General features: G+C 58.9%; 51 protein-coding genes (1 of these 51 only partly in view). 19 read left to right on the plus strand and 32 right to left on the minus strand.

Annotated elements, in window-relative coordinates; genetic code table 11:
• From VOI23_RS12990 to VOI23_RS13005, 4 genes are all read left to right on the plus strand, one after another.
• Positions 1-8, plus strand: partial view of a helicase-related protein gene (locus VOI23_RS12990; RefSeq protein ID WP_323785295.1) — the end only. Its footprint begins 2,899 nt before the window's first position; only the last 8 of its 2,907 coding nucleotides appear in the window; the start codon falls outside the window, past its left edge; the stop codon is at positions 6-8.
• Between the two features lie 20 nt (positions 9-28).
• Positions 29-403 (plus strand): RNA-binding S4 domain-containing protein, encoded by a 375-nt coding sequence (locus VOI23_RS12995; RefSeq protein WP_323785296.1) that lies wholly within the window; start codon positions 29-31, stop codon positions 401-403.
• A 52-nt stretch (positions 404-455) separates the two neighbouring features.
• Positions 456-794, plus strand: a complete 339-nt coding sequence (fdxA, locus tag VOI23_RS13000) for a ferredoxin FdxA (protein WP_323785297.1) — start codon at positions 456-458, stop codon at positions 792-794.
• Between the two features lie 291 nt (positions 795-1,085).
• Positions 1,086-1,595 (plus strand): CarD family transcriptional regulator, encoded by a 510-nt coding sequence (locus VOI23_RS13005; protein ID WP_323785298.1) that lies wholly within the window; start codon positions 1,086-1,088, stop codon positions 1,593-1,595.
• A 129-nt stretch (positions 1,596-1,724) separates the two neighbouring features.
• Here VOI23_RS13005 and cobS read toward each other — a convergent pair whose 3' ends face one another.
• Positions 1,725-2,486: an adenosylcobinamide-GDP ribazoletransferase gene (gene cobS, locus VOI23_RS13010; protein ID WP_323785435.1), complete on the minus strand. Its 762-nt coding sequence runs from the start codon at positions 2,484-2,486 to the stop codon at positions 1,725-1,727.
• A gap of 76 nt (positions 2,487-2,562) precedes the next feature.
• Between cobS and cobT the strand changes: the two genes are divergently transcribed.
• Positions 2,563-3,576 (plus strand): nicotinate-nucleotide--dimethylbenzimidazole phosphoribosyltransferase, encoded by a 1,014-nt coding sequence (gene cobT / locus VOI23_RS13015; RefSeq protein ID WP_323785299.1) that lies wholly within the window; start codon positions 2,563-2,565, stop codon positions 3,574-3,576.
• A 131-nt stretch (positions 3,577-3,707) separates the two neighbouring features.
• Here the strand turns inward: cobT and VOI23_RS13020 are convergent, their stop codons facing one another.
• Positions 3,708-5,585, minus strand: a complete 1,878-nt coding sequence (locus VOI23_RS13020) for a monovalent cation:proton antiporter-2 (CPA2) family protein (RefSeq protein ID WP_323785300.1) — start codon at positions 5,583-5,585, stop codon at positions 3,708-3,710.
• A gap of 17 nt (positions 5,586-5,602) precedes the next feature.
• A complete protein-coding gene (locus VOI23_RS13025) occupies positions 5,603-6,058 on the minus strand; it encodes an Lrp/AsnC family transcriptional regulator (protein WP_323785301.1) in 456 nt (151 codons plus the stop codon).
• 141 nt (positions 6,059-6,199) lie between these two features.
• Between VOI23_RS13025 and hppD the strand changes: the two genes are divergently transcribed.
• From hppD to VOI23_RS13040, 3 genes are all read left to right on the plus strand, one after another.
• Positions 6,200-7,297 (plus strand): 4-hydroxyphenylpyruvate dioxygenase, encoded by a 1,098-nt coding sequence (hppD, locus tag VOI23_RS13030; RefSeq protein ID WP_323785302.1) that lies wholly within the window; start codon positions 6,200-6,202, stop codon positions 7,295-7,297.
• A gap of 318 nt (positions 7,298-7,615) precedes the next feature.
• Positions 7,616-8,632 (plus strand): ATP-binding protein, encoded by a 1,017-nt coding sequence (locus tag VOI23_RS13035; protein WP_323785303.1) that lies wholly within the window; start codon positions 7,616-7,618, stop codon positions 8,630-8,632.
• A complete protein-coding gene (locus VOI23_RS13040; protein WP_323785304.1) occupies positions 8,598-11,054 on the plus strand; it encodes a S8 family peptidase in 2,457 nt (818 codons plus the stop codon). The genes VOI23_RS13035 and VOI23_RS13040 overlap by 35 nt, the downstream gene beginning before the upstream one ends.
• Before the next feature lie 397 nt (positions 11,055-11,451).
• Here VOI23_RS13040 and VOI23_RS13045 read toward each other — a convergent pair whose 3' ends face one another.
• The gene (locus VOI23_RS13045) at positions 11,452-12,204 is read right to left on the minus strand and encodes a hypothetical protein (protein ID WP_323785305.1); all 753 of its coding nucleotides are present in this window, start codon (positions 12,202-12,204) and stop codon (positions 11,452-11,454) included.
• A gap of 624 nt (positions 12,205-12,828) precedes the next feature.
• Positions 12,829-13,095, minus strand: coding sequence for a hypothetical protein (locus VOI23_RS13050; protein WP_323785306.1), 267 nt, complete (start codon positions 13,093-13,095; stop codon positions 12,829-12,831).
• A 364-nt stretch (positions 13,096-13,459) separates the two neighbouring features.
• Here VOI23_RS13050 and VOI23_RS13055 point away from each other — a divergent pair, with 364 nt between their 5' ends.
• From VOI23_RS13055 to VOI23_RS13065, 3 genes are all read left to right on the plus strand, one after another.
• Complete coding sequence (locus VOI23_RS13055; protein ID WP_323785307.1) at positions 13,460-13,753, plus strand: hypothetical protein; 294 nt, start codon at positions 13,460-13,462, stop codon at positions 13,751-13,753.
• Between the two features lies 1 nt (position 13,754).
• Positions 13,755-14,483, plus strand: coding sequence for a nucleotidyl transferase AbiEii/AbiGii toxin family protein (locus tag VOI23_RS13060; RefSeq protein WP_323785308.1), 729 nt, complete (start codon positions 13,755-13,757; stop codon positions 14,481-14,483).
• 518 nt (positions 14,484-15,001) lie between these two features.
• Positions 15,002-16,099, plus strand: coding sequence for a DUF4365 domain-containing protein (locus tag VOI23_RS13065; RefSeq protein ID WP_323785310.1), 1,098 nt, complete (start codon positions 15,002-15,004; stop codon positions 16,097-16,099).
• A gap of 352 nt (positions 16,100-16,451) precedes the next feature.
• Here the strand turns inward: VOI23_RS13065 and ppsA are convergent, their stop codons facing one another.
• The 3 genes from ppsA to VOI23_RS13080 form a co-directional block, all read right to left on the minus strand.
• On the minus strand, positions 16,452-18,836 hold the full coding sequence (ppsA, locus tag VOI23_RS13070) for a phosphoenolpyruvate synthase (RefSeq protein WP_323785311.1): 2,385 nt from the start codon (positions 18,834-18,836) through the stop codon (positions 16,452-16,454).
• 244 nt (positions 18,837-19,080) lie between these two features.
• Entirely contained in the window at positions 19,081-20,079 is a 999-nt protein-coding gene (locus VOI23_RS13075; protein WP_323785312.1) for a hypothetical protein, read from the minus strand.
• A gap of 368 nt (positions 20,080-20,447) precedes the next feature.
• Complete coding sequence (locus tag VOI23_RS13080; RefSeq protein WP_323785313.1) at positions 20,448-22,985, minus strand: hypothetical protein; 2,538 nt, start codon at positions 22,983-22,985, stop codon at positions 20,448-20,450.
• Positions 22,986-23,198: 213 nt separating this feature from the next.
• On the opposite strand from VOI23_RS13080, the gene VOI23_RS13085 reads away from it, so the two are divergent.
• A complete protein-coding gene (locus VOI23_RS13085; RefSeq protein ID WP_323785314.1) occupies positions 23,199-23,897 on the plus strand; it encodes an SIMPL domain-containing protein in 699 nt (232 codons plus the stop codon).
• 84 nt (positions 23,898-23,981) lie between these two features.
• On the opposite strand, the gene VOI23_RS13090 is transcribed toward VOI23_RS13085, so the two are convergent.
• Positions 23,982-25,274 carry an O-acetylhomoserine aminocarboxypropyltransferase/cysteine synthase family protein gene (locus VOI23_RS13090; RefSeq protein WP_323785315.1) on the minus strand — a complete coding sequence of 431 codons (1,293 nt, stop codon included), beginning with the start codon at positions 25,272-25,274 and terminating at the stop codon, positions 23,982-23,984.
• A gap of 102 nt (positions 25,275-25,376) precedes the next feature.
• On the opposite strand from VOI23_RS13090, the gene VOI23_RS13095 reads away from it, so the two are divergent.
• The 4 genes from VOI23_RS13095 to VOI23_RS13110 all read left to right on the plus strand — a co-directional run bounded on the left by VOI23_RS13095 (position 25,377) and on the right by VOI23_RS13110 (position 30,291).
• Complete coding sequence (locus tag VOI23_RS13095; RefSeq protein WP_323785316.1) at positions 25,377-25,790, plus strand: VOC family protein; 414 nt, start codon at positions 25,377-25,379, stop codon at positions 25,788-25,790.
• Positions 25,791-26,024: 234 nt separating this feature from the next.
• Positions 26,025-27,707, plus strand: coding sequence for a glycosyltransferase family 2 protein (locus VOI23_RS13100; RefSeq protein ID WP_323785317.1), 1,683 nt, complete (start codon positions 26,025-26,027; stop codon positions 27,705-27,707).
• Positions 27,708-27,711: 4 nt separating this feature from the next.
• Entirely contained in the window at positions 27,712-28,662 is a 951-nt protein-coding gene (locus VOI23_RS13105) for a glycosyltransferase family 2 protein (RefSeq protein WP_323785318.1), read from the plus strand.
• A gap of 186 nt (positions 28,663-28,848) precedes the next feature.
• Positions 28,849-30,291 (plus strand): DEAD/DEAH box helicase, encoded by a 1,443-nt coding sequence (locus VOI23_RS13110; protein WP_323785319.1) that lies wholly within the window; start codon positions 28,849-28,851, stop codon positions 30,289-30,291.
• A gap of 92 nt (positions 30,292-30,383) precedes the next feature.
• On the opposite strand, the gene VOI23_RS13115 is transcribed toward VOI23_RS13110, so the two are convergent.
• The 7 genes from VOI23_RS13115 to purF all read right to left on the minus strand — a co-directional run bounded on the left by VOI23_RS13115 (position 30,384) and on the right by purF (position 36,570).
• A complete protein-coding gene (locus tag VOI23_RS13115) occupies positions 30,384-31,619 on the minus strand; it encodes a peptidoglycan DD-metalloendopeptidase family protein (RefSeq protein ID WP_323785321.1) in 1,236 nt (411 codons plus the stop codon).
• 83 nt (positions 31,620-31,702) lie between these two features.
• A complete protein-coding gene (locus VOI23_RS13120) occupies positions 31,703-32,353 on the minus strand; it encodes a protein-L-isoaspartate(D-aspartate) O-methyltransferase (protein WP_323785322.1) in 651 nt (216 codons plus the stop codon).
• Positions 32,350-33,132: a 5'/3'-nucleotidase SurE gene (surE, locus tag VOI23_RS13125; RefSeq protein WP_323785323.1), complete on the minus strand. Its 783-nt coding sequence runs from the start codon at positions 33,130-33,132 to the stop codon at positions 32,350-32,352. Before surE ends, VOI23_RS13120 begins: the two co-directional genes overlap by 4 nt.
• Positions 33,133-33,272: 140 nt before the next feature.
• Positions 33,273-33,911: an SDR family oxidoreductase gene (locus VOI23_RS13130; protein WP_323785324.1), complete on the minus strand. Its 639-nt coding sequence runs from the start codon at positions 33,909-33,911 to the stop codon at positions 33,273-33,275.
• 108 nt (positions 33,912-34,019) lie between these two features.
• The gene (locus tag VOI23_RS13135; protein ID WP_323785325.1) at positions 34,020-34,592 is read right to left on the minus strand and encodes a DUF2199 domain-containing protein; all 573 of its coding nucleotides are present in this window, start codon (positions 34,590-34,592) and stop codon (positions 34,020-34,022) included.
• 71 nt (positions 34,593-34,663) lie between these two features.
• On the minus strand, positions 34,664-34,957 hold the full coding sequence (locus tag VOI23_RS13140) for a hypothetical protein (protein WP_323785327.1): 294 nt from the start codon (positions 34,955-34,957) through the stop codon (positions 34,664-34,666).
• Between the two features lie 158 nt (positions 34,958-35,115).
• Positions 35,116-36,570, minus strand: a complete 1,455-nt coding sequence (purF, locus tag VOI23_RS13145; RefSeq protein ID WP_323785436.1) for an amidophosphoribosyltransferase — start codon at positions 36,568-36,570, stop codon at positions 35,116-35,118.
• Between the two features lie 308 nt (positions 36,571-36,878).
• Here purF and VOI23_RS13150 point away from each other — a divergent pair, with 308 nt between their 5' ends.
• The gene (locus VOI23_RS13150) at positions 36,879-38,492 is read left to right on the plus strand and encodes a Na/Pi symporter (RefSeq protein WP_323785328.1); all 1,614 of its coding nucleotides are present in this window, start codon (positions 36,879-36,881) and stop codon (positions 38,490-38,492) included.
• Positions 38,493-38,783: 291 nt separating this feature from the next.
• Here the strand turns inward: VOI23_RS13150 and VOI23_RS13155 are convergent, their stop codons facing one another.
• The 15 genes from VOI23_RS13155 to VOI23_RS13225 all read right to left on the minus strand — a co-directional run bounded on the left by VOI23_RS13155 (position 38,784) and on the right by VOI23_RS13225 (position 54,492).
• Positions 38,784-39,338, minus strand: coding sequence for a CvpA family protein (locus VOI23_RS13155; RefSeq protein WP_323785330.1), 555 nt, complete (start codon positions 39,336-39,338; stop codon positions 38,784-38,786).
• Positions 39,339-39,368: 30 nt separating this feature from the next.
• Positions 39,369-40,736 carry a DNA repair protein RadA gene (gene radA, locus VOI23_RS13160; protein WP_323785331.1) on the minus strand — a complete coding sequence of 456 codons (1,368 nt, stop codon included), beginning with the start codon at positions 40,734-40,736 and terminating at the stop codon, positions 39,369-39,371.
• 169 nt (positions 40,737-40,905) lie between these two features.
• Positions 40,906-41,346, minus strand: coding sequence for a paraquat-inducible protein A (locus tag VOI23_RS13165; RefSeq protein ID WP_323785332.1), 441 nt, complete (start codon positions 41,344-41,346; stop codon positions 40,906-40,908).
• Positions 41,347-41,424: 78 nt separating this feature from the next.
• Positions 41,425-41,811: a hypothetical protein gene (locus VOI23_RS13170; RefSeq protein WP_323785333.1), complete on the minus strand. Its 387-nt coding sequence runs from the start codon at positions 41,809-41,811 to the stop codon at positions 41,425-41,427.
• 110 nt (positions 41,812-41,921) lie between these two features.
• Positions 41,922-42,668 carry an ABC transporter ATP-binding protein gene (locus VOI23_RS13175; protein WP_323785334.1) on the minus strand — a complete coding sequence of 249 codons (747 nt, stop codon included), beginning with the start codon at positions 42,666-42,668 and terminating at the stop codon, positions 41,922-41,924.
• Positions 42,665-43,447: an ABC transporter permease gene (locus VOI23_RS13180; RefSeq protein ID WP_323785335.1), complete on the minus strand. Its 783-nt coding sequence runs from the start codon at positions 43,445-43,447 to the stop codon at positions 42,665-42,667. The genes VOI23_RS13175 and VOI23_RS13180 overlap by 4 nt, the downstream gene beginning before the upstream one ends.
• Entirely contained in the window at positions 43,444-44,487 is a 1,044-nt protein-coding gene (gene alr / locus VOI23_RS13185; protein ID WP_323785336.1) for an alanine racemase, read from the minus strand. The genes VOI23_RS13180 and alr overlap by 4 nt, the downstream gene beginning before the upstream one ends.
• A 170-nt stretch (positions 44,488-44,657) precedes the next feature.
• Entirely contained in the window at positions 44,658-46,148 is a 1,491-nt protein-coding gene (locus tag VOI23_RS13190) for a replicative DNA helicase (protein ID WP_323785337.1), read from the minus strand.
• A 213-nt stretch (positions 46,149-46,361) separates the two neighbouring features.
• Positions 46,362-47,042 carry an orotate phosphoribosyltransferase gene (locus VOI23_RS13195; protein ID WP_323785338.1) on the minus strand — a complete coding sequence of 227 codons (681 nt, stop codon included), beginning with the start codon at positions 47,040-47,042 and terminating at the stop codon, positions 46,362-46,364.
• Between the two features lie 73 nt (positions 47,043-47,115).
• A complete protein-coding gene (gene pyrC, locus VOI23_RS13200; RefSeq protein WP_323785339.1) occupies positions 47,116-48,156 on the minus strand; it encodes a dihydroorotase in 1,041 nt (346 codons plus the stop codon).
• 50 nt (positions 48,157-48,206) lie between these two features.
• The gene (locus tag VOI23_RS13205) at positions 48,207-49,166 is read right to left on the minus strand and encodes a phosphoadenosine phosphosulfate reductase (protein ID WP_323785340.1); all 960 of its coding nucleotides are present in this window, start codon (positions 49,164-49,166) and stop codon (positions 48,207-48,209) included.
• Between the two features lie 224 nt (positions 49,167-49,390).
• Entirely contained in the window at positions 49,391-50,440 is a 1,050-nt protein-coding gene (locus tag VOI23_RS13210) for a glycosyltransferase family 2 protein (protein ID WP_323785341.1), read from the minus strand.
• A gap of 4 nt (positions 50,441-50,444) precedes the next feature.
• Entirely contained in the window at positions 50,445-52,820 is a 2,376-nt protein-coding gene (locus VOI23_RS13215; protein WP_323785342.1) for a glycosyltransferase family 2 protein, read from the minus strand.
• Positions 52,820-53,464 carry a sulfotransferase gene (locus VOI23_RS13220; RefSeq protein ID WP_323785343.1) on the minus strand — a complete coding sequence of 215 codons (645 nt, stop codon included), beginning with the start codon at positions 53,462-53,464 and terminating at the stop codon, positions 52,820-52,822. Before VOI23_RS13220 ends, VOI23_RS13215 begins: the two co-directional genes overlap by 1 nt.
• Positions 53,461-54,492 carry a glycosyltransferase family 2 protein gene (locus VOI23_RS13225; protein ID WP_323785344.1) on the minus strand — a complete coding sequence of 344 codons (1,032 nt, stop codon included), beginning with the start codon at positions 54,490-54,492 and terminating at the stop codon, positions 53,461-53,463. The genes VOI23_RS13220 and VOI23_RS13225 overlap by 4 nt, the downstream gene beginning before the upstream one ends.
• A 241-nt stretch (positions 54,493-54,733) precedes the next feature.
• Between VOI23_RS13225 and VOI23_RS13230 the strand changes: the two genes are divergently transcribed.
• Positions 54,734-55,642, plus strand: a complete 909-nt coding sequence (locus VOI23_RS13230; RefSeq protein WP_323785345.1) for a MoxR family ATPase — start codon at positions 54,734-54,736, stop codon at positions 55,640-55,642.
• Between the two features lie 69 nt (positions 55,643-55,711).
• Positions 55,712-56,965, plus strand: coding sequence for a VWA domain-containing protein (locus VOI23_RS13235; protein ID WP_323785346.1), 1,254 nt, complete (start codon positions 55,712-55,714; stop codon positions 56,963-56,965).
• Here the strand turns inward: VOI23_RS13235 and VOI23_RS13240 are convergent.
• The gene (locus tag VOI23_RS13240; RefSeq protein WP_323785347.1) at positions 56,962-57,588 is read right to left on the minus strand and encodes a class I SAM-dependent methyltransferase; all 627 of its coding nucleotides are present in this window, start codon (positions 57,586-57,588) and stop codon (positions 56,962-56,964) included. The genes VOI23_RS13235 and VOI23_RS13240 overlap by 4 nt on opposite strands.
• Between the last annotated feature and the right edge of the window lie 83 nt (positions 57,589-57,671).

Raw genomic sequence — 57,671 nt, forward strand, 5'->3', positions numbered from 1 at the left:
AAGACTGAACCGCTGGCAAGGGGACTGGGTGAGCGCGCCAAAGCCAAAGCTGAGACTGGATAAGTGGTTGTGGCACGCGCGTTTTTTCAAAACGCGCGGGCTGGCGGCCAAAACGGTTTCGGCCGGTCACGTCCGGGTCAACAGCTCCAAGGCGTCGAAACCGGCACAGGCTGTCGGGGCAGGGGATGTGCTGACCTTTCCGCAAGGCCGCCAGATTCGCGTGGTGCGGGTCGAACTGCTCGGCGAACGGCGTGGTCCCGCACCCGAAGCGCAAACGCTCTACACCGATCTCACCCCGCCAGAGGACAGCATTCCACCAGCACCGCGCTTTGAAGGCAAAGGGCGTCCCAGCAAGCGCGATAGACGAATGATCGACCTGGATCGCGCACGAGAGCTTGAATGATCCCGGGCGCTGATTTAGCTAATGCGCCAAGTTATTAAGATGAGAGACTGATATGACTTATGTCGTGATCGATAATTGCATTGCCTGCAAATACACCGACTGCGTCGAGGTATGTCCGGTGGACTGCTTCTATGAAGGCGAAAACATGCTGGTGATCCATCCGGATGAATGTATCGATTGCGGCGTGTGCGAACCCGAATGTCCCGCCGACGCCATCCGTCCCGATACCGAGCCGGAAATGGAAAAATGGGTCGAGTTCAATCGCAAATATTCCGAGCTCTGGCCGGTCATCATCGAAAAGAAAGATCCGCTGCCGGGCTACGAAGATCGCGACGGCGAAACCGACAAGGTAACCAAGTATTTTTCGGAAAAGCCGGGCGAGGGCAGCTGATCAGGGTGATTCGCCCGATTCGCCGCAAATTTGCGGCCATTTGGTAAAAAACAGAGAATCTGGGCCGAATCCCGCCCATATTCCCCGTAGGTGCGGCGCGAGACGCTTCCGAAATGCCCATTTTTGTGCTATATGACAATCACATGACGAAGACTGCCTGATCTCCATCGCACTGCGCTGTCGCCAGCGGGTGGATCACTTTGCGCCAAAATTCCATATGACGAGCGTATGCAAATACCTCGCCGGTTTTTTTGTCGCTCTGGTTCAGGGGTCCTTGCGAGGAAGGATTGCATGAGCAAAACGAAGAAATCTGAATTCAGCCCGAACGAATACGTGGTTTACCCGGCGCATGGCGTCGGTCAGATCGTATCGATCGAGGAACAGGAAATCGCCGGCATTTCGATGGAGCTCTTCGTGATCTCTTTCGAAAAGGACAAGATGACCCTGCGGGTGCCGACCAACAAAGCCACAGAAATCGGCATGCGTTCGCTGTCGACCCCGGACGTGGTCAGCCAGGCGATGAAAACGCTCAGAGGCAAAGCCAAGGTGAAACGCGCCATGTGGTCGCGCCGGGCACAGGAATACGAACAGAAGATCAACTCCGGTGACCTGATCGCCATCGCCGAAGTGGTGCGCGACCTGCACCGCACCGACGATCAGCGTGAGCAAAGCTATTCCGAACGCCAGCTCTATGAAGCGGCGCTGGAACGGCTGACCCGCGAAGTCGCCGCCGTCGGTGGCGGGGATGAAATCGCCGCCGCCAAGAAAGTCGACGAAGTTCTGGTGTCGCGCGCGGCCTAAGCGCCGGCTCTTTGGAAATGAAAGGCCGCGTTCCTTCGGGAGCGCGGCTTTTTCTTTGGCTTTGCGCGATGTGTCAGGGAAACGGTGTCTGCCCCTGTTGCCACGCTATGTTGCGCTTGATCTCGCCGGTCAAGGCAGGCTCAGCGCCAGCAGCAGCGCGATCTCGCAAACCTGCTGGCTGGCCCCCAGCACATCCCCGGTCTGACCGCCGATCTTGGCCTTTGCCAACAGACCAACCCCGGCCACCGCCAGCGCCGCCAACAGCGCCAGCCCGATCGCCGCCCACCCGGTGCAAAACACCGCCACGGCCCAAGCCACGCCACAGCCGATCAGCGCCACCCGGCGCGAAGGCCGCCCCTGCGCCTTCGACAGCCCGCCGTCGCGCGCATTGGGCAGCCAAGCCATCAGCACAGGCATCCCCGCCCGCGACAGCGCGGCAACGCCCACCAGCGCCCACAACCCGTCCTGCTGCCCCAGCAGCACCGACAGCCCCCACCAGCGCGCTGCCAGCGCCAAGATCAGGGCGATCACCCCATAGGACCCGATATGACTGTCCTTCATGATCTCCAGTCGCCGCTCGCGGGTCCAGCCGCCCCAGAATCCGTCGGCCATGTCGGCCAGCCCGTCCTCGTGCATTGCGCCGGTCATCATCACCATCGCCAGCAGCACCAGCAAAGCCACCGCTTGCGGTTCCAGCCCGACGGCTTGCGCCAGCGCCGCCACCCATGCCGCCAATACCGCCACAACGGCCCCCGCCAGAGGATAGGCCCAACTGGCCCGCGCGCCGCGGGCATAAGCGTCGTCCGGCAGCGACAGCGGCAACCGGGTCAACAACCCGACCGCCACCGCCACATCGCGCCATTGCCATCCGAATGTGTCGTTTTCGCGCATCGACCCGGTCCATTCTATTCCTTGCCCCCCGATAGCATTGGGATAAACAGGCGACAAAGCAAAAAGGACCCCGATCATGTCGCAAACCTTCCAGAGCCTGGATGACTTCCGTTCCCTGCTGGCGCAGGCCCCGAATCCCGACAGCGCCGCCCGCGATCTGGCCGAGGCCCGTAACGGCCAGCTGACCAAGCCGCCGGGCGCTCTGGGCCGGTTGGAAGATCTGGCGATCTGGTATGCCGGTTGGCGCGGCGATGCCCGCCCCGCCGTCACCGCGCCGCAAGTGGTGATCTTTGCCGGCAATCACGGGGTCACCGCGCAGGGCGTGTCGGCCTTCCCGGCCGAAGTCACCGAACAGATGGTGCTGAATTTCCAACAGGGCGGTGCCGCCATCAACCAGTTGTCGAAAACCTTCGGCGCCAGGATGACCGTCCATGCGCTGTCGCTGGATCGGCCCACCGCCGATTTCACCAAAAGCCCCGCAATGACCGAAGCCGAACTGCTGGAGGCGCTGCAAACCGGGTGGAATGCGGTTGATACGGATACCGACCTGTTGGTCACCGGCGAAATGGGCATCGGCAACACCACTTCTGCCGCCGCAATTGCGCAGGCGCTTTTTGGTGGCGATGCGGCCGACTGGACCGGGCGCGGCACCGGTGTCGACGATGCCGGGCTTGCCAATAAAACCCGGGTGGTGGCCGAAGCGGTCGCGCTGCATGGCGGGCAGGGCGACGGGATCGAGGCGCTGCGCCGTCTGGGCGGGCGCGAATTGGCCGCTATGGCCGGGGCCACAGCGCGTGCGCGCGCCCTGCGCATCCCGGTGATCCTTGACGGGTTCATCTGTTGTGCAGCTGCGGCTTGTCTCGAAGCCACCGCGCCCGGCGCGCTGGATCACTGCGTCGCTGGTCATGTCAGCGCCGAAGCCGGTCATGGCGCAGTGCTGGCAAAGCTGAACAAAGACCCTTTGCTATCGCTCGGTCTGCGCCTTGGCGAAGGCTCGGGCGCGGCTTTGGCGATCAGTATATTGCAAGCTGCCATCGCCTGTCATTCCGGCATGTCCACCTTCGCCGAAGCCGGGGTTTCGGACGCCTGACCGGGTTTCATCTTGGTTGAAATACTCCGGGGGAGTCGTTGAAAATCTGCAAGGATTTTCAACGACGGGGGCAGCGCCCCCTTAAGCCGCGCCCCTGACATCCTTAAGCGGCGTTGCCACGCAACCCCGCCTCAGTCTTCCTCCGCCTGACGCTTTTCCAGCTGTGCCAGCAGCGCGGTTTCCAGATCTTTTTCCAGTTCGCGCGCCCGTTTCACATAGGCCGGGTTCTGCGCCGAGGGCACATTCGGGTCCCAGACCTGCGCCAGTTCCCGGATCGCTTCCCGGTCATGGTGATAAAACACCTTCTCGGCCTCGGCTGCCTCGAACTCGGTCAGCCCGATGTTTTCCAGCACGTAGCGCCCGGCGCGCAACGAACTGTCGAAGGTTTCGCGGACGATATCGTTGGCCCCGGCAGCGTAAAGCTGGAACACGTGATTGCGGTCGCGGGCGCGGGCGATGATATGCAGATCGGGCCTCTCGCGCCGGGCAAACGCCACCAGCCGCGCCGCCGCGCCGGGATCGTCCAGCGCCACCACCAGAACCCGCGCCTCCTTCAGCCCTGCCGCATGCAACAGTTCGGGCCGGGTCGGATCACCGAAGAACCCCTTGAACCCGAATTGCCGCATCAGCCGGATGGTTTCCATATCGTGATCCAGCACCACGGTCTTGAAACCGCTCGACTGCACCAGCCGGTTGACGATCTGACCGAACCGGCCGATCCCGGCAATGATCACCGGGCCCTGTTCGTCGATCTGGTCAGGTTCCTGGGTATCGCTTTCCCCCATGGTGCGTGACAGCAGGTCGTAAAGGATGAACAGCAGCGGCGTCGCCAGCATTGACAGTGCCACCACCAGTGACAGCCGGTCGGCCAGCCCGCTGGGCAAAACGTTCTGCTGACGCGAAAAGGCCAGCAACACGAAGCCGAATTCCCCCGCCTGCGCCAGCGACAGGGTAAACAGCCACTTGCCGCGCCCCTTCAACCCGAACAGCAGCCCCAGCAGGTACAGGACCGTCCCCTTGATCAGCAGCACGGTCAGTGTCAGCCCGATCAGGTCCAGCGGTTCGCTGAGGAACATATCGAAATCGATACCGGCCCCCACGGTGATGAAAAACAACCCCAGCAACAGCCCCTTGAACGGCTCGATATCGCTTTCCAGCTCGTGGCGAAACTCGCTGTTGGCCAGAACCACACCGGCCAGAAAGGTACCAAGCGCGGGCGACAACCCGACCAGCGTCATCAACAGCGCGATGCCCAGCACGATCAGCAGCGCCAGCGCGGTATACATCTCGCGCAGCCTTGCGTGATGGATGAAAGCAAACAGCGGCCGGGTCAGGAAAACCCCCGCCAGCACGATCACCGCGACGGCCGCCAGCGTGACCAGCGTCACGCCCCATCCGGGCAATCCCTCGACCAGCGACATCGTGCTACTATGCGCAGCGTCGCCATGATCGCCCGCCCGCGCGATCGACCCGTCCTCGTTAAAGCTCGCGGTTGGTGCCAGAGCCAGCAACGGCAACAGCGCCAGCATCGGGATCACCGCGATATCCTGGGTCAGCAGCACCGAAAAGGCGGATCGCCCGCCGCCGGTTTGCATCAGCCCTTTTTCCGACAGGGTCTGCAACACGATCGCAGTCGATGACAGCGCGAATATCAACCCCACGGCCAGCGCTGGGCGCCAATCCAGCCCCAATGCCATCGAAAACGCCATCATCGCCGCCGTGGTCAGCCCGACTTGCAAGCCCCCCAGCCCGATCAGCTTGTGCCGCATGTCCCACAATGTGCGCGGGGTCAGTTCCAGCCCGATCAGGAACAGCATCATCACCACGCCAAATTCGGCAAAATGCTGCAAATCGCGGGTTTCCGAACCGACTAGCCCCAAAACAGGCCCGATCACGATCCCGGCGGTCAGATAGCCAAGTACCGATCCCAGCCCCAGCCGCGCGGCCAGGGGCACCGCGATCACCGCGGCCAGAAGGTAAATTGTGGCGGCATACAGGAACTCGTGCATGATCTTGGAACGGCCTTTCAGGTTGGCAGCGGGGCGTCTTGTTTGAACTGGTCCATCACGATCTGGCTCTGAACCCGGGACACGGCGGGATGGGGCAACAACACTTCGTGGATCAGGGCGTTAAGCGCGGTCAGGTCGGTGCAATACACCCGGAGCAGGTAATCGGCATCGCCGGTCAGCGTCCAGGCGCTGATGATCTCAGGGCGCAAACCCACCAGCCGGGCAAAGCCCTTGGCCTGGTCGGGGCCGTGGGTGCCCAATTGCACCTGCACGAAGGCCTGCACGCTCAGCCCCAGCCGTTTCGGATCCAGCCGGGCGGCATAATTCACGATATAGCCCTCGGCTTCCAGCCGCTGCCGCCGCCGCCCGGCCTGGCTGGCCGACAGGTTCAGCAGCTCAGACAGCTCCTGCGCCGTCAGATGGGCATTTTTCTGCAACACGGCCAGAAGCCGTTTATCAATCTCATCCAGCATATGCGTATTTTCGTCGTTTTCTTTAATTATAATGCGACAATCCCGCACGGCAATCAATGAATGCTACGAAAAATGCGCAAATTTCCGGCCCGATTGCCTGTATCCATAGCACAACACCGCAGCGAACAGGAGGATACGCGCATGGGACCTTTCCCGCATGACGCCCCACAGGCCAAGATCAGCCCCGAAAACCCCGCCGGCACCGACGGATTCGAATTTGTCGAATTCGCCCATCCCGACCCCGAAGAACTGCGCGCGCTGTTCACCCGCATGGGCTACACCCGCGTCGCCAGGCACAAGACCAAGAATATCGAACTGTGGCAGCAGGGCGATATCACCTACATCCTGAACGACGAACCGAACAGCTTTGCCAGCAACTTCGTCGCCGAACACGGCCCCTGCGCCCCGTCGATGGGCTGGCGCGTGGTCGATGCGCAGCACGCCTATGACCATGCCGTGGCGCAGGGCGCGGAACCCTATGATGGCGACGACAAAACGCTGGACTGGCCCGCGATCAAGGGCATCGGCGGGTCGCTGATCTATTTCACCGACCAGTATCACGACACCTCGCCCTATAACGCAGAATTCGACTGGCTATGCGCATCGAAACCCGAAGGCGTCGGCTTCTACTACCTCGATCACCTGACCCATAACGTGTTCAAGGGCAACATGGACAAGTGGTTCCAGTTCTATGGCAAGCTGTTCAATTTCCGCGAAATCCGCTTCTTCGATATCGAGGGCAAATTCACCGGGCTGTTTTCCCGCGCGCTGACCTCGCCTTGTGGCCGTATCCGCATCCCGATCAACGAAGATCGCGGCGAAACCGGTCAGATCGTCAGCTACCTGAAGAAATACAATGGCGAAGGCATTCAGCATATCGCGGTCGGGTCCGACGACATCTATGGATCGACCGACGCGATTGCCGAAAACGGCGTCAAATTCATGCCCGGCCCGAATGAAGCCTATTACGAATTGTCGAAAACCCGGGTCGCGGGGCATGACGAACCGATCGACCGGATGATGAAACACGGCATCCTGATCGACGGCGAAGGCGTGGTCGATGGCGGCGAAACCCGCATCCTGTTGCAGATATTCTCGAAAACCGTGATCGGGCCGATCTTCTTCGAATTCATTCAGCGCAAGGGCGATGACGGTTTCGGCGAAGGCAACTTCAAGGCGCTGTTCGAATCCATCGAACGCGAACAGATCGAAAACGGCGAAATCGAAGCCGCCGAATAATCGGTCCCCGGATCGTGCAAAGCCCCGCTTCGGCGGGGCTTTTTTGTTTGGGGCAGGGGGAATGGATCAAGCCGCAACCGCCCGCCTGCCCGGACCAAGGCGCGCTCTATTGGCGGAGAGCTGCCGTTCGCTGCGGATGCAACGATCACTCTGTCCTGGTCCGGAAGCGGACATACAACAGGCGCCCTGGCAAAGTACTTTCATGATGATGTATGCGCCGACTGCAACAATCCATAAAAACCAGATCGATGGCGTCACGTCGCATTCGCAATTTCTATTGAACAGGCTAAGGTAGGTCTCAACAGGGAGACGAGACTGGTGGCAACCGCAAAGCAACTCATTGGACTCTTGAAGAGTCACGTTGAGGGGAACGAAGAGCGATTCTTCGATCTCGCGCTTCAGCTTGCGTCGGCGGAGGAGCAAAAGGGCCATACTCGTCTGGCCGAACAGCTTCGTCAGTGGGTTGAAGCGGGGCAGACGCCAAAGTCGCAAACTCCAACCCCAACATTGATCGCCAAGCCACGGGGCGAGTTGGCTTCGATCATTGGGACTGCGTATCCAGAGACCAGGCTGAATGATCTCATCCTTCCAGAATCTGTGTCGTCTGAGCTTGAGCAACTCGTTGTCGAGTTCCGCAAACGCGACATCCTGGAGAAACATGGGCTGACACCCAGGCAACGTGTCCTTCTGGCAGGTCCCCCAGGTACCGGAAAGACGATGAGCGCATCGGCATTGGCTGGTGAGCTAAAGCTTCCTCTTTATTCTGTGCTGTTGCACGGGTTGATATCGAAGTTCATGGGGGAGACGGCCTCCAAACTGAATGCGATATTCGAGGCAGTAAGGACTCAACGAGGGGTCTACCTGTTCGATGAGATCGATGCCCTTGCCGCCACCAGAGACGGTGACAATGACGTTGGCGAAGCCCGGCGAACCCTGAACTCGTTTCTCCAATTCATGGAGGAAGACACGGGGCCTTCGTTGATCATCGCAACAACCAACCTGCCACGGATTTTGGATAAGGCGATCCTTCGCCGCTTCGACCTTGTATTGATGTATGATCTACCCACCGCCGAGGCCATGCAAAAAGCCATGTCGCGCCGTCTGATTGGATTTGATTTATCTGAGGTTATCTGGGACGATGTGGTTGAGCAGGCCCATGGTCTTTCATCCTCTGATGTAATTCAGGCCGCGATGGACGCCGCACGTCGGGCAGTATTGGATTCGAAAAAGACAATAACGTCGGCTGATTTGTTGCATTCAATTGGGCGCCGACGAGACTTGCAGGCGTTGGGTATAAGCAGTGGCAGAACGGAATCTTCCTCACATAGTTCTTAACGGGATTTCGAAGTCTGAAGATTTCAAGGGAAGGCGGGTCGTTACCGATACGCCGACAGACGTACCAAATAGGCAAGCACATGCCGCCCGACTGATCGCAGCATTGGACACCATAGAGGTACTGCCCGAAGCAAGCGCCACCTATATCGAAGTTGTAGGCCGCCCGGGTGAAGCGTTTCTTCCAGGCAAATTTGATGTAAGCGGCTTAGCACTTCTGAATGTGCGGGACGCTGAGCCCGATAGTCAGGTTCCAGGTCGCGCTATTGTAAAAGCGAGTAAGTCGGCTGGTGGGTTGACCAAGCTACGCGAGAAGCTTGATCAATTCGCAACAGAAGACGGCAAACCGAACAACCAAGGGCAAACACGCCCAAAGAATGCTGACCTTGCGAACAGTATCGACACAATAGCCCAAGCAGGGCTTCGGGACCTATGGCGACATCCAAACAAACCATTCCCGCTTGCGGCGGGCCCGATCCCTTGGGAGGTTTGGTTGGAACCAGCAGAAGTGGACCAATTCGTTGCCAGGGCAGTGCAGGAAGGGCTAACGGTCTACCCTGATCGCTTGGAGTTCCCAGAGGATACCGTCGTTCTCGTTGAAGGTGACATCGGCCAGATGGCTAGGACTGCCATTGGCACAGGTTCGGTCCGCTCGGTTTCTCCGCCTGGTATACCCATCGACTTCGTGGATGGCCTCGAAGCGGAGGAACAGGTCGATTGGATGCAAGATGTGCTTGGCCGAACACAGTATGGCCCTCAAGCTCAGCAGGCGGCGTCCTATGTCACACTCTTGGATACGGGCATCACGTTGGCGCACCCGCTAATCCAGCCCGCGTTTGATGCAGCAGATCGCCATTCGGCTGTGCCTGGATGGGATCTCGCAGACCTGCATGGTCATGGATCGAGGATGGCAGGGGCGGCACTCTTTGGTGATCTGCGAACTCTACTGAACAGTACCGCAGCTATCTATGTCCCTCATAGACTGGAGTCGGCAAAGGTGATCCCAGATGCAGGTCATAACCCCTATCATCTGTTGGGGGACAGGACGCAGAAAGCCATCAACGCGGTAGAAGTTGAGCCTGATAGGTTGCGGACCTTCGCTTTGGCCACGACCACACACCTTGACACTCCTCACAGCGGTGCACCTACGTCCTGGTCCACTGAACTCGACCAGCTTGCCGCTGGTCGGTCCGGCGAAGTGAAGCAGCGGCGACTTATCGTGACTTCGATTGGTAATATTGATGCCCAACATGATGGAAATGCAGACTACCTAAGCAAATGCGATGACCTTGATGAGGGAGAGGTTCAGTCTCCTTCCCAAGCATGGAACTCAATCGCAGTGGGTGCGATGACCGAAATGAACGGTGTTGGTGGGCCAACACATGGTGCGACTTTGGCTGAAGTTGGGGACCTCGCTCCGATGTCCCGCACGGCGAGTTGGACCAAGACCTGGCCAATCAAACCTGATGTCGTACTCGAAGGCGGCAATTGGTACGACGACGGTTTTTCAACAACGCCCAATCAACATTCTGATCTGATGTTGGTTACGACGAGCAGGAACTACCCTGCACGGTCTTTCACTCACATCTCGGACACCAGTGCCGCGACGGCATTGGCGGCACGTGAAATTGCATTGCTTCGCGCCTCTTACCCCGACCTCTGGCCAGAGACGATCCGTGCCCTCTATGTTGCCTCGGCACGGTGGACCGACCGGATGTGGTCGCATATTGCGCCAGCGGATCGAAATCGGAAGGGTGCCTACGATGTCATGTTCACCCGATACGGTTATGGTCAGCCGAACCTTGAACGTGCCCTTAACAGTGCAAGCAGCGCAATCACGCTGATCGTAGAGGATTCCATTCGTCCCTATGAGAACAAGGGATCAGGTCGGAAATTGAACGAAATGCAGTTGTTTGAACTGCCATGGCCGACGAACGTTCTCCGTAGCTTGGTCGGACAGGACGTTACCCTGCGTGTTGCCCTGAGCACCTTCATCGAACCAAACCCTTCAGAGGTCGCTCGTGGCCGAAAGAACAGATACGCATCTCATGGCCTTCGTTTTGCGCTGAAGGGCGCGGATGAAGAGATTGATGCCTTCACGCAACGTGTTGGCCGCACGGCGGTTGAAGACCAACCAGACGATAACGGCCCTGATAGTGGCGAATGGGATTTCGGCTACAATCGCCGGAGTGTCGGGTCCCTGCACATCGATACACTCACTGTCGCTGCCAGCGATCTTGCCCGTCGCGGGGTCCTTGCGGTCTATCCGGTTGGTGGCTGGTGGAAAGAAAACCGCAATGTGGACCCTGAGCGGTGCGTGGCCCGATTCTCATTGGTCGTCGAAATCGATGCGACTGAGGCAGAAGTGGATCTTTATGCGGAAGTCCAACAGAAAGTGGCGCCTCAAGCGGAAATTCAGGTCTGAACAAATTCCTTGGTCTTTACCACTTCATCTATCCTCGCGGCTGTCGTCCGGCTTTCCGGTTTGACGCACAGCGCAGCGAATGACCACAAAGCGGGCTGCTACCGCAGCATCTTGTGGGCAGGTCGAAGGTCCGGAATGGGCCGGTTGCGCCTGCCCGGGCCTTGCCCGAGGACCCGGTTGTGCCGCACCGCCGCATGACCGCTCCGAGCCCAAAGTGTCGAATGCTGCATGTCGCTTGAATGTCTGTTTTCCGCAATCAGCCTGCACGTTCCTTCGTCAAGTAGCGGCGGAATTGAACGCGCGCGGGGCAAAACCGCGCGGGGCGGGAATTGGCATGCGACCACTGTGCGGAATATTCTAAGGGCAAATAATAGGGCTGAGGCCCGTGCGGCGTAGGCTACCTAATCGCGTCTTCGAAGCACTCGGTCTGGATACCTGAACGTCTTTGTTCAAGTGACGCATCATCGCCCATAGCCAGTACGCGAAGCTCAAGCCGCGTGAACTCAGCAAAGTACCTTTGCCCGGTACAAGAGCAGAAATAGGTGATTTCGACTTCGCTAAGACCTAACTGCCGCGCCTCATTGTCCGCGCGAACTGCAGGCAAGCAAGCCGCGATGTGGTTGCGCCGACCTTCGGCCAATTCCTCTGGCGTGAATGGTTCGGGGGACGCCGATGTCACCTCGATACTGGTGAGGAAATGTTCAACATCAGTCGATTGACCGCCGCCAGGTACACCCGTTGCGACCATTGCGAAGCTGTTCGCAAACCGGAACAGTCGATAGGTGTAGGTTACTTCAATTCCCTGGATTTCTTTTGTGCCTTCGATCACAAAGTTGTCGCCGTCTCGATAGGCCGGACCGGTCGGCTCAATCGACCAGAAACGGATGTAGTTTGCGAGAATGGTATCGTCGTTCTGGCCCGGAAAAACCTGATCCGGGGATACTCCCGTGCACTCAATCTGAACCATTGCGCCATCGACAAAGGCGCGCATTGTCGTGTTTTTCACGGCAATGGGTCCAACTTGTTCTGTCGTCTCGCGCGTTTCAGGCTCTGTAACAAAGTCAGCGGAGATTGGGCATAATCCGACTTCAGCAAGAGCGGGCGCGCCCATCACGGCAGCAAACAAAAATGGAGAAAGAATTGATCTCAAAAAAATTCCCTTAGTTTAAACTGGCGGCTACGTAGAAAGTTGGTGCTGCGAATAGTACGGTGGCTATAGCAAAGATTACTAACCACCCGCTGAGGAAGCCGCTAGATCGTGATACGAGCTTCCCAATCCCGGCTATCACAGTTGCAACGGCAAGCGGCACAAAGGCACCGCCTATGCCAAAGAAAAACAGCGCCCAAGGGTCTTGCCCGTTGTAGGTGGCAGCGTCCCATCCATACCGATAGACGTGAGCCGCCGCGAAAACAGCAGTGCCAGCCAAGATTGCCACAACAACATAAAGCAACTTCCGCAAGAAAGTCATTCGATCACCTCAGGCGGCAACATTTCTTCTACGGTCCCGGTAATCCGCGCTTGTGGCCGACGCGGGGCGTTGCAGGCCAGAATAGTCAGGTTTCGGCCAAAAGGATAGTGTTCCGAACTTAACGAAAGCTGACATTGCTTCTCTAGACACGAACTCACACTTCGTCCCGCTGAGCGTGAGTTCAACCACCTTTGGATTTCGCGCTCGCAGCGAAAGTCCGGTTCGGTGAAGCTGCATTGCGGCGCGGCCTGACCCAATGAATGGCTGGTAAGGGCCGTCCTTATCGAACAGGAGGGGCTGTTCACCTACTGTTTGAACGGGACGACGTTTGAACCACCGTTGGCAAAAGCTACTGCGCCTTCGCTACGAATGGTGCTGATCGCTTCCTCAAATGCGGCTCGGTCGTCTTCAAAGAGGTCGTCCCAAACAATGGATGTCCCATCCGCGGTCACAACTTCCAGCGACCAGCCGTCCCCGCCTTCGAGTTTGTAGATATCCACCTTGAATGGCACCCCATCCTCAACGATGCGCTGTGAGGCGCTGGAAATGACAAGGTTGGGTTCGCGTTCCATCTGATTTCCTCGTTGGTCTGCGGTAGATGATAGAAGCACTGATCACGGAAGCCAATGTCCGCAAAGCGGGATGCGGTCGCAGCATTTTGAGCAATCGATGAGAGGCAGCAATGGGCCGTGAATGACATCCCCGGTCACCTCGACACGAGGGGCGGGTTTTCGCTGCATCGGCGCGGTGGTAGCTGCCTCAGTTTGACGAAAGCAGCCGTTCCTGGCTGGAGACCAGAACGCCGATGTTATGTTAGTCATACGGATCATTTAGCCGCATAATGCCGGAAGTCTCGTCGGCAGATGCTGTTGGGCCCGGTGAACATAGGAACCTCCTTGCAAGCAAAGCGTTAATCACCACATATGCATAGTGCATATGCTCGCAGCCAACGCTGATCACAAGTTGCGGCTCGCTATAGAGAAAAGCTGGAAACTAGCAACGGAATCTGATAAATATTCAATTATGCAAATCCATGCGAACGCATATCCTCAGTTACGCACTTTGTGCTGGAACCGCCCTGACAATGCTGTCTTGGACGGCCCCGAGGCGCTTGGCCTTTACGAAAACAACTGGCGCCTAGTAGAGGCCGAGAACTTCGATGTAGAAGAGAAGCAGTTGCTTGATACTCTTGTTGCCCGTTTCGGCAACGGCGTATTTATGCCTGCTTGAAATGACGTTCGAAGAAGTCTCGTTCCGTCGCGACCATCATAACGCCATCCTGAACGTTTTGAGGTCCTTAGATGGAGATTTTCTTGCGAAAACAGGCTGTTACTTTGGCGGCGGCACCGCTATTGTACTCGCGCTAGACGAATACCGTGAGAGTGTCGATATTGATTTTCTATGTGCGACCCAAGACGGTTATCGAACCCTGCGAAATGCAATTGCAGGGCAACCCAATCTCAACAACATCCTTCGACCCAAGACGCAACTTGAGTGCGTTCGAGAGGTGCGGGCGAACCAATATGGCCTCCGGACCGTGGTCCAAAGTCAGGGAGCTAACATCAAGTTCGAGATTGTTCGTGAAGTACGAATCGACCTTCAGGGTGAACTTGACGCACGCTACGGACTGCCAATCTTGAGTCGCCCTTGCATGTATGCAGAGAAGCTGTTGGCTAACTCTGATCGCTGGTACGCACCAGAGGTGGCGAGCCGAGACATCTTGGATTTATCCGTAATGATCTCGAGATGGGGCCCTATCCCTAAAGAGGCTTGGGGTATTGCCGAGGCGGCCTACGGAAATAAGGTTCGTGAGGATTTCGGGAAGGCTATTGATAAAATCCGGCATCCTGAACACATTGAAAGCTGCGCAAAAAAAATGCAAATTGAAAGCGCTGTGGTCGAAGAGGTGCTCCGGATTCATGGAGGGGCATATGAGCGCGAACCATCGCCATATGATTAGACTTCGAAAGTCGATGGCAAAACTCTCCGCCGCGCTTGATTTTTGCAAGCCTCAATTCCGGCGTGGTTAGGACACGAGGTCAAACTTTCTAAGTTCCAATGGACAGCACTGCAGAAAACTCCTCAACACAGCCCTCTGAATAGCCAATGCGACAACTAAGCCACAATGACTGGTTTGGGGAAACTGCACCGCTGCACCGGATGATATGGCCAACGTCCGCTAATGGGAGGTTGCGACGCGGCATGTGGAGCCGCCGACGACGGCAGCTTTGGGCCGTCCTCGCCAGATGACCACCTCGCCTGGGTGAGGTGGTCGCCGTGCTGCAGCAAGTCGGCTTCGAGCCCATCAGCGACATTCATGCATCCCGCAGCGAGGCGAATCTGTTTGCAGGCGCAGCAACGTGCTCGGCCCCAAGGAGAGGCATCCATGCCGCTTCCGACATGCCAATGTTGCGGGACGCTTTGCAGCCATTGGTGCATTAGTTCTTGCTAGAGCGTATACCACAATGATGGTAGCTGATGCAGCTTGCAGACACATCTCGGAGAAGAACATTGCCCAAAAGATCAGTTTCTCAGAGGACTGGTGATCTAGCTGAACATCTTGCTCAAGGAGCGTTCCTGGACGCTCCGAACTGGATTTGTCGAACTCAGTCGCATGACTTTGGGATCGATCTGGAAGCAGAGCTTATCGACATCACAGATGGTGTCGAAGAACTATCTGGCGCGCTCGTGAAAATTCAAGTCAAGGGAACGCTCAAGCCTATTTATAGGAATCGCGGCTATTATGTTCGACTTAAAACCGATTATCTGAAGTACGCAAACCAGTTCAGGGTCCCGGTTCTCCTACTCTTGGTGAATGTGCGGAGCAACGAAATTCACTACTTGTGGCTGCAAGAATACCTTATTGGCAGAGAGGAAATTTTATACGGGGCGAGAAGTGTTCTGGTTAAGGTGCCCGAAGAAAACAAGCTAAGCCTGTCGTTCCAGCACCACCTACCGGAGATCGCGCTTGGTGTAACCAAAGGCTCTCAGTTAATGGCCGTTCAGAAGCTGTTCGAGGTGTTTTCTTCAAAGTATGATCCAAAGGCACTGGCGCTGGCTTCAGACTTACTCAAGCACCTTGGCGAGGGCGGCCACATCGCGATTTTTAATGGAGCTATCGACAAATTGAACAAGAGAGGCCCCCACCTTTCGCGAGTTGACTCGCAGGAATTTGGGAAAGTTCTGGCCGACCTAACCCGTCGATTTGGCGAGAAGTTGGGTGCTGACCAAATTCTGAAGATGGTTGTGAGGGGGGGCACCTATTCCTTGGCCGGCCTCGACGGTTTGCTCGGCCTGTACGACGGTTTTCCCGACCACGCAAAATCACTTGGTTTAGCGCGTCGTTTCGACGAGCTGGAACTCTATGAGTTGAGTTGGTATTGTCAGTTTCGTGAAGCACATGCTGAACTGGATTCAATGAGTATTTGGTTGCAGATATCAAAACTGGAAACGGCGTTCAAAACCGAGGCTGGCATTCTTCATATTCCCGAGGAGGATCGGGATTATTGTTCCATGAAGTGGCCAAACCGGGCGGATGCTGTTTATCTGCAATCTCTCAAGTTAAAGGTGCCTTAGATCGCCGAGTTGGTCGCCACGCAGTCAAGACAACGTTTGGGTGTCGCATGGGGCAATGTTGTACGCGCCCAAGCGCACCGACCTGCAAAATAGATTCCTGCGCAGATGCAGCGAACGGCCGAAAGGTCCCGCTCTGCCGTCCTTCATGTTCCCGATATGCTGCGCGATGCACGAACGGCTGGTTTGGTGAAGCCGCAATGCAGCATGGCGAGTGGCGACCAAGGTCGGCTGTGGGCCGAAAATCCCCGTCCCCAATGCGCACCCCCCGCCGTTCAAAGCCCTCTCTGCCCTCACAAACCGCACAGACCCAAAGCACCACCGACCCCCTGTCGGTCCGTCCCGGCTATCCCGCCTAATCGGCCTCTGCCGCCGCGACGTGTTTTTTCACCTGAACGAAACTGTCCGGCACCACGGATATGGAATCGATCCCGGCTTCGACCAGAACGCGGGCGAAATCGGGGTAATTCGATGGGGCCTGACCGCACAGCCCGATTTTCGCGCCCGCCTCATGCGCCTTTTCGATCACCGTGCGGATCATCCATTGCACCGCCTCGTGGCGTTCGTCGAACAGCGGCGCCAGCTTGTCGCTGTCGCGGTCGATGCCCAGTGTCAGCTGGGTCAGGTCGTTCGACCCGATGGAAAACCCGTCGAACCGCTTGGCGAATTCCCCCGCCAGCACCACGTTGGAGGGGATTTCGCACATCACATAGGTCTGCAACCCGTTGACGCCGCGTTCCAGCCCTTGGCCCTGCATCACCGCGATCACCCGGTCGGCTTCTTCGGGGGTGCGGCAGAACGGGATCATCACCATCACGTTGTCGAACCCGATCTGTTCGCGCAGCCGCCGCACCGCCCGGCATTCCAGTTCGAACCCCTGCTGATAGGCCGGATCGTAATAGCGCGACGCGCCGCGCCAGCCGATCATCGGGTTGGCTTCTGTCGGTTCGAACTGCGCCCCGCCCAGCAGGTCGGCATATTCGTTGGTCTTGAAATCGCTCATCCTGAGGATCATCGGGTTGGGATAGGCCACGGCGGCAATCCGGGCCAGCCCCAGCGCCAGCCGGTCGACGAAATACTCGGTCTTGTCGGCATACCCTGCGGTCAGTTTTTCGATCTCCTCGCGCACAGCCGTATCGCGCAGAGCGTCGAAATGGATCAACGCCTCGGGATGGACCCGGATCGTGTTGGCGATGACGAATTCCATCCGCGCCAATCCGACCCCATCCGCCGGCAACCGCCACCAGCGCGCCGCGGTGGCCGGGTTGGCCATGTTCAGCATCACCTTGGTCCGGGTATCCGCCACCTCGGTCAGGTCGATCTCTTCGACCGTCACCTCCGCCGGGCCGTCATAGACATGACCGATATCGCCCTCGGCGCAGCTCACGGTGATTTCCTGCTGGTCATGCAGCAGGTAGGTCGCATCGCCGCAACCGACCAGTGCCGGCACCCCCAGTTCGCGGCTGACAATCGCCGCGTGGCTGGTGCGGCCGCCATGATCTGTCACGATGGCCGAGGCCCGTTTCATGATCGGCACCCAATCGGGATCGGTATTCGAGGTCACCAGAACCGCGCCATCGACGAAGCGGTCGATATCCTCGGCCGTCTCGATCAGGCACACCCGCCCGCTGGCGACCTGTTCACCCACCGACAACCCGGTGACCAGAGTCGGCCCGTGATCCCCGACCGAATACTGCTTCAACGCCGCCGCCCCGCTGCGCGATTGCACCGTTTCGGGCCGCGCCTGCACCACGAACAGTTCGCCAGTATTGCCGTCCTTGGCCCATTCGATATCCATCGGCACGCCGTAATGATCCTCGATGATCACCGCCTTGCGCGCCAGCTCCAGCACCTCGTCATCGCTCAGCACGAACCGCGCCCGTTCGGCCCGCGACGTCGGCACATTGCGCACCGGCCCGGCGTCCCCGTCCGCCGCATAGATCATCTTCTTTTCCTTGGCACCCAGCGTCTTGTCGATGATCGGGCGCACACCGTCGCGGTCCAGAAACGGCTTGTAGACCTGGTATTCGTCCGGCGTCACCGTGCCCTGCACCACGTTTTCGCCCAATCCCCAGGCCGCGTCGATCAGCACCACCTTGTCGAAGCCGGTTTCGGTGTCGATCGAAAACATCACCCCGGACCCGCCAATGTCCGACCGCACCATCTGCTGCACCCCGACCGACAGCGCCACCTGCATGTGATCGAACCCCTTGGCGTCGCGGTAGCTGATCGCCCGGTCGGTGAACAAGGAGGCATAGCATTTGCGGCAGGCAATCAGCAGAGCGTCTTCGCCGCGCACGTTCAGATAGGTTTCCTGCTGCCCGGCGAAACTGGCATCGGGCAGGTCCTCTGCCGTGGCGCTCGACCGCACCGCGACCGCGATATCGTCTTGCCCGGCGCGCTCCGACAATACCCGGTACGCCGCGCGCAGCGCCGCCTCGGTCGCTTCCGGCCAATGCCCCGCCACGATTGCCGCCCGGATCGTTTCCCCGGCCTGGCGCAGCGTCATCCGGCCGTCGCGATAGCCCGCCATCGTGCTGCGGATCAGCCCGTCAATGCCGTTCGCCGTCAGGTAGCGGCGAAACGCGTTGGCCGTACTGGCAAATCCCGGCGGCACCCGGATCCCCGCCGCGCCCAGCTTTTGCACCATCTCGCCCAGAGAGGCATTCTTGCCCCCCACGACAGGCACGTCATCGCGGCGCAGGGTTTCAAAGAAAACGACCTCGTCATCTGTCGGCATGGCATCGCTCCAGGGATCAGTGGCACTGGGGTCATCCTAGCGGGACGCGCCCGGCGGGCCTTGATGGAGATCAAGGTTGGTTTGGGGAGGGGCAGCAATGCGCAGGAAGCGGAGTTTTCAAAGTCTGGGCGATTTTCCGACAGCGGACCTTAAAGCTGAGTGCGGCGAATTCGGACTCTGAGCCCTTCTCGACAGAAAAGGGACAACTGCGGAATGGGCGGCGCAGGCAAGTCAAAAGAGCTTCTTACGCCTCTTGCAAGATGTCTGGCTTGAAGAGACTTAGATCCAAATTGGATTGAGAGGAAAGTGCCGCGCCCACTGGATTAAGATCCAGTTCGTGGCGCAATAGATCAAGAAATAAAAACTGAAGGTATCGTTCAGCATCCTTGTAAAGTTCGATTTTCACCCCGGCGTGAAAGAAACTGTTTCGCAGATCTACAATTCCCTTCCAAAGAAGGTCGGCTTCAACTTGTTCTTTCGAGAACCCATAGATGCTTTGGAGTTGGCGGTTGGTCTGCATCGTCCCACCTCCCTCACAGAGGATTTGGATCGCCGTCCAATAGAAAAAGAACTTCTCGCTGAGAGCCGTGTCGTGGGATGCTTTCCCACTTTGATAGAACTCCAGTGAGCGCCTTATCCTAGCCTTCTTTTCGGTGTCTTCAACACCGTCAATCCGAGAGCTGGTCTCTTCAAAGAGCCGCCAATTCTCTGGAGACATGTTAGGACCGTTGGACGACTGAATAACCGCCATTACATCACCGTCCAAGCTGTATTGGCCGTTTGGCTGTGCCTCAAAGATCGCTTGAAATACTTGCCGATAAACAGCATTGCTTCCAAAATAGATTGACAGCAAGGCTTCCACGCGGTCAAGGCGTGAGCGAGTTACTGGCTCCTTGAATTCGACACCGTCAATCGCGTGAGGGGTCGCTAGCAGCATGTAGGCGCTTCGGGGTAGGTTTAAATTTCTAACATTATTAGGAAGGATAACGGTGCCAGTCTCTGGGTCGCTGTGAACCTGCCCGGTTTCTACGCTGAGAAGCTGGTCCGCATGCAAGTCACATAACCCTAGCCAAATTGGCACGCCGTCATCTTGTGGAAATGAAGTCTGGCCCGATGAAAACTCGGTAAGTTGTGCAATCGAGCACGGAACAATTGAGTAGAGCCGGAAAAGAAATTTGGACTTATCCGGATCTTTGCACCACCCATCTGGGATCATCTCGTGGAAGCTACTTTTCTTTTCCATATAAATGCCTGCTGAAATGGACGGACGCGGATGATACCACGATTGGCACATATAAGCGATAACGGAACGGCAACAAAGTCCCGCATCCTAGCGGTTCGCGACCCGCGCGGCGAAGGTCAGTTACCGCAGTTTCGCGCCAAGGTTTGTGGGGCCGCTTTGGGCTGTCAGAAGTCATTCGCAGCTTGCCTTATAGCAACGGCTCTAAGCCCCCAGCCTCACACACTAACCAAGGGACAAATCTGTCACATCTCCGCCCCTGGGGCATATGCAGTCTTTCCCACTGCAAATTGTACAAATGCCCTCAAAAAACACTACAGAGCCTATCTGTCCGGCAGGCCGCAGTCGGGCCGGTTCCGGGCAGCGGCGGCTTAGCCGCGGGGCATTTTCAGGGTGATGGTGCGGCCCGATTTCACATAGCTCAGTTCGGCCTCTCCGATCGCCGCGACCTTGCCGCCGTCGATCCGGTCGCCGACCTGCACCTTCTTGTAGCGGCCATTCGACAGCCGCACCAATGCGCGCCGGTCGCGGGTTTGGCCGTAGACGCCTATCAGGTTGATTTTACGCAGGTTTATCTGGTTTTTCACCGTTGCCTGACGGGCGACCGACGCCTTGCTCGGCAGGCTGGGCTGCACGGTTTGCGGTTTGAAAATCGACCCGGTGGCCAGTTGCGTATCCGCCGGTTTGCTGCGCTCGGCCCGCTCCACGAGGGCGGCGAAATTCGCTGGCCGGTCCTTCGGTTTCAACGACGCCAGCACCGCCTGTTCGGTCGCCGTCTCCGCCACCCCCGCCGCCGCAATCGCCTGCGCACTCTCCGGTCTCTCCCGCGGCCGCAACCCCGCCAGCTCGCTCCGCGTCCGCCCCCCCAGGTTGCTGCGTTCGGTTTGTTCGATCAGGTCTTCGGGGCGGGGTTTCGGCCGGACCGCAGCCAGCCGGGTGGTTTCGGGCAGGCTCAGTGCGCCCTGATCTTCCTGACGTTCGGGCCATTTCGGCGGCACAGCAGGGGGCGTACCGGAATAGATCAGGATCCCTTCGGGCGACATTGCCCCGTCCTTGCTTGGCTTGACCAATCCGCGCTCGTCGAAATCGAAACGGGTTCCGGCCGCGACCGGATTGGCGCGTTCGGTCGGCACCGTATCGGACAGCGCCTGTGCCGGATCGGGTAGAGCAACCGCATCGAAAGCCAGAACCGGATGGTCGATGGACGCGACATAAAGATCATCAAGCGCCGTTTCCGGCGGAGCCGAGGGCTGATCCGGAGCCATCTGCCATATGCCGCTGGTGGCATAGCGTTCTTCGGTTTGCTGCTGCGTCGGCGGGCGCTGTGCAGCCGGATCAATCTGCGCTTCTTCGCCGGTTTGCAGCACCGGATCGGTATCGGGCGCGGGCAGGGCGATCGCGTCGCCGTCCTGCGGGTCGGTCGAGGCCGTGGCCGGTGTGCCAGCTTCGGCCAGCTCCTCTTCGGTCGCGCCGTCAGGAGCCAGAACTTCGGCGATGGTTTCGGGGGCGTCGCGGCCCAGTAAGGAGGTCAGTCCGCCGCTGAACGATACCCAACCGGCCACGATCACCAACCCGATCAGCATAAGCGCGATCATCAGCAGGCCCAGATGACGCGGCTTTGTGGCGCGGCGACCGCCTTCGCGGGCCCCGAACAGAGTCATCCGCTCTGCCTCGTTGGCTGGTTCCGTTGCCAGCGGTGGCGCGGCAGGCAGGCCATTGGGCGCGGCTATTTGCGCGGCATCGTCCGTGGGGTCATCGGACGGCTTGCCGCTATTGAAAAATGGCAATCCGGTACCGCGCGCGGGGAGGGACTGATCGGTCGGCCGCAGGCTTTCTCCCAGATGAAGCATCGCTGCTTCGGGGTCGTCCTGACGGATATCCGCCGTCAGGGTCGGCTTGGGCGAGGGTGGTTGTTCCGGGACCGAAGCGTGTGCGTCATGCGGCCGACGTTTGTAACCGCGCAGCGGCGATGGCGTGCTGTCGTCCTCTTCCCGTTGTGTCCGAACAGTAGAAAAGGACACGGTAGGTTGTTCCGGTTCAGAAGTGTCGGGTGCCGGCGGCTCTGTCTCCGAAGCGGGCTCGGCATCGGGCACAGGGTCGTTCTGAGTTTCGGATTTTGCGGTGAGTTCCGCCCCATCCAGCGGCATTGTTCGTGCCAGTTCTTCTTCTTCCGGCGTCAGTGGTATCGCTGGTCCCATTTCGGCTTCAGCCAACCTGGCGGCGGCTTCGTAATCTTCGGGTTCGCTTGGGGGTTCGGCTATCTTGGGCGCCTTGACGACAGACGGGGGTTTTGCGCTTTTCGGGGCATCAAGAACATCGAACCTTGGCACGCCGATTTCTTCAATCATCGGGGCAGGTTCGGTTGGTTTTGGTTCCGGTGCGGGCTTTGTCGCGGGGGTCGGTTCGGGAAAACGGGCCAATCCAATTAATTCAATCGCGTCTTTGTCCGGTGTCACCGGTCCGCCGAAAAGTTCGGTTGCGATATGGGTGCCGCCAAAAAAGGGCTCGCCGACAAAGGTGCCCTTGGGCGGCTGAGCGACGAAACTTACCGGGTTGAATTGATGTTCATGGGCGAATGCTTCGGCTTCGGTCAAGGTTTCCCGGGCCACCGCGGCAACATAGAGCTGACCGTCTTGTTCCGTCCAATCTATAGCCAATTCATTCAGCGCATAAGGCGTGGCCCCGTCGATTGCCTTGTGTGCCAACGCTTCGTGTTCGTCCTGATCGGCGCCCTGTGTCGGTACGGTCAGATATTTGATCTGATCCGCTGGCAGCACCAGCTTGACTGTTATCCCGTCAGGGTCGAGTTGAGCCGCAGATTCCCGCAACGCGGTCAGCGCCCGGGGCATGTCTTTGGCGTCGAAAGGGACATTCCCAACAAGGTGCCAGCCCGTCGGTGCGCGATGCAACAGGCCAAGTCCTTCAGACGAAAGCGTTAAAGCAAAGTTAGGCTTCATGGCTTCGCTTTACCATCCTCTCCCCGCTTGCGGGAGTCCTGTTACAACCGTGGAAGATATTAAAGCAGCTTCCCGCTCAGGGAAAGAGAAAGCCGAAATATCCACTTGTTACAATGGCAAACTGCCTCAAACTGTTATCGGGATTGAGTTCGAGGAGACCCTGACATGAAACTATTAACGACCTTTTGCAGCATCGTTTTGGCCGTGGCGTTGCTACCGCTTCCGGTGCTGGCCGAAAACGCAGTTCGCAAGATCACCGTGACCGGCGAAGCCCGGATTGCCGTCGTTCCCGATATGGCGATGGTTTCGCTGGGGGCGAAACAGCGTGCAAAAACGGCCGCGGCGGCGATGGAGCAAACATCGCAGATCATAACGCAGATGATCGAGCGTCTGAAGGCGCAGGGCGTCGCCGAGCGTGACATGCAGACAAGTGATCTGTCTCTCTACCAAGTTGACAGGCGCTCCAGCAATGGCGAACGCGAACCGGACGGGTTCGAAGCCAGTAATATTTTGCAGGTGCGGGTGCGCGATCTCGATAAACTTGGGGGCTTGCTGAACACGCTGCTGGAAGACGGGGTGAATCAGTTCAACGGGTTGTCTTTCGGGTTGAAAACGCCCGGTCCGGTTCACGACCAAGCGCGTCGCGATGCGGTGGCCGAAGCTCTGCGCAAGGCGGCGATTTTCGCCGATGCCGCCGGGGTGGAACTGGGGCCGGTGCTGAACATTTCCGAATCCGGAGGATATGGCGGCGTAATGCCCAGTTTGATGAATATGGAACGCGCCGCTCCGGTGCCGGTCGCAGAAGGTGAAATAGATATCCGTGAAAGCGTGACGCTGGTGATTTTATTGAAAGATCGCGATTGACGTTTCCCGTGTTGCGCCCGATCCGGCAAGCCGGGCGCAACATGGATGGTTTTGCGGCGGCAGTGGAACACACTACCGCTCGGTTCAGGCCGAGGCTTTGTCCAATGCCTGGCCCAAATCGCGGATCAGATCGTCGGCATCCTCGATCCCGATGGAAATGCGCACCACGTTGGGGCCTGCCCCCGCCGCGATCTGTTGTTGCTCGGACAACTGGCGGTGGGTAGTGCTGGCGGGGTGAATGACCAGGGACCGGGTGTCGCCCAGATTGGCGACATGGCTGAACAGGTCTAGGCTTTCAACGAACTTCACGCATGCGTCATAGCCGCCCTTCAGCGCCACGGTGAACAATCCGCCGGTCCCTTTGGGGAACAACGCCTTGGCCCGAACGTGGTAGGGTGAGCTTTCCAGCCCGGCATAGGTCACCGCTTCGACATGCGGGTTGGATTCCAGCCATTCGGCCACGGTCTGAGCGTTCTGGCAGTGCCGTTCCATCCGCAACGACAGGGTTTCGATCCCCATCAAGGTGTAATGCGCCGCCTGTGGGTTCAGCGTCATGCCCAGATCGCGCAATCCGATGGCGATGCCGTGGAAGGTGAAGGCCAGAGGCCCAAAGGTTTCGTGGAATTTCAGCCCGTGATAGGCCGGTTCCGGTTCGGAAAGCGACGGGAATTTTCCGCTGGCGGACCAGTCGAAATTACCAGAATCCACCACCACGCCGCCGGTGACAGTTCCATTTCCGGTCAGATACTTGGTCATCGAATGCACCACCAAAGTGGCACCCTGTTCGATCGGACGGCACAGATAGGGCGTGGCCGAGGTGTTATCGACGATCAGTGGCAGGCCGGCCGTTTCGGCAATCTTTGCAACCGTCGGAATATCGGTGACATAGCCGCCGGGATTGGCGATCGATTCGCAGAAAATCGCACGGGTATCGTCGTCAATCGCCGCTTCGATGGCGGCGGTATCTTCGAAATCGACGAATTTCGCTGACCAGCCGAAGCGCTTGATCGTCTGGCTGAACTGGGTAATTGAACCGCCGTAAAGCCGGGTCGAAACCACGACATTCAGGCCCGGCCCCATCAGTGGGAACAGCGCCATCAACTGCGCGGCGTGGCCCGAGGAACAGCAGACCGCACCGACTCCGCCTTCCATTGTCGCCACCCGTTCCTGCAGAACCGCGACGGTGGGGTTGGTCAGGCGCGAATAGATGTAGCCGACCTCCTGCAGGTTGAACAGCGCCGCGGCATGTTCGGCGTCGCGGAACACATAGGCCGTGGTCTGATAGATCGGCGTCTGGCGTGCGCCGGTGGCCGGGTCGGGCCTGCTGCCGGCGTGTATCTGCAAGGTGTCAAAGCCATAGCTGGGGGCGTCGGTCATGGGGTCTTCTCCTCCTGAAAAATCCGTTTTGGGCTGTGTTTCGTCATTGGATAGGGCATAGAGATGTGGCTCACAACTGTTCTGATGACGAAAGGTCAAACGATGCGCTCAGTCTTCCACCTTGCTTACAACGTGTCCGATCTGGATCAGGCCCGTGCCTTCTACGGCGAGCTGCTCGGTGCGAAAGAGGGACGTAGTACGGAAACCTGGGTGGATTTCGATTTCTTTGGCCATCAGATCAGTCTGCATTTGGGAACACCGTTTGAAACCGCAGATACCGGCAAGGTGGGCGATCACATGGTGCCAATGCCGCATCTGGGCGTGGTTTTGGAATTGCCGCAATGGCGGCAATTGGCAGATCGTCTGCAAATGGCGGATGTTGCGTTCGTGATACCGCCCTCGGTTCGTTTCCAAGGCGAGCCGGGCGAACAATGGACAATGTTTTTCCGCGATCCGTCCGGCAACCCGATCGAGGTCAAGGGATTTGCCGATTTCGACCGGATTTTCGCCAGCTGAAGCAAAGCAAAAAGTGATCCGTTTTGCGCCAGGTTCGGTGTCGAAAGACGTGTTTCGTCAACTTCGATCGGGACATTCAGGACGCAGACTTGAGGCCGATAATGCGTGGCGCAAGACGCCGCCTATTGGCTTGCAGTATGTCTGCGCCCGGTCCATTCTTGCGTCATGGCCGAGCAGAAAAAACCTACGTATCCAGGCGGATTTGATGCGATCGTTGCGCAGATGGAAACCCGAATGCACCCGTTCACTTATGGGCCGGGCGAAGCATTGCCGCCCTTGGATGTCGATTTCCAGCCGCTGAAGCAAAAACTGATGGATCCGGCGGCGCCCGAGGTCGCGGGGTCAACATCAACTTATGCCCGTAAGTATCGTGATTTAGCACAGGAATTTGAAAACGAACCGGCACTATTACATCTTCACGGATTGCTGGTCGCCAACCTGCGACGCCACGATCAGCCCGCCGATACCGTGCCACTTTTCATCCGGTTGTGGCGGGAAGAAGCGGCATTTTTGATGGATCATCTCGATGCCCGCTGGCTGGTCTCGGCTGCTACCACATTTGGCGATCACGGGATCAGCGAGGTACAGCGCAGCCTTGGGCAGTCGCTGACCGTTCTGTTCGGGATGATGAAGCTGTATGAAACCGAACGGCTGTTTTCCGGGGCTCCTCCGGATCAGGCGTTTGTCTGGAAACGAAAATCGGCCAAGCAGTTGGCGATGCAGATGGATGCCTACGCGATCATGGGCGGCGGGCTGGACGTGAACATGCTGGGCCGGTTGTGGCAGGAGGCGGATCGCGATGCGGTCATTTGCCCGCTGGTGCGCCGGTTGCTGAGCCTGCTGATCGAGGATGACAAAACGGTTTTCCGCCGCCTGCGCACCATGCGCCGCCGCAAGGAAAAACAAAAAGCCGCCGAAACTCCGCCGGAACGACCGAAGAAACAGCGCAACCCGGTGCCGGTTCCGGAAATAAGCCAGATCACCGATCCGGCCCGGATCAAATGGGGCACCGTGTCATTGATCAAGGCGCCGTTGGACAAGATTCTGCGCTTTGCCGCCCATCATCTGACGCTGGGCGCGCATCGGGTCCATATCTACCTTGACGATCCCGATCTGGTTACGGTCGAGGCGTTGTCGTTGCATCCGCAGATAGAGGTGACAGCCTGCGATGCTGATTATTGGGCGACGCAGAAACGGGGTCGGATGGACACCCACAGGATGCGGCAGGTCTGGGTCGCGACCCAAGCTTATAATACCACCGATTGTCATTGGCTGGCTCATATCGATGTCGATGAATTCCTGCTGCCCAGTCTGACCATGGCGCAGCATCTGGCGCAGACGAGCCCCGACAAGATCGCGCTGCACATGCCGCCCGCGGAACAATTGTCGACCGGGGAGGGATCCGAAGCGTTCAAGCTGGCCCCGCGCGCGGTCGGCGCGCCCGCGACGGTGCTGGAAGAGATTTATCCGACCTTCGGGATGCATCTGCGTGGCGGGTTTATCAGTCATATCGAAGGCAAGCTGTTCGTGCGCACCGGCGTAGAGGGACTGCGTTTTGGTATTCATGCCATTCATTGGCAGGGCGCACCGGCCACCAATATTCAGGTTCAGCCGGGCCTGTATCTGGGGCACGCCCATGCCCCAAGCTGGGGCGATTTCATGGCCGATATGGAATTTCGCATGGCGCATGGGTCCTATCGTAAAACCGATGAGGACGAAAAATTCCGTTTCAGCGACGTGGTCGATTTCCTGATCGACGCCGAAGGCGAATCCGGGTTGCGGGCCTTTTATCAGGAGGTCTGCACCCTGACCCCGCCGTTGTCGCAAAAACTGTCTGAAAACGGTATGTTGCTAGAGTATCCGCTGCATCTGGATGACAAGATGGCGCAGATTTTTGGACTTTATATTAAAGGATGACCCGATGAGTGCGCCGAAATGGGGAGTGGTCGCAACGATCAAGGCGCCAGTGCGCGATATTCTGGATTTCTGCGCCCATCACATCGATATCGGAGCGCATCGGCTGTTCATTTACCTTGATGACAACAATGAAGAAGCCTATCGCATCCTGTCAGACCATCCCAAGGTTCGACCGACACTGACCGATGACGCTTATTGGAAGCGGTTGGGGATGAAGAGGCGGGCAAAACATCAGTCGCGTCAGTTCGAAAATGCCCGTCATGCGTATGGACGGGCACATGATGTCGATTGGCTGACCCATATTGATGTGGATGAATTTCTTTGGCCGTTGGGCCGGCCCCTGAATGCGCAGTTGGCCGATCTTCCGTCTGAGTGCCTCTGCACCCGCATTCGACCGGTCGAGGCGCTGGCTGGGGCCGATCCAGACAGGACCCATTTCAAAGGCTATAGCCTGCGGCAACCGAAACGCCGCGCTGAAACCGCGCGAATATACCCGACCTTTGGGTCGCATCTGAATGGCGGCTTTCTCAGCCATGTGGCAGGCAAGATGATCTATCGCACAGCGGTCGAGGGGCTAAAGGTTCAGATTCATAATGTTTTCGTCGGCGACCAGATGAATCCCGGCCAGCAGGAACTGGAGGGAACCCAACTGCTGCATCTGCATGCCAAAAGCTGGGATGATTTCATCGCGGCTTTCCGGTTCCGGCTGAAAAAAGGATCCTATCGCAGCGAGCTGAAGCCGAACATGCCGCGCGACGAGGGCGGATTGACCCTGCACGAGCTGTTCACAACGATTCATGACGAAGACGGCGAAGCCGGGTTGCGCACCTTCTATGAAGAGGTTTGTACTGCCAGCCCGATCCTGATGGACCGGTTGCGCGCGCAAGGTCATCTTTACAGCTATGAATTGCGGCTTGCGGACAAGCGCAACCGGCATTTTCCCGATAAACCATGATGATCTGAGGGCAGGACGGCATAAACAGGTGCAAACCCCTGAAAAATCTACGTTGCATTGACCCGAAGCGAGGTTTCGGGTAAACCCCGCGCTCATAGGGTTGCGCTAATTGGCGCCCATCGGGCCAACCAGGCCGATCCGAACTAGATGCTACGGGCCTGACGTGTCCGTAAAACACGGATACACATGACAAAATTTGCTGATCTGAAGCTCGCCCCGAAGGTACTCAAAGCCATTGAAGAGGCCGGGTACGAAACTCCCACCCCCATTCAGGCCGGCGCGATTCCGCCCGCTTTGGAAGGTCGCGACGTTCTGGGTATCGCCCAGACCGGCACCGGCAAAACCGCCAGCTTCACGCTGCCGATGATTACCATGCTGTCAAAGGGCAGGGCGCGGGCACGGATGCCGCGGTCCTTGGTGTTGTGCCCGACCCGGGAACTGGCCGCGCAGGTAGCGGAAAACTTCGATGTTTATGCCAAGCATGTGAAGCTGACCAAGGCGTTGCTGATCGGTGGCGTTTCGTTCAATGAACAGGACAAACTGATCGACAAGGGCGTCGACGTGCTCATCGCCACGCCGGGCCGTCTGCTGGATCATTTCGAACGTGGTAAGCTGTTGCTGACCGGTGTTCAGATCATGGTGGTCGACGAAGCCGACCGGATGCTCGACATGGGCTTCATCCCCGATATCGAACGTATCTTCAGCCTGACACCGTTCACGCGCCAGACGCTTTTCTTCTCTGCGACGATGGCCCCCGAGATCGAGCGGATCACCAATACCTTCCTGTCCAACCCGGAACGGATCGAAATCGCCCGTCAGGCGACCGCGTCGGAAACCATTACGCAGGGCGTGGTCAAGTTCAAAGGGTCGCGCAAGGATCGCGAAGCCAGCGAAAAGCGCAAGCTGCTGCGGGCATTGATCGAAGGCGAAGGCGATAAACTGAAGAACGCGATCATCTTCTGCAACCGCAAAACGGATGTAGATATTGTCGCGAAATCGCTGAAAAAATACGGATATGACGCATCTCCGATCCATGGTGACCTGGAACAGTCTCAGCGTACCAAGACGCTGGATCAGTTCCGCGATGGATCGCTGCGCTTTCTAATCGCTTCTGATGTCGCGGCGCGCGGTCTGGATGTTCCCAGCGTAAGCCATGTGATCAATTTCGATGTGCCGGGCCATGCCGAAGACTATGTGCACCGGATCGGTCGTACGGGCCGGGCCGGACGTGAGGGGACAGCGATTACCATTTGCGCTCCGCGTGATGAAAAGGCGTTCGACGCCGTCGAAGCGCTGGTTCAAAGAGAAGTCCCACGCCTGGAAAATCCGCTGAAGGATCAGGCACCGGCAGCGCCCCGCAGCAGGGCAAAGAAAGAAACCGAGACCCAGCACGAAGCCGCGGCACCGGTTCAGGAACAATCTTCGGCTCCCGCGCAGGAGAAACCTGCAGCCCCAGCCAAGGAACAACCGCGTCAGGATAGCCGAAAAGACGTGCGTAATAACAAAGATGACGATGGCGGCCGATCGCGCCGGTCATCGTCGCGCCGCCGCGACGATAACATCGTCGGAATGGGCGATCACATGCCGTCATTCATCGCGCTGAGCTTTGACGAACGTCGCACACATTGATCTCTTTGAAATAGCTATAAAAAAGCCGCCTCTTGGGCGGCTTTTTCTTTGGGTTCGTCAACTGTCCACAGATCTGCCGACCGGTTGAGGGATCAGTTCAGATAGGGCATCGGATCGACACTGTCGAAGCCTTTACGGACTTCGAAATGCACATAATTCGATTTACCACTGCGGATCTTGGCGATGGGCTGACCGCGTTTCACACTGTCACCTTTTTCGACTTTGATCCCGTCAAGATTGGCATAGACCGTCAGCAGTCCGCCGGTATGCTTGATCACAACGATCGGCACCTTGTCGGCATCCGAGGTGATCGCGGCAACTGTGCCTTCTTTCGCTGCTGTGACCGGCGTGCCGGAGGCGGCGGAAATGTCGATCCCGTCGGTTTTGCCCTTCTTGTATTCGCGAATGATGCTGCCATTGACTGGCATGTCCATCTTTGCGGATGTGCTGGCCTTGGTTTGGGACCTGCCCAGATCGGGTGTTTTCGGTTTGGCGACGGGTTGTGCCGCAGGAATGGTTTTTTCCTGCGGTAGTGGTTTCTTTGCGCTTGGCGGGGTGGGGGTCGGGCTGCCTTCGCCGGGGATAGTGGTCTTTTGGGACTGCGCTGCTGCTGCCGATTTTTGCGCGGTTTCGGCGTCGGGCACCGGAATCAGCAGGAATTGGCCTTCGCGGATGGTGAAATCCGGGCCCAGCCCATTCCATTCGGCCAAGGCTCGCACGCTGACATTGTACAGCCGTGAAATCGTATAGGCGGTTTCGCCGCGCACGACCTTGTGGCGGATCGGTTCAATGCCGATCTGCGGTTTGGCATTGGGTATGGGGTCGGAAGCTGTGACAGGTTGGGCTGCGGGTTTCAGCGCTGCGGTCTGTACCTGCGCCGGTTTCGCCCGGTCGATGGCTCCGCCTGCCAGAGAGGCGATGTCGACATTGCTGGGGGGCTGGATTGGTCCGGTACTGCGTGCGCCGGTGGCGGGCGACGGTTCTTCGACTCGCGCCGGTAGGGCCAGAACCTCGTTTTTGCGCAGCGGGTCATCCGGTGATAACCCATTATACCGCGCCAGTTCCGCGGGGTTGATACCGACCCGTTGGGCCACTTCCGTTACGCTGTCGCCGTTCTTGGCGACCGCCACCTGATAAGAGGGATAGGAAATGACGCCCCGATTGTCGGGGTCGGGGCGATGGCCGCTTGCCATTCGGGCCGCGTCGGTGGTGCTGAACGCGTTTCCGAAATTGCCGCGCAGGTCAAAATCCAATGGCTGGTCGCAGCCAGCCAGAAGCGCCAGGGCCGAAACGGCCCAAATCAGGCGTGATTTTTGGGAATAATACATCTCGATTTCCTCAGTTTCTGCCTGCCCCTTGTTGGCCGGGGCTTGGTCACCTGTAAGTCTTCGTTTCCGAGCGTTTGCCGGTTTTAGCTTTCACGCCCCACCCCTTCCAGCAACGGGACAAAACGTACCGGGCGCAATTCTTCATATTCAAATCCGTCGTCGTTTCGGGTGACGCGGATCAGGCTTTGCACATGGTCCGACTGCCCTACCGGCAGCACCATGATACCCCCGATCTTCAATTGCGCCAAGAGCGGCGGCGGCGGGTCTTCGGCGGCGGCGGTGACGATGATGCGGTCGAACGGAGCCTGATCGGGCAAACCGAAGCTGCCATCGGCGGTAAAGGCTGTGATATTGCTGAGATCCAGTGCCTCGAAAATATCGCGCGCTTCGCGCACCAGTCGGGAATGCCGGTCGACGGTATAGACCCGGCGGGCCAGTTGGCTGAGGATCGCGGCCTGATAGCCGGACCCAGTGCCAACCTCCAGCACCTTGTCGCGTGGCTGCACGTCCAGCGCCTGGGTCATCAGGGCAACCACGGAAGGTTGACTTATGGTCTGACCACAGGCGATCGGCAATGGCATGTCTTCATAGGCGCGTTCAGAGAAAAGCCCCTTGATGAAACCGCCGCGGTCGATTTTTTCCATCGCTTCCAGCACGCGCGGATCAGTCACGCCCTTTGACCGGAGCGCGAACAGAAACTGCATCTTGCGGGTGGCGATGTCGTCGTCGTTCATTCGATGGCTTTCAACTGATCCAGCACGTCATGGGCGGTCAGATCGGCGCGCATTGGGGTGACCGAAATATAGCCATCCAGATTGACCGCAGCGTCGCTGCCGGCTGCCGTCGGGATATGCTGATCGCCGCCCTTAATCCAAAGAAATTGACGTCCCGAGGGCGACCGGTGCGGTTCGATCCCGAAATGGGTGTGACGACGGAAACCTTGCGGCGCGATCCGTGCGCCTTTCACGTCCCCGGCCGGGATCGGCGGGAAGTTGACGTTGAAGAACAGCTGGTAATCTTCTTCATCTTCGGGCAGGGCAGCCAGCAATTTGCGGATCAACGTGGCACCATGCTGTTCGGCGGCTTCGAACGGATTTTCAGCCTGAAAATTATACGGACCCAGATATTGCGATAATGCGATCGACCGGATGCCCTGAAGCGCGCCTTCCATCGCTCCGCCCAGAGTGCCGGAATAAAGCGCGTTTTCAGCGGAATTATTGCCGCGATTGACACCGGACAGGATCAGGTCAGGGCGGTCGTCGCCCATGACGTGATGGATGCCGGCCAGAACGCAATCGGCGGGGCTTCCTTCGGCGGCATAGCGGCGCGGACCCATCTTGGCGACCATCATCGGATGGGTGTAGCTGATGCAATGCCCAACGCCGGATTGTTCAAAAGCGGGTGCGACGACCCAGACTTCGCCTTCAGGGCCAGCAAGATCTTCGGCGATGATTTCCAGAACCTTCAGTCCCGGTGCGTTGATGCCGTCGTCATTGGTGATGAGAATGCGCAAATGCCTGCCCCCGATATGCTTGGGAACTTAGTAGAGAATGGGCGCGGGCGGGGCAAGCGCTGTGCGGCTCTGGGGGGGCACGTGCGGGGGCTTTCAGCAAACAACTCCGACAGCGCCTCAGTTCGGGGCAATGTTGGCGCTCAGAGCGTTTCCAGCAGACGTTTTGCCTCTTCGCGCGGATCAATCAGGTCGCTGCGATCTTCGCCGGGGAAAAACCGGGCACGATTGGCCGTTGCCAGCGGTCGGGGGGCCAGAAGGCGGACTCGGGGACCGGTGGTTTCGGTTTCTGCTGCCCAACTTTGAGCCAGCGCGACCTGCGCCGCCTTGGTCGCGCCATAAGCCCCAAAAAATTTCTGTCCCGCGCGCTGGTCATCGAAGAACAAGGCGGTGCCTGTTTCGCCCAGCAATGGCGCGACATAGGTGATCAACCGGCCTGTTGCGGTGACATTGCAATTGACCGATTTTTCCCAGTCCTTGGCGTCAATGAATTGAGCCGGGGACAGCGGGGCGGCATGAATTGCGGTATGGGCCCAGATATCCAGCGCGCCCCAGCGGTCATAAATGCTGCGGCAGAGCTGCGCCATCGCATCTGCATTGGTGATATCCATCGGGGCGAGTGTTGCCTGACCGCCAAGCGCCTGAATGCGGTCGTCGAGGTCTTCCAGGGCGCCGGTTGTACGGGCCACGGCGACGATATGATGGGTCTGGCAAAGCGCTTCGGCCAATCCCGCGCCAAGTCCGCGCGACGCGCCGGTGATGAGTGCGATTTTCTGTGTCATACCGGGGATGTGCGATCTACGGCGGGCCACGTCAAGAGCAAAGCAGATCTTGGCACGATTGCAATCTGCCGCATGGCATATTCCCCGGTATTTTGCGTCTGGATTTATTCAGTCATGCAACAGATGCGGCCGTATGTCCTGACCGAAGGCGGCATAGATGTCGAGCAGCTGATCGAAGCTTATCCCGTCGATTTGTGCCTGCGCCAACGGACCGGACAGCGCTTTTGCTACCGGACGCACATCGGCGTCGGGGAAATGCAGCATGACAGGCAGGGGCGTTGTGGTGACCTCTTCGAAGCCGGGCAGGATATTGGCCAGATCGGCCGGGCATTCGTCAATCGAGGGGGCATCGTTCCCATCGAACGTATCGAGATAGGCATAGAAAGCGTCCTGAGCCAAACGCACCCAAGGGGTCATGTGAAAGACCTCGTCGCTGCCCTCTATTGGCAGCGACAGCACGACGCGGATGAACCGATCGTCGCCGTGGCGGCACAGGTCCGGGGCCAGTTGATCCTCTCCCACTTTGACGAAGGGGGCATCGTTGCGCGCCTCGTGCGGCCAACTGGACGGATGATCAAAGCCCAGATCAAATACGCCAGAGAAACTTTGTCCGCAACAGGGGCATTGACGGTCGGGATTGTTGAAACGTCGCCACCGCGCGTCGAGATCAAGCAGAGCCATCCGGGGGTCTTTCCTTGCCGCAATTGGCCCGCACACTAGGCCGGGCGGGGCAGCGCGGCAAGGGGCGCGGATCAGTGCCCGGGAATGCGCAGCGCCCGCGTGTCACTGCCGCGCCTCAGCGTCAGAGCACCGTCTTCTATCGCCGTAATCCGGGCGCCGTCGATCATGTCGCCGGTCCGGACCCGACGCACCCGTCCTTGCGAGAGTTTCAGATAGGCGGCGGTGCCCTGCGGTGTCAGCAAGGTGCCGATCAGGCTGGTATGCCCCATCGGAATTGCTTCGGTCTGGGTTGCCCCGGCCCGTGTCTTGGGATTGGGTTGGGTGGTGATCTTGGCGTTTGGATTGACAATACGGGTGACTGGCATGGGATCATTACTCTTGGAACGGTCCCTGTTCCGGTGGCAATAATCATGCCGGTTTCGGTCCGCGGGGAATAATGCCGCGGCGGTCCGGATAGAGTCGTGCCGACGCGGCATTGTTTCCGCGCCGGCACCAATTCGGAATTGACCCTGCAGAAAGCGCGTTATTCCGCGGCCTTCAACTGGAAACCCTTCGCAATCATGTCGCTGGGGGCGACGGGGTATTCGCCGCTGAAACAGGCGTCACAATATTGCGGGCAGGAATTATTCCGACCCGAGGCTTCTCCGGCTGCGCGGTAGAGACCATCGAGTGAGATGAATTTCAGGCTGTCGACCGCCAGATGTTCGCGCATTTCCTCTTCGCTCATCGTCGCAGCCAGCAGTTTTTCGCGCTGCGGCGTGTCGACGCCATAGAAACAGGGCCAGGCGGTCGGCGGGCTGGCGATGCGGAAATGAACTTCGGCCGCGCCGGCATCGAGGATCATCTGCTTGATCTTACGACTGGTGGTGCCGCGCACCACGGAATCGTCGACCAGCACCACGCGTTTGCCGCGGATCAGCGCCCGGTTCACGTTCAGTTTCAGCCGAACCCCCATATTGCGGATCTGTTCAGTCGGTTCGATGAATGTCCGGCCCATATATTGGTTGCGGATGATCCCCATCCCATAGGGAATGCCGCTTTCATGGGCGAAGCCGATCGCCGCAGGGGTGCCGCTGTCGGGCACCGGGCAGACCAGATCGGCCTCAACCGGTGCTTCGCGCGCCAGTTCGACCCCGATCTGACGACGGGTTTCATAGACCGACCGGCCGCCGATTATCGAATCGGGACGCGAAAAATAGACATGTTCGAAGATACAGAACTTCGGCGACTGCTTGCGGAAGGGGAAATGGCTTTGCACCCCGTCATCGGCGGTGATCACCACCATTTCGCCCGGTTCGATTTCGCGTACCAGCTCCGCGCCAATGATATCGAGCGCGCAGGTTTCCGAACTCAAGGCCCAGCCATCGCCGATCTTTCCCAGAACCAGCGGCCGTACGCCGAGCGGGTCGCGCACGCCGATCAGTTTGGTCCGGGTCATCGCCACAATCGAAAACGCGCCTTCGACCCGGCGCAATGCGTCTTCCATCCGTTCGGGGATGTTGCGTTGTAGCGATCGGGCCATCAGATGGATGATGCACTCGCTGTCCGAAGAGCTTTGGAAGATCGAGCCGCGCTCGATCAACTCGCGGCGCAATGCGATGGCGTTGGTGATATTGCCGTTATGGGCAATCGCAGCTCCGCCCATGGCGAATTCGCCGAAGAACGGCTGCACATCGCGGATGGCGGCGCCTTTCGATCCGGCAGTGGAGTAACGCACATGACCGATGGCCAGCGGACCCGGCAGGGTTTCCATCAGCGATTGGCGGGTGAAATTATCGCGCACATATCCGAAGCGGCGGACGCTATTGAACCCTTCCGTAGGGTGGTGGCTGACGATGCCGCCAGCTTCTTGGCCGCGATGCTGCAGGGCGTGCAGACCAAGGGCGACGAAATTAGCGGCATCGGCGACGCCGACAACGCCGAAAACGCCGCATTCCTCCTTCAGTTTGTCATCGTCGAAGGGGTGGGCGGGAGGCATATGTTTGGACAAGGGGGGGCTCCGAATCCTCGTGGCAGCTTGAGGCCCGTCTTAAGGGGTTGCGCCAAGTATGTCACGAAAGGATCACAATTCGAAGTGTCGCACGCTTTCGCGAACGGTTTGTGATCTTTGGCAGCAGGTTTTCACCCCGGTTTTTTAACATAAAGGGGAGCTTGCTGATATCCGAACTACCTTTCCGAGATATATCTTATCAGTTGCGGACTTGACGTCGTCCCGATGAACGCTGTTTGCTGGCCTGCACCCGGCTGCATGATCGCAATCGGTTTAAGCACTTGGTATCAAGCTGAATGAATATTGAAACACTACAGGCCCTGGGCGGGTTGGGATTGTTCCTTGTTGGCATGAATATGCTGACCGAAGGTCTGCGCGGGCTGGCTGGTGACCGGTTGCGGCTGATTTTGCGTAAATCGACCGAAACGCCGCTGAAAGGGGTCGTCGCCGGGGCGGCGACCACTGCGATGGTGCAGTCTTCCAGCGCAACGACGGTGGCGACGGTTGGATTCGTTGCGGCCGGGCTGATGACGTTTCAACAGGCGCTCGGGGTCATTTTCGGGGCCAATATCGGCACCACCATTACCGGATGGCTGGTCGCCATTGTCGGGTTCAAGCTGGATCTGGGACTGGTCCTGACGCCTGTTGTGCTGGGCGGTGCGCTGTTGAATCTTTTTTCCCCTAACCCTTGGAAACAATTGGGCTGGGCGTTGGCGGGATTCGGGGTGCTGTTCATCGGGATCGACGCGCTTAAAGATGGCATGGTTGCCTTTCGCGGTATCGTCACCCCAGACAGTTTTCCAGCCGATACGTTGTCTGGTCGGCTCAAGCTGGTGGTTCTGGGCACCGTGTTGACCGTGATCACTCAATCGTCGAGCGCCGGGGTTGCCAGCGCGTTGGCGGCGCTCGCGGTGGGCGCGATCACCTTGCCGCAGGCCGCTGCCTTGGTGATCGGGATGAATGTCGGCACGACCTTCACTGCGATGGTCGCCACGCTGGGCGGGGGGACGGCCAGCCGTCGCACCGGGGTCAGCCATGTGATCTTCAACCTGTTGACCGGCTGCATGGCCTTTGGGATGCTCTATCCGATCAGCTGGGCGTTGCAGCACCCATGGGGGGCCGCGATGGCCTCTGATCCGCAGATGGCACTGGTCGCATTCCATACCTTTTTCAATTTTTTCGGCGTCGCGGTGGTTCTTGGCGTCACCTCGCAATTCGCCCAAATGATCATCTGGATCGTGCCGGATCGCGGTACTCCGATGACACGGAACTTGGGGCAGCAGCTGCTGACCGATCCGGCGGCGGCTTTGGACGCGGCCAATGCCGCGACGCACAAGATCGCGGCCGAGTTGCTGACCCATCTGGGTCGTAACCTGAAACAGCCTGCCGAAAAGGTCAGTCCCGGGTTTTTGGATGAAATCAACAACGCCACCCGGCAGGCGCAAAGTTTTGTCGAAGCGATCTCAACCGAAAACGAAACGGTGGAGCAGAATAACCAGCAGGCTTTGATCCATATTTTCGACCATCTCGACCGATTGCGCCACCGGGCGCTGCAGCACGAAAGGATCGCGGCGGCGGTACAGGAGGTATCGCTGAAGGACAGGGGGCTGAAGCTTGGCGCGCTGATGCGCAGCTTCGCGCAGGAGGAGGATATCAGGTATTTTGCGTCAGAGGCTAATGCGCTGCGGCGCGATTTCCGCGACTTCCGCGAACGCTACAGGGCTGAACAGATCCGGCTCGTCGCCAGCCATAGCCGGGAACTTCAGAACCTGTCATTGTTGCTGGATTCGGCGCGCTGGTTGCAGCGGTCGGCCTATCATCTGTGGCGCATCGCCGATCTGTTGCGAGCGATAGAGGCGGAGCAGCCGCCGCGTTCGGTCGAAGATCTGTTAGCAGAGGAAACGGATTGATGCGACTGTTGTCCCATCGACGGGATTGATCATCCGGAAGAACCATGAAGAAAGCTTCCTGGCGTTTGATCTGCTTCAAGATGAACAGATCAAAGAAGACTGCCCTACATGAATTACGCCGCCGCTTACATTCCTATCCCCTAGGTTAAACCTGAGGAACTCCGCGTGGGCTTCTTCCAAACATCGTTGTCGACAAAGACGGATCACGCCAAATGCAACGAATTTGCTGCGGCAAAGCCGGCAACGGAAAAGGGCGAAATGGGCCGCCCTGATTTCCAATTGTTACGCCGCTTACTTTTCGCAGATGCCAACCAGTTCTTCATATTGCCGGGTGATCCAGCCAAGCGCCTGTTCGGGGTCGCGGTCTTCGATCTTGCCGGTCATCCGGCCGAATACCTTGGCCGAGCGGCTGTTTTCGACCATCGCGATGTCCTGACTGGTGATGACGGTTTCATAGACGAAAAAGGCGATGGCGACCAACAGGATGCCGCGCAAAACCCCGAAGAGGAAACCAAGCCCCTGATCCAGCCCGCCCAGTATCGATCGTTTTACCAGCGAGGAAAACAGTGGCGTGAACAGCGACGCGACGACCAGCGCCAACGCGAAAACGGCAGCGAAGGCGGCGACGATGCTGAGTTCGCAACTGTCGGCGATAATATCGCCCAGCACCGGTATTTCCTTGACCAGAGGCTGTACCTGCGGCGCGAAGACAAAGGCCAGCACGGCCGCGACCACCCACCCCGCGATTGCCAGCGCTTCGCGGACAAGACCGCGCGAATAGGCCAATAGCGCCGATAAGATGATGATCAGCGCCACGACGCCGTCGATGAGGGTAAAGCCTTCCATTACGCGTATCGTCCCTGTTCTGTGCGCGCCTTATCCAGCGCCGAATATGTCGCCTACGAATTCGGTCAGATCGCCGAATTGCCTCAGGCTCAGATTATTACCACCTACCGCTTTTCCTCCGGCCGGGGCTATTGCTGTCGAAAAACCAAGTTTTTGCGCTTCTTTCAACCTGTTTTCGGTCTGACCGACGGGTCTGAGCGCCCCGGAGAGCGAGATTTCCCCGAAAACAACACATTCGGCGGGCAGTGCCGCGTCTTCGCGTGCAGAGAGAAGCGCCGCAGCCACCGCCAGATCGGCGGCGGGTTCCTGTACTTTCATGCCGCCCGCCACGTTGAGATAGACATCAAGCCCGGCAAACGGGATGCCGCAGCGCGCCTCCAGCACGGCAAGGATCATCGCCAGCCGTCCACCGTCCCAGCCCACCACGCTGCGGCGGGCCTGTGCGTGCGGCGATGGCGCGACCAGCGCCTGAAATTCCACCAGTACCGGCCGTGTGCCTTCGATGCCGGAAAACACCACCGAGCCGGGGCTGGGTTCGCCGCGTTCGGACAGGAATAAGGCTGAAGGGTTGGTCACCTCGGCCAGACCACTGCCGGTCATTTCGAAAACACCGATTTCATCGGCCGGGCCAAACCGGTTCTTGACCGCGCGCAGGATGCGGAATTGGTGGCCGCGCTCGCCTTCGAAATAGAGCACGGTATCGACCATGTGTTCGACCACGCGCGGCCCGGCGATCTGGCCGTCCTTGGTGACATGCCCGACAAGAACCACCGAAACGCCCTTGCGCTTGGCGAAACTGGTCAGCTCATGCGCGGCGGCGCGGACCTGGGATACCGATCCCGGCGCGCTTTCGACATTGTCGGCCCACATGGTCTGTATCGAATCGATGACCACCAATTGCGGCTGTTCGGTTTCCAGCGTGGTCAGGATGTCGCGCAGGTTGGTCGCCGCGGCCAGCTGCACCGGCGCATCGCCAAGGCCAAGCCGTTGCGCCCGCATCCGGACCTGGGCGCTGGCTTCTTCGCCGCTGACATACAGGGTTTTCAACCCCGACTGTGCAAACCGCGCCGCCGCTTGCAACAGCAGGGTGGATTTGCCAATGCCAGGATCGCCGCCGACCAGAATGGCGCTGGCGGGGACCAGCCCGCCGCCCAGCACCCGGTCCAATTCGCCCAGCCCGCTATGGGTGCGTGGTGGCGGCGCCTCTTCGGTGGACAGGTCGGTCAGGTGGATACCGCTGCCACGCTTGTTGCCCAGCGATTTGGAGGCAGGCCCGGTTGAAAGCGGCGTGTCTTCGACAATCGTGTTCCATGCGCCGCAGCCGTCGCAGCGCCCGGACCATTTGTTGAAGGACGCGCCACAGGCGGTGCAGGAAAATGATTTTGTCGCTTTGGCCATGGCGCGTTGATGCATCAGCGACGGCGGCGGGTCAAACACCGATTGCGGGGAGACCGGGCTTTAGGGTCCTGTGCCGGCAATCTGTAATAAGTTCTTTGACGCGAACAGCTTCTGACCCAGCTTGCGTTTGACCTTGCACGTCGCCGTTGCGGGACGGGCGCTGTCGGCATTACTCGGGTTTCGCTGTCTTGCCATATGACAACAGGCCGATCCCGAGCGAGGCCAGAATGCAGGCCGTGAACAGATAAAGCCCCCATGCCACCTCGATCCTGCCGACGCCGATCCCTTTGGCGATGGTGATGTAAAGTGCGATCAGGAAAATATCGGCCATTGCCAGCTTACCCAGCATCGTCAATGCCGGCATGGCCCGGCGGTCGAGCCAGCCAAATTGCACCAAAGCCAGCCCCAGCGTTTTCAGGAATGGCGCAAACAGCGCGAAGAACGTGACCAAGAGGGCCAGGAACACGTCCGTATCCCACAGGCTTTGAAGTCCCGAAATCACGCTGATTTCGCTCATTCCAAACAGTGGCAGCAGCCCGGCGCGCAGCAGCGGCGCGAACCAGGCCACTGGGAACAGGATCAGAAGTGCGAGATTGGCATAACGAAGCATCAATGGTCCTCAGTTGGCCTGTGTTGGCCTGTGTTGGCCTGTGCATCAGCTAAAGGCCAGAATAGCCGAAACAAGCCATCAGGAGAAATAGGCAGCGACCGTCATGCCCAGCATCCCGCAAACCGCGCCGATCACCGGCAGGTCGATCCAGTGGAAACCGTCATCGCGCACGGAACTGTACCAGTCGTAAAGAATCCAGGCATACAGTCCGAGGATGATAATCAGACGCAGCTGTTGCGCCTCGGGGGCGGGCCACCAGTTGAGCGGGGTGAGCCAGATCAGGAATAAAACCACCGCCGCCCCGGTGCACAGCCAAACCGACCGTGACGGTTTCGGTTCGCGTAGCCGGATCAGTTCGGCCACGGCGATCAGCACCGGCAGGGCCAGCACCGACAGGTTGATCAGGAGGGATAGCAGGGGCGGTGCGTCATTCAGGAAAGTGGAAAATCCGTTGGTTTCGATCATTGCTGCATCCTTGGGAGGTAGAGCCAGACTGGACTTGACCGTGACAAGAAACAAGCCCTGCGGGAATGGAAAAGCAGGTCCGGCTGACCGAAAATCCGCGGCACTAAATCCTAGCGCACCGCTTCGATCGGGCCCTCGGCGCGGCCATGGATGAATTGATCGAGATAGGGATCGCCCGAATTGTCCAGCTCGGATACCGGGCCGGACCACTTGATCACACCGTCATGCAGCATCGCCACGTTGTCGGCAATCGCCCGCACGCTGGACATGTCATGGGTGATGGTCATCGCGGTCGCGCCCATTTCCACCACGATTTCGCGGATCAGGTCGTTGATGACGCCCGACATGATCGGGTCCAGCCCGGTGGTGGGTTCGTCAAAGAAGATGATCTCGGGCTCGGCGGCGATGGCGCGGGCCAGCCCGACGCGTTTCTGCATCCCGCCCGACAGTTCCGATGGGTACAGATCGGCCACATCCGGTTTCAATCCCACCCGGCGCAGCTTTTCCACGGCGATCTCGCGCGCTTCGGCCTTGGGCCGTTTCAGCGATCCACGCAGCAGGCGAAAGGCTACGTTCTGCCAGACTGGCAGCGAATCGAACAACGCGCCCCCCTGAAACAGCATGCCGAACCGCGACAGGAAGGCATCGCGGTCGCCGACACGGGTGTCCTTGCCGTCCAGCAGGATTTGCCCACTATCAGGTTCGATCAGCCCCAGCACGCATTTCAGCGCCACCGACTTGCCTGTGCCTGATCCGCCGATGATGACCATCGACGTGCCTGTGGGGATCGACAGGGTCACCCCCTGCAGAACCTTCTTGGGCCCGAACCCCTTGTGGACGTCGATAAGGTCGATCATGCCGAGAAAAACAGCTCCGTCAGGATATAGTTGGCCGCGAAGATCAGGACCGAGGCCGCGACAACCGCGGATTTCGTCGCCCGCCCGACGCCCTGCGCGCCGCGGCCCGAATTCATTCCGTAATAGCATCCGATCAGCGCCACGATGAACCCGAATGCGGCGCCCTTGATCAGGCCGGACACCACATCGAAGACTTCCAGGAAATCCATCGTGTTTTTCAAATAGGCGGCGGCGTTGAAATCAAGCCGCGTGATCCCGACCAGGAAACCGCCCATGATGCCGACCACATCGCCAACGCCGACCAGAAGCGGAACCGCCAGGGTCGCGGCAAGAACCCGCGGCAGGGTAAGATATTTCATCGGGTTGGTCGACAGGGTCACCAACGCATCAATCTGCTCGGTCACTTTCATGGTGCCGATCTCGGCGGCAACCGAACTGGCTACCCGCGCCGCCACCATCAGCCCGCCCAGCACCGGACCCAATTCACGCACCATGCCGATGGCGACGATCGAGGGCACCACAGCCTCGGCGCTGAACCGTGCGCCGCCGGCGTAGATCTGCAGCGCCAGCGCGCCACCGGTAAAAAGTGTCGTCATCCCCACCACCGGCAGCGACAACCAGCCGATATGCAACAGTGCCTGCAGGAACTCGCGGCCGTAAAACGGTGGCCGGAATAGATGGCTGACGGTGTCTGCGGCAAACAGCGCGATCCGCCCGATCATCGCTAAGGCAGCCAGCACATTCGCACCAAGCGCGGCCAGAGGTGCGGTCAGGTTCATGAACTTACATAGCGGCGGCGATAGCGCCCGCCCAAAGCTGTCAGGATTTCATATCCGATGGTGCCGGCGGCATCGGCCAAATCATCCACCGTCTGTTGCGCGTTAAGCAATTCGATCTCCAGTGGGTCTTCGTCCAAATCCGTGACATCAAAAGTGATCAGGTCCATCGAAATGCGCCCCACCACCGGACAGGGCACACCGTTTGCGTAACCCTGCGTTCTGGGGGCCATGATTCGGTGGATGCCATCGGCATAGCCGGCTGACACCGTGGCGATGCGACTGGGCCGGGCAGCGGTCCAGCTGTTGCCGTATCCGACGGTTTCGCCCGGTTCAACATCGCGGATCTGAATCACCGGCAAGTTGAGATGGGCCACAGGCTGCGCCTGCTCAAAGGGTTGGCCGCCATACAGTCCGATACCCGGTCGGGTGACGTCGAAATGATAATCCGGACCCAGCAGGATACCGCCGGTCGCGGATAACGACCGGGGCACATCACAGCCTTGGGTGATCTCGTTGAACACCTGTAATTGCTGGCTATTCATCGGGTGGTCTGGGTCGTCGGCGCAGGCCAGATGGGACATGATCAGCTGGATATTCTGGCCGAGGGCGATTTCGCGCAGCGCCGCCCACTCCGCGGGTTCCATTCCCAGCCGGTTCATCCCGGTATCAAGCTGTACTCCGAAATCATGGCCAGGCAGGGCTTCGACATGGCGCAGCATCTGGTCGATTGAATTCAGCATCGGGACCAGATGCAGGTCATGGATCATATCGGTGTCGCCGGGGCCATGGCCGGAAAAAACGCAAATTTCCGGTCCGGGGCCAAGCGCCTGACGTATCGCCGCAGCCTCCTCGGCCACCGCGACAAAGAATTTCCGCGCCCCGGCCCGGGCCAGCGTCCGGGCCACCCGGCCCGAATCCAGCCCATAGCCGTTGGCCTTGATCACCGCCGCGGTTTCGACCCCGGGATCCGAAGCCGCATCAAGCGCCCGCCAGTTCGCGGCCAGCGCATCAAGATCAATCGTCAGTGTCGCAGTTGTCATGGCCACGCTTTTTGACAGACGCGCGCAAATGGTCAAGCGCAAACGCCCTGTCATTCATCTTGGCGAAAATACTCTGGGGGTGAATGGGGGCGAAATGCCTGCATTTTGAACGCAGAGGGGGGCAAAGCCCCCCTATTGCCTTTATGCTAGGCGAAACTTCGCTTGCAGGGTCAGAACCCGTCACCGGCCGATCCCTGCTGCCAGGATTTGACCAGGTTTCCGAACCGGGTGAACTGCGCCTCAAAGGACAGCTCGACCGTGCCGATGGGGCCGTGGCGCTGCTTGCCGACGATGACTTCGGCCTTGGCGTGAAGCCGTTCCATCGCGGTTTTCCATTCTTCCATCTTTTCCAATTCGTGATCGCCGGGTTTCTCGCGTTCCTTGTAATATTCCTCCCGGAACACGAACATGACCACGTCGGCATCCTGTTCGATTGAACCCGATTCCCGCAGGTCCGAAAGCTGCGGTCGCTTGTCGTCACGCTGTTCGACCTGACGGCTCAGCTGGGACAACGCAATGACGGGAATGTTCAGCTCTTTCGCAATTGCTTTCATCCCCATCGAAATCTCGCCGATTTCGTTCACCCGGTTGTCCGACATGCCGCGACAAAGCTGCAGATAGTCGATGATCAGCAAATCCAGACCGTGGGTCCGCTTCAGGCGTCGCGCACGCGCCGCCAGTTGCGAAATTGGCAGGGCGGGGGTGTCGTCGATGAACAGGGGGCAGGCTTCCAGATCCTTCGCCGCCTGTACGAAGCGGCGGAATTCGTCCTCGGTCATGTCGCCCTGACGGATCTTGTGGGACGAGATTTCCGACGCTTCCGCCAAAACCCGACCGGCCAGCTGTTCGGCGCTCATTTCCAGCGAAAAGAACCCTACCACGCCACCGTCGACCGCGCCTTCTGTGCCATCATGACGCTGCCCGCGGCGATAGGCTTTGGCGACGTTGAAGGCGATGTTGGTCGCAAGCGAGGTTTTCCCCATCGACGGGCGACCGGCAAGGATCAACAGATCCGAGGGATGCAGCCCGCCCAATTGCTTGTCGAGATCGGCCAGACCGGTCGAAATCCCTGCCATGCCTCCGCCACGCTGATAGGCTTCGTTGGTGACGTTTACCGCTTCTGTGACGGCCTTGAGGAAGGATTTGAACCCCGACTCGGTCTGACCCTGCTCGGACAGCTGATAGAGTTGTTGCTCGGCCTCGACGATCTGTTCTTTCGGTTCGCTGGCTACGTCGACGCGGCTTGCCTTGTCCGAAATGTCCCGGCCCAGCCGCATCAATTCGCGCCGGATCGCGAAATCGTAAATCATCTGAGCGTAGTCGCGCACCGCGAAGGCGGAAATCGAGGCCCCGGCGAGACGCGCCAGATAGGCCGGCCCGCCCAGTTCCTTCAGCCCCTCGTCGTCTTCCAGGAACGCCTTCAGCGTCACCGGCGTGGCGAGGTTGTTCTTGGCGATCCGCGCCGCGGCCACTTCGTAGATCCGCTTGTGCACCGGTTCGTAGAAATGTTCCGACGTGATGATCGAGGCGATTCGGTCATAGACGTCATTATTGGTCAGGATTGCGCCCAGAAGCTGCTGTTCAGCTTCGATGGAATGCGGCATCGGATCGGCGCTGTCAGGCGCGTCCTGCTCGGTTTTGATCTTTGCGATTTCGTTCATGTTTTTTTTACCGTCCCCCGGTGGAACGAGGTTCTAACCCATGCCTTGCACGGCAGGCAAATTGTATAAGCTGTGGAAGCCTGTGGATATGTTTTGCAATATCTTGCGCCACCTCATCTTGCCTGCGTCATGGCTGTGGGGTCAATATTTAGTAGTAAGGTCTGCCGGATCAGGCAGACCTTTGCCACAAAGGTTTTTGAAAAAGCGTTAGGATCAGCCGTTTTTTCGCGCTTCCTGCCACGCGCGCGGGTCGTTCAGGAACGACTCGACCTCCGTCAGGGTTTCGGAATCGAACGCCTCTTGCACCTTGGCCTCGGCCAACACGTCCCACCAGGTGCACAGGTGGTGCAGCTGCACCCCGTGATCGCCCAGCGTCTTGGTGGTTTCAGGGAAGATGTCATAGTAGAAAATCACCGCCGTATGTCCGCAGGTGGCGCCGGTTTCGCGGATCGCGTCGACGAAGCTCAGCTTGGAACCGCCATCGGTGGTCAGGTCCTCGACCAGCAGAACCCGCTCGCCTTCGCTCATCGCGCCCTCGATCCGGGCGTTGCGGCCATAGCCTTTGGGTTTCTTGCGCACATAGGTCATCGGCAGCGCCATGCGTTCAGCCACCAGCGCGGCAAATGGAATGCCCGCAGTTTCGCCACCTGCGATATTGTCGAAGGCCTCGAACCCGGCGTCGCGCATCACCGTGATCACCAGGAAATCCATCAGCGCCGAGCGGATGCGAGGGAAGGAAATCAGCTTTCGGCAATCGATATAGCTGGGCGAGGGAAGGCCCGAGGCCAGCGTATACGGTTCGCGGGTGTTGAAATTCACCGCGCCGATTTCCAGCAGCATCCGGGCGGTCAGGCGGGCGATTTCTTGTTTCGGCGGGAAGGCGGTTGGGATCATCGGTTTTTCCTCGGACGTTGCGGCGGCGGTTTCGGGACGCCTCCGGCGGGAGTATTTTGGGAATAGTGAAAGCTCAGGCGACCTTCCAATAGACCGGGAAGCCGGGGTCGAAAACGGTGACGGGGCCATCTGCGGTGTCGATCTTGGCGGGGAACACGACCGGGCTGTCCTGTTTGACCAGGCTGATCGTGTCACTGTTTTCTGGCAGGCGGTAGAAGGCGGGACCGTGTTTGGAAGCAAAGCCTTCCAACTTATTCAGCGCGCCGTCGTCTTCGAATACATGCGCCAGCAGGGGCATCGTGTTGGTGGCGGTGAAACAACCGGCGCAACCGCAGGCGGTTTCCTTATTGGCGTCCGTGTGCGGGGCACTGTCTGTGCCGAGGAAGAACCGTTCATCGCCGCTGGTCGCCGCGTCGCGCAGGGCCAGTCGATGGCTTTCGCGCTTGGCAACCGGCAGGCAGTAGTAATGCGGCTTGATGCCGCCGACCAGGATATGGTTGCGGTTGATGATCAGGTGGTGGGTGGTGATGGTGGCGCCCAGATCACGATCATTGGCGCGCACATAGTCGACGCCGTCCTTGGTGGTGATATGTTCCATCACCACGCGCAGCCCCGGTGTGGCCCGGCGTACCGGGTCGAGCACCCGGTCGATGAACACGGCTTCGCGGTCGAAAATGTCGATCTCGGCCTCGGTGACTTCGCCATGCACACACAGCGTCAGGCCGATTTCGGCCATCTTTTCCAGAACGCCGCGCACTTTGTCGAAATCGCGCACGCCGCTGGCTGAATTGGTGGTGGCGCCAGCGGGGTATAGCTTTACCGCCTTGATCAGGCCGCTGGCATGGGCGGCCGCGACGTCTTTGGGATCGGTGTCCTCGGTCAGGTAAAGCGTCATCAACGGCTCGAACGCCATGCCCTTGGGCAGTGCAGCCATGATCCGGTCGCGATAGCCTGTGGCATCGGCCCCGGTGACCACCGGCGGGACCAGGTTCGGCATGATAATCGCACGGGCGAAATCACGGGCGGTTTCGGGCAGCACGGCTTTCAGCATCGCGCCATCGCGCAGATGCAGGTGCCAGTCATCGGGGCGGGTCAGGGTGATCGAGCTGTTCATACCCCCGCGATTACACAATCGCGGGGCTGCATTCCAGTACTGAACGAAAATCAGTCGCGTTTTGGCGGAATTACGATCTTGCCTTCTTCGGCGGCCTTTTCCAGCGAATCCAAACGGCGCTTGATCCGTGGCGCATTCATCCGCGCCACCACGTTGCGGCAGACCATCGTCGCCAGCCAGGGACGATCGGCCACGTCCATCTTGGCGATCAACCCGCGCAGATAGGCCGGGTGGTCGCGCCGGGCGCGGTAAAGCGCGGCGAAAAGAGCCTCGTCCAGCCGGTCCTCACCCGCGGCCTGCAGGATCGGGAACAGGATTTCCATCGCGATCAGTTCCGATTGCAGCGCATCGCCCATATTTGGCATCCGCAGTTTGGTCACGTTCTGCCGGGTAAACAGTGCTGCATGCATCGCATCGAGGTCTTCGCTCGGATCATAGATGACAAACCCCCGCGCAGCGGCATCCAGCATATCGGGGGCATAGCCGAACCGGTCGGTGAAACAGGTGCGGCGCATCTCGATGAACCGGTCGTCCCATTCCGTCACCCGAGGGTCCAGCGTAGCTTGCGGCTGTACCGCCACGACGGTGGCCCCGGGGGCGGCAACGGAAAAGGCAGACGCAGCATAACCGCAAGGACCTGCGCCATAGAAGATCACCTGTTCGAAGTCTTCGAAAAATCCGTCATCAATCAATCGGTCGAAAAATCCGTAGATATTACCGTCGCGGAACCAGGTATCGCCATCTGATATCACTCCCAGATGCGACCAGCCAAGCGCGCGGGCGAAATCCCACCCCATCGGCTGAGCAGTATCCGACAGCGCCTGAATGCCCTGTATCGATTCGAAGGTGACCAGCAAAATCGGTTTTTCATCCACGAACCCGGCGATATGGCGGTCACCAAGGAGTTGACAAAAACCGGTTTCATCGGTGATTTCGTCGAATTTTTCCAGCCATGCCGCCTTTTTCAGGCCATTGAGCGGTGTGTCCAACGGGTTCGGCGCATCCAGCATCTACTCATTCCTCGATTTTTTTCCGCAGCGGAGACCCCGGCACGGCTTATTTCCAATCGAATCTAAAGTGGATTTGGGGCAAAAATGCGGAGAAACCGGGGGGGATTCTTGGCACCCGCAGCGGTTTCTTCTTGGATCAAATACTCCTGCCGGAGGCAATTGCGCGGCAGAGGCCGAAGGCCGGAGCCGAGAAAGGACTGCGCGCCGCAAGGCGCACAATCGGATCAGTCCCGCTTGGTTTTGCGGCCCAGATTGGCATAATGGGTCAGAAACCGAGCGGCCTCTTTCGGTACTGGACGCGAAGGCGGCACGGTCAGCAATCGGCCGAACAGGGCCCGATACGGTTCCAGAAGCATCAGGTCTTCGAAACGTGACTTGCGCCATGTGACAGCGGCATCGTGCAGCCGGGCCAGTTCGGGGTCGGATTTCAATGCGGCCAATTCCGCTTGCATCCGCTCGGACAGGGCGAGGATCGAGCGATCCTCGGCAATGTTGAAATTCCGTTCCACCCAGTAATCTATATCCAGCATATGGTCGGAATGCACCGCGCGACCGCGATCGGATTTGAGCACATAGCTTTCCATCGCGCCCAGGGGGTAATGGTTCAGTTGGGCCAGCGCATAATTCGACCGGCCGTAATTGGAAAAAATCCGCGTGGTGGTAAATTTGGGGTCCAGTTCGCGACCTTCGCCATCGAACCAGCGCGCCTGTGCGACCTTGTCGGCGTCGGGGCGGCGCGGCCGGTGAACACCCAGTTTGCCGTAGGTGCCATCATTGCGGTACAGCGTTTTAAACATCGCCACGCGCCACGGCCAGTGCATCACAACAGGGGCTGCGCGGGTAAAGGTTTCGGTCACCGGATGATCCTCGAACCGGACCTGCCCGGCATTGCCGAACAGCCGCCAAGTCAGTGGGATCGCCGTCGCTTCGGGCAAGGCGTCCAGCAGGTCAGGGATGGTATGGGCGCCAACATGGATATTGACGAATTCGTCCACATCCAGCGTCATCAGCCAATCGGCATCGGCCAGCGCGGGATGTTGTTCGGCCAGCTTGTAAGCGGTGAACTGGACGCCACCCTTGCCGTAAGGGCCATCATTGCGGACATGGGTCAGCGCGCCCATCGCCTCTAACCGATCCAGCATCGCATCGCTGCCGTCCTGGCAATCATTTGAAAATACAAGAAAGTCTGTAAATCCCACCGCCCGGTGATGGGCTAGCCATTCGAGCAGGAAAGCGCCTTCATTGCGCTGGGTCAGGATGGCGAGGATCTTCAAAGCACTAGCTTTCCATATCCAGCGCCAGCGCATATGCGACACGTTCGGTTGCATCCAGATCGATGGTCAACGCCTGTTGATAGAGCTCTTCGAATTCCGGCATTTCGTGTAATTCGGCGGCCTTGGCCCGGTGCCATTCCACCCCCGTGAGATGCCAGCCGCGTAACACCTCGTCAGCCATGAGACGGTCATATTCTGCCTGCATCCGCGGCAGGTTGCGTTTGATGGTGACATCCTTGCAATCGGACCAGTCCATCCGGATCCAGTAATTCAGACCGATCGAGCGATCCACGTGCAGCGCCCGGCCGCGCTGGCGTTTGACCAGATAGCTTTCGGCGCTGCGCAGCGCGTAATGATTGAGCTGGATCAGGTCGTAACCGATGGTTTTCTTGGAATTACGCCAGCCTTTTTCGGCGGCGTCCTTGGTCATATCCTGACCCGATCCATTGACCCATTTGACTTGCGCCTTGAAATCCTCCCGCAGCTTATTCGGGCGGTGACAACTGATCTTTTCATAGGCCCCGATGTTCCGGAACATCGTTTTAAACCCCCAGACCGTATGCGGCTTTGGGCAGAATTTGGGGGCGCAGATGTCGAATTGGTCGATGACGAAGCTGTCCTCCAGACGGGTCACGCCGTTATAGCCGAACAGTCGCCAGGTCATCGCCACATTGGTCGCGTCCCCGATCCGTTCGAAGAAATCCGGCAGCGTGCCGTTGCCGCAGCGGATATTCATGAACTCGTCCACGTCAATATGGGCGATCCAGTCTGAATTCTGCAGCACCGGTTCCTTAAGCGCCTGATTAAGCGCGTGTTGTTGCGGTGAATTTCCTTTCCATTTGTCATTGTTGCGGTGTTGCAAAACGCCCATGTCCTGCAAACGGTCCAGAATTTCACTGGTGCCGTCTGAACAGTCATTGGTGTAGATCAGGAAATTATCCACCCCAATGGCGCGATGATAGGCGACCCATTCTATGATATAGGGCGCTTCATTCTTCATACAGCCGACGATCAGGGTGCCGGTGTTACCATCTGGCAATTGGCGCGGCTGCATCGGGGAATAGGGGGCTGCCAGCTGTTCTTCTTCCACCATACCGATCATATTGTGCGGTTTGAACGAGGACGCTTTCAGCTTCTCGTAATTCTTCACTGCCAGTGGCGGCATGATCCTGCGTGCGGCCTTGGACAATCCATCTTTATCGCCGTCCCGTTGTTGCGCCGCCTGCGGACGGAGGGCGCCATTCAGCGCGGCGATATCCTCGGCTTTGCTTTTCTGAGCGTCCCGTGTCTCCTTGTCGATCCGCCACAGGAATGCCCGTAGATACTGGGTCGCGCGGAATCCTTTTTCCGGCTCGGCTTCGGTCCAGTCAGGTAGGGCGGGGTCGGGTGTCAGGCTGGTTTCAGTCAGGGCAGGGTGGGCGGATAAAAGCGCGTTGTTCGCTGCGCTAAACCCTTGCGACACCGGCGCCAGACTGCCCGCCGCAATCGGATCGCCCTCAACTTGCACTTCGTCCATAAACTTGCCCCAAAGCGGGCGCCCGATAATCCGGTCCGAGTTGTTCAGCAATTGCAATAACAGATCATTCATCTGGCGCGCACGTGTCACCCAGGCTGCCGAAGGTTGCGCCGGTGGACGCTCAGCCAGTGCCCGCCCGATGCTGCCTTCGATTTCGAACATCGCGCGGATCTCGTCAGTTGCCGCGTCGGAATAAAACAGGGCTTCGTCATAGGGACGGAAAGTTACCGAACCCGATCCGAACACGGTTTCCCATTCCTGTTGCAATCGCGGAAAATCAAGCCAGAAGGCCGGGCATTGGGTTTCCTGAAACTGCCCGTTTTGCGGCACGATTTCATGCCCATCCAGCAAGGCATCGTCCCACCAATCGGGCGTTCCCGCCATTTCCATTTCCAGGGCCAAAGAGGTTTTGCGCCCCTCAAGCACCTGCGCCGCATAGTGGCGCGCCAGCAGCCGGCCTTGTTCATCGATATGGGCAATGATCCTGATATCGTCGGAAAGCGGTGCCAGTAGAGATTTCAACCGCTCGATTTCGGACCGCCGAGCCAGAGAGGGGCCCAATTGCGCGGCAGACAGGATCAGTGCCTGCGGTTGTTTTTCCGCTACTTCGCGGATCAACGCCTGCTGCAGATCTTCAAACAGTTGCGCCTGTTTGTCGGGTGCAATGAAACCCCGGTTGAACCGTAGCGGATCGATATGGTCGGGATCGGTGACGGCCATAAAGAGCCGGGTGTGGTTCTTCGGCCCCGGCGATCGGGGGAACAGGTATCCCTTATCCAATAGCTGATCACGCTTGTCCGACAGGATTTGCTGCAACCGCGCCGCGCCGGTCTGTTCCAGACCGATATGCAGGTAAATCCGCATCAGGCGGCCTCCGTTCCGCTTTTCTTAGGCTTGCGGCCCTTGTTGGCCCGGCCCCACCATTTCAGATCTATGCCGAGAAAGTCCGCGATCTTGTCCTTGGCGGATTTATCCGCCAGATCATATTCCAGAAATCCATCATCCCCGGCAAAGAGTTTACGGATATGGGCGTGATGCGCCTCGATCCACTGGACCCGCTCATGTCCGGTTTCACCATAACCCAGCGGCAAGCCCGGAATGGCGTTTTTCGGCAATCGCTCCACCCCCAGATTGGACCAGCGCAGCATGCTGTCGGAAATTGCCTTGGGATCACGATAAGACAGCAGGAATTTCGCCCCCGGATGATGCTGTCGGATGGCGTCGATTATCCCCCAATCGGTCTGCGGCCACAGGCTCAGCCCCTCGCGCAGCGCGTTCACCTCGGTAAAGGCATCGAATTCTTGCATCAGTGACAGCGGGTCGCCGGAATGGAAATAGCCGTCATACATCAGCTTGCCGACAAAAGCGCCGTGCAGGTCGATGTTTTGGGTCTGCCGTCGTCGGATACGGTAATCAGCGGTCTTCAGGCCGGCGATTTTCATCGCCCGCGCCAAAGTGGTGGTGCCCGATTTCGGCAGGCCCAGATTGATCACGCGCAACCGGGTCACAGCGTCAGCCCCAAGGCAGCGATCATCTTTTCTTCCTCGGGCGGCAGCTTGCTGGCCGACTTGAGCTGATCGCGCATTGCCTGATAGGCGGGATCTTGCAACAGCTCGTCCCGCTTGGCCCGGTGCAGATTGCAGGCCTCGTCATGTAGGGCGCGGATCTCCGGGTCCGATTTCAGACCTTCCAGCGCGGCTTTCAGATCGGGCAGGTAGCGTCGGATCGACAGGTCAGCCCAGGCCGGATCGTTACGTTCGCGCCAGTAGGTATCGTCGAAATCCCGGTTTTCACGGTTCACGTCGCCCCGGTCATTCTTGACCAGATAACTATCGAGCGACCGCAAAGCGTAGTGGTTCAGCGTGGCAAACTCGCGCGCGCCTTGGGCTGGGAATTTCCGGATCCGGCGCGGATTGGCCGCGATCAGGAACCGGTGCGGCACGTTGCGTCCCGATCCGTCGGTCCAGATGGGGCGGCGTTTCTTCGGCAGTTTGGTTTTGAAAAATGGCCTGTGTGCGCCATAATAATGCAGCGGGAAATCGTGCCGGATCAGGGTCTTGACCTCTTGCGCCATTTCTCCACACCACACGTCGGGATTATGCGAGCGGGTGAATTGTTCGATCACCGGCCGGTCTTGGAAATCCTCGATATCGTCATTGGCAAAAAACTGAAATTGCAGCGATATTGCCTGTGGATTGCCGCAGGCTTCGATCAGCGCCGGGATGGTGTGATCACCGATATGGATGTTGAGGAATTCATCGACATCCGCAATCCAGACCCAATCGGCATCGCGGACAAGGTCCTGACGGGCGGCGTCTTTCAGCGCTTCCATCTGGTAATTTCTTCCTTGGGCCGGGTTGGGTAGATGGGTGACGATGCCGCGTTCTGCCAACGCATCCAGCAACCGGTCGGTCGCGTCGGAACAATCGTTGGAATAAAACAGAAAATCGGTGACCCCGATCAGCCGGTTAAAGGCGATCCATTCCAGCAAGAAGGGGCCTTCGTTTTTCACACAGGTTACGGCGGTCACACGCATTGGCCTGCCCCCTGGCGCATCAGACATGTCTCTTGGCTACTCTCTGCTCGTCAACGGCGCGGCCGGGTTTTGTCTTAGCCGCTTGATTATTGATGAAATCTTTACAGTTCAGGGCGGAATCCGTCAATCTTGTGCTGGTGGCCCTTTGCGCAGACAGTCGGAATTTTTTTACAAACGCGACAATGGTCGTGCTTGACGCTGCCCTCTGTGCCTGACTGACTGGCGCGCAGGGAGGATGACGATGACCGAAGTAACTTCGATTGACGACGCTCAGGCGCGGCTGGCCGAACAGGATTACGTCTGCGGTCGGGCATTGGCTACGGTGCTGTTTCTGTCGCTGAAACTGGGCAGGCCATTGTTTCTGGAAGGCGAGGCCGGTACCGGAAAGACCGAGATTGCCAAGGCGGTCGCTGCTGCGCTGGGACGACGGTTGATCCGGCTGCAATGTTACGAAGGACTGGATGCCGCCAGTGCCGTTTATGAATGGAATTTCGCCGAACAAATGATCGCCATCCGCACCGCCGAAGCCGCTGGCGGGGCTGATCGCGATGCGCTGAAGGCCGAACTTTTTACCGAAGACTACCTGATCGAACGGCCCTTGCTACAGGCGATGCGGCCGCAGGTGGGTGGCGCTCCGGTGCTGCTGATAGACGAAATTGACCGTACCGACGAACCGTTCGAGGCTTTCCTGTTGGAAGCACTGTCGGATTTTCAGGTCACCATTCCGGAATTCGGCACCGTCAAGGCACCCGAACCCCCCATTGTGATTCTTACCTCGAACCGAACCCGCGAAGTGCATGACGCGCTGAAACGCCGCTGCCTCTATCATTGGGTCGATTACCCCAGCTTTGATCGAGAGATCGAAATCCTGAACGCCCGCGCGCCCGAAGCGGCGCAGGCGCTATCGCGCGAAGTGGTGGCCTTCGTGCAGCGCTTGCGCACCGAAGACCTGTTCAAGAAACCGGGCGTGGCCGAAACCATCGACTGGGCCAAATGCCTGCTGGCGCTCGACGTGCTCTCGCTCAGTCCCGAAGTCATCGCCGACACGATCGGCGCGGTGCTGAAATATCAGGACGACATTCAGCGGCTGCAAGGTTCCGAAGCCAAACGCCTGCTCGACGAAGCAAAAGCCTCCCTTGAACCGGCATGATGCTTCTTCTTTTTGAAAATATCCTCGGGGGCGGCGGGGGGCAGACAGGCCCCCGCGTCGGGTGACAGGATGGCAAACCTTCCCGATCTCGACCTCCCCGAGTCTCCCAAACTCACTCATAACATTACCTATTTCGCCCGCGCCTTGCGCAAGGCCGGGCTGCCGATCGGTCCGGGCCGGGTGATCGACGCGATACGCGCGGTCGAGGCGGCGGGCTTTACCGACAAGTTCGATTTCTACTGGACCCTGCACGCCTGTTTCGTGAACCGTCCCGAACACCGCGTCGTATTTGCCCAGATCTTCCGCCTTTACTGGCGCGATCCGCGCTACATGGAACACATGATGGCGATGATGCTGCCGGCCATTCGCGGCGTACAGGAGGAACGTAAAGCGCAGTCGGCGGAAAAACGCGCCGCCGAGGCGCTCTTGGAAGGGATCGAACCCGACCTGCCGGAACTGGACGAGAACGAAGAGGAGTTTCTGATCGAGGTCGACGCCTCGCAGACCATGTCAAACGAAGAACGGCTTCGTTCGCTCGATTTCGAACAGATGAGCACTGCGGAGATCGCTCAGGCCAAGCGGATGCTGGCACGGTTGCGGCTACCTGTGAAGCCGATCCCGTCACGCCGTACGCGCGCGGCTCTGCGCGGGCACGAAATAGATTGGCGCCGGACGCTGCGTGGTTCGATGCGGCGGGGGGGCGAATTGCACGATATCGCGCTGAAGAAACGCCGTCATCGCTGGCCCAACCTGATCGTGCTTTGCGACATTTCCGGATCTATGAGTCAATACAGCCGGATGGTTTTGCATTTTCTCCATGCTGTCGCCAATGAAAAGGGCGCTGGATGGGCCAAGGTGCATGCCTTCACCTTCGGCACGCGACTGACCAATATCACCCGCCACATGCAGACTCGCGACGTCGATCAGGCGCTCAGCGCCGCCGGGGCGCAGGCTCAGGACTGGGAAGGCGGTACGCGGATCGGCGATTGCCTGCACAGTTTCAACCGCGACTGGTCGCGCCGGGTGATGGGGCAGGGGGCGGTCGTGTTGTTGATCACCGATGGGCTGGATCGTGGCGATCCGGAGGCTTTGGCAAAGGAAATGAATCGTCTGCATTTGTCCGCGCGTCGTCTGATCTGGCTGAACCCGCTGCTGCGCTGGGATGGCTTTGCGCCCAAAGCTCAGGGCATCAAGGCGATGTTGCCGCATGTTGACGCTTTTCGCGCGGGGCATTCGGTGCAGACGCTGGAAGATCTGGCCGAGGCGATTTCGCGCACCAATGACAGTGGTGACAAGGACCGGTTGATGGCGATGCTCGACTAGGGCGATCCCACCGGCCGGTTCTGAACCAGCGCGTAGAAAAACCGCTGTTCGGTCCCGCCCGGCGTCACATGAGTATGGCGGCGGCTGTCGATGAGCCGGAATTCCGGCCCCAGCAGCGCCATCAGCTTGTCAGTATCGTATTTTTCGATGACCTGCCCGCTGCATTTGTCCGGCCCGTCAGGGGCGAAGGTGCCGATGACGGCATAGCCGCCCTCCACCAGCGCCTCAATCAACTTGTCGCGATAGGCCGCCTGATCCGCCGGATCGGTCAGGAAATGAAACGCCGCCCGGTCATGCCACAGCGCATAGCGCTTTTCGGGCGTCCAGCGTAGTACATCGCCAGCAATCCAGGTCACCGGCGCGTCCTCGGGCAGGCGATCGCGCGTTGCGGTCAAGGCGGCCTGAGACAGATCGAGCGCGGTCAGGTCGCGGAACCCCTGTTCCAGCAGGCAATCGGTCAGTCGCGATGCCCCGGCGCCGATATCGATCAGCGCCACATCTGGGGCGATCCCGCTTTGCGCGATCAAGTCGAGCGAAATCTCAGGGCGTTTCTCGAACCAGCTGACTTCGGCTTCGTCCTTGCTGCGATAGACATCTTCCCATTGTGTACCGCAATCGGTCATTCGGGGCTCTCCAGCTGTTTGCAGTCGGTTGATCTAAGCTATTCATAATTTGGAATGTATAAGTATGTGTTTTTTTGAATGGG

Source organism: Thalassovita sp., from assembly GCF_034670005.1.
Classification (GTDB): domain Bacteria; phylum Pseudomonadota; class Alphaproteobacteria; order Rhodobacterales; family Rhodobacteraceae; genus Thalassobius.

Coding starts and splice junctions, on each gene's coding strand:
- fdxA (WP_323785297.1), top strand. CDS start 456: ATGACTTATGTCGTGATCGATAATTGCATTGCCTGCAAATACACCGAC.
- VOI23_RS13005 (WP_323785298.1), top strand. CDS start 1,086: ATGAGCAAAACGAAGAAATCTGAATTCAGCCCGAACGAATACGTGGTT.
- cobS (WP_323785435.1), bottom strand. CDS start 2,486: ATGCGCGAAAACGACACATTCGGATGGCAATGGCGCGATGTGGCGGTG.
- cobT (WP_323785299.1), top strand. CDS start 2,563: ATGTCGCAAACCTTCCAGAGCCTGGATGACTTCCGTTCCCTGCTGGCG.
- VOI23_RS13020 (WP_323785300.1), bottom strand. CDS start 5,585: ATGCACGAGTTCCTGTATGCCGCCACAATTTACCTTCTGGCCGCGGTG.
- VOI23_RS13025 (WP_323785301.1), bottom strand. CDS start 6,058: ATGCTGGATGAGATTGATAAACGGCTTCTGGCCGTGTTGCAGAAAAAT.
- hppD (WP_323785302.1), top strand. CDS start 6,200: ATGGGACCTTTCCCGCATGACGCCCCACAGGCCAAGATCAGCCCCGAA.
- VOI23_RS13050 (WP_323785306.1), bottom strand. CDS start 13,095: ATGGAACGCGAACCCAACCTTGTCATTTCCAGCGCCTCACAGCGCATC.
- VOI23_RS13055 (WP_323785307.1), top strand. CDS start 13,460: ATGCTCGCAGCCAACGCTGATCACAAGTTGCGGCTCGCTATAGAGAAA.
- VOI23_RS13060 (WP_323785308.1), top strand. CDS start 13,755: ATGACGTTCGAAGAAGTCTCGTTCCGTCGCGACCATCATAACGCCATC.
- VOI23_RS13065 (WP_323785310.1), top strand. CDS start 15,002: ATGCAGCTTGCAGACACATCTCGGAGAAGAACATTGCCCAAAAGATCA.
- ppsA (WP_323785311.1), bottom strand. CDS start 18,836: ATGCCGACAGATGACGAGGTCGTTTTCTTTGAAACCCTGCGCCGCGAT.
- VOI23_RS13075 (WP_323785312.1), bottom strand. CDS start 20,079: ATGGAAAAGAAAAGTAGCTTCCACGAGATGATCCCAGATGGGTGGTGC.
- VOI23_RS13085 (WP_323785314.1), top strand. CDS start 23,199: ATGAAACTATTAACGACCTTTTGCAGCATCGTTTTGGCCGTGGCGTTG.
- VOI23_RS13090 (WP_323785315.1), bottom strand. CDS start 25,274: ATGACCGACGCCCCCAGCTATGGCTTTGACACCTTGCAGATACACGCC.
- VOI23_RS13095 (WP_323785316.1), top strand. CDS start 25,377: ATGCGCTCAGTCTTCCACCTTGCTTACAACGTGTCCGATCTGGATCAG.
- VOI23_RS13100 (WP_323785317.1), top strand. CDS start 26,025: ATGCACCCGTTCACTTATGGGCCGGGCGAAGCATTGCCGCCCTTGGAT.
- VOI23_RS13105 (WP_323785318.1), top strand. CDS start 27,712: ATGAGTGCGCCGAAATGGGGAGTGGTCGCAACGATCAAGGCGCCAGTG.
- VOI23_RS13110 (WP_323785319.1), top strand. CDS start 28,849: ATGACAAAATTTGCTGATCTGAAGCTCGCCCCGAAGGTACTCAAAGCC.
- VOI23_RS13115 (WP_323785321.1), bottom strand. CDS start 31,619: ATGTATTATTCCCAAAAATCACGCCTGATTTGGGCCGTTTCGGCCCTG.
- VOI23_RS13120 (WP_323785322.1), bottom strand. CDS start 32,353: ATGAACGACGACGACATCGCCACCCGCAAGATGCAGTTTCTGTTCGCG.
- VOI23_RS13130 (WP_323785324.1), bottom strand. CDS start 33,911: ATGACACAGAAAATCGCACTCATCACCGGCGCGTCGCGCGGACTTGGC.
- VOI23_RS13135 (WP_323785325.1), bottom strand. CDS start 34,592: ATGGCTCTGCTTGATCTCGACGCGCGGTGGCGACGTTTCAACAATCCC.
- VOI23_RS13140 (WP_323785327.1), bottom strand. CDS start 34,957: ATGCCAGTCACCCGTATTGTCAATCCAAACGCCAAGATCACCACCCAA.
- purF (WP_323785436.1), bottom strand. CDS start 36,570: ATGCCTCCCGCCCACCCCTTCGACGATGACAAACTGAAGGAGGAATGC.
- VOI23_RS13150 (WP_323785328.1), top strand. CDS start 36,879: ATGAATATTGAAACACTACAGGCCCTGGGCGGGTTGGGATTGTTCCTT.
- VOI23_RS13155 (WP_323785330.1), bottom strand. CDS start 39,338: ATGGAAGGCTTTACCCTCATCGACGGCGTCGTGGCGCTGATCATCATC.
- radA (WP_323785331.1), bottom strand. CDS start 40,736: ATGGCCAAAGCGACAAAATCATTTTCCTGCACCGCCTGTGGCGCGTCC.
- VOI23_RS13165 (WP_323785332.1), bottom strand. CDS start 41,346: ATGCTTCGTTATGCCAATCTCGCACTTCTGATCCTGTTCCCAGTGGCC.
- VOI23_RS13170 (WP_323785333.1), bottom strand. CDS start 41,811: ATGATCGAAACCAACGGATTTTCCACTTTCCTGAATGACGCACCGCCC.
- VOI23_RS13175 (WP_323785334.1), bottom strand. CDS start 42,668: ATGATCGACCTTATCGACGTCCACAAGGGGTTCGGGCCCAAGAAGGTT.
- VOI23_RS13180 (WP_323785335.1), bottom strand. CDS start 43,447: ATGAACCTGACCGCACCTCTGGCCGCGCTTGGTGCGAATGTGCTGGCT.
- alr (WP_323785336.1), bottom strand. CDS start 44,487: ATGACAACTGCGACACTGACGATTGATCTTGATGCGCTGGCCGCGAAC.
- VOI23_RS13190 (WP_323785337.1), bottom strand. CDS start 46,148: ATGAACGAAATCGCAAAGATCAAAACCGAGCAGGACGCGCCTGACAGC.
- VOI23_RS13195 (WP_323785338.1), bottom strand. CDS start 47,042: ATGATCCCAACCGCCTTCCCGCCGAAACAAGAAATCGCCCGCCTGACC.
- pyrC (WP_323785339.1), bottom strand. CDS start 48,156: ATGAACAGCTCGATCACCCTGACCCGCCCCGATGACTGGCACCTGCAT.
- VOI23_RS13205 (WP_323785340.1), bottom strand. CDS start 49,166: ATGCTGGATGCGCCGAACCCGTTGGACACACCGCTCAATGGCCTGAAA.
- VOI23_RS13215 (WP_323785342.1), bottom strand. CDS start 52,820: ATGCGGATTTACCTGCATATCGGTCTGGAACAGACCGGCGCGGCGCGG.
- VOI23_RS13225 (WP_323785344.1), bottom strand. CDS start 54,492: ATGCGTGTGACCGCCGTAACCTGTGTGAAAAACGAAGGCCCCTTCTTG.
- VOI23_RS13230 (WP_323785345.1), top strand. CDS start 54,734: ATGACCGAAGTAACTTCGATTGACGACGCTCAGGCGCGGCTGGCCGAA.
- VOI23_RS13235 (WP_323785346.1), top strand. CDS start 55,712: ATGGCAAACCTTCCCGATCTCGACCTCCCCGAGTCTCCCAAACTCACT.
- VOI23_RS13240 (WP_323785347.1), bottom strand. CDS start 57,588: ATGACCGATTGCGGTACACAATGGGAAGATGTCTATCGCAGCAAGGAC.